Annotated in this window: 49 protein-coding genes (1 of these 49 running past the window's edge); 25 read left to right on the forward strand and 24 right to left on the reverse strand. The window is 60.2% G+C overall.

What is annotated here, in order from left to right:
- Positions 1–171: HU family DNA-binding protein (locus tag ACIOVB_RS13945; protein ID WP_401268614.1), on the forward strand; the 171-nt coding region annotated here is incomplete at its 5' end.
- Between the two features lie 226 nt (positions 172–397).
- Positions 398–2269, forward strand: coding sequence for a SurA N-terminal domain-containing protein (locus tag ACIOVB_RS13950; protein ID WP_401268517.1), 1872 nt, complete (start codon positions 398–400; stop codon positions 2267–2269).
- Positions 2270–2435: 166 nt separating this feature from the next.
- On the opposite strand, the gene ACIOVB_RS13955 is transcribed toward ACIOVB_RS13950, so the two are convergent.
- Complete coding sequence (locus ACIOVB_RS13955; RefSeq protein ID WP_401268520.1) at positions 2436–3641, reverse strand: MFS transporter; 1206 nt, start codon at positions 3639–3641, stop codon at positions 2436–2438.
- A gap of 118 nt (positions 3642–3759) precedes the next feature.
- Between ACIOVB_RS13955 and ACIOVB_RS13960 the strand changes: the two genes are divergently transcribed.
- On the forward strand, positions 3760–4659 hold the full coding sequence (locus ACIOVB_RS13960; RefSeq protein WP_401268522.1) for a LysR family transcriptional regulator: 900 nt from the start codon (positions 3760–3762) through the stop codon (positions 4657–4659).
- Positions 4660–4751: 92 nt separating this feature from the next.
- On the forward strand, positions 4752–5594 hold the full coding sequence (locus ACIOVB_RS13965) for a DUF2242 domain-containing protein (protein ID WP_187680480.1): 843 nt from the start codon (positions 4752–4754) through the stop codon (positions 5592–5594).
- 338 nt (positions 5595–5932) lie between these two features.
- Here the strand turns inward: ACIOVB_RS13965 and ACIOVB_RS13970 are convergent, their stop codons facing one another.
- Both ACIOVB_RS13970 and ACIOVB_RS13975 read right to left on the reverse strand, forming a co-directional pair.
- Entirely contained in the window at positions 5933–6973 is a 1041-nt protein-coding gene (locus ACIOVB_RS13970; protein ID WP_401268525.1) for an AraC family transcriptional regulator, read from the reverse strand.
- A gap of 3 nt (positions 6974–6976) precedes the next feature.
- Complete coding sequence (locus ACIOVB_RS13975) at positions 6977–8104, reverse strand: carbon-nitrogen hydrolase family protein (protein ID WP_401268528.1); 1128 nt, start codon at positions 8102–8104, stop codon at positions 6977–6979.
- A gap of 206 nt (positions 8105–8310) precedes the next feature.
- On the opposite strand from ACIOVB_RS13975, the gene ACIOVB_RS13980 reads away from it, so the two are divergent.
- Both ACIOVB_RS13980 and ACIOVB_RS13985 read left to right on the forward strand, forming a co-directional pair.
- On the forward strand, positions 8311–10350 hold the full coding sequence (locus ACIOVB_RS13980) for an FAD-dependent oxidoreductase (RefSeq protein WP_401268530.1): 2040 nt from the start codon (positions 8311–8313) through the stop codon (positions 10348–10350).
- 131 nt (positions 10351–10481) lie between these two features.
- Positions 10482–11387, forward strand: coding sequence for a 1-aminocyclopropane-1-carboxylate deaminase/D-cysteine desulfhydrase (locus ACIOVB_RS13985; RefSeq protein ID WP_401268533.1), 906 nt, complete (start codon positions 10482–10484; stop codon positions 11385–11387).
- Positions 11388–11521: 134 nt separating this feature from the next.
- Here the strand turns inward: ACIOVB_RS13985 and ACIOVB_RS13990 are convergent, their stop codons facing one another.
- From ACIOVB_RS13990 to ACIOVB_RS14000, 3 genes are all read right to left on the reverse strand, one after another.
- Positions 11522–12076, reverse strand: coding sequence for a cytochrome b (locus ACIOVB_RS13990; RefSeq protein WP_401268535.1), 555 nt, complete (start codon positions 12074–12076; stop codon positions 11522–11524).
- 186 nt (positions 12077–12262) lie between these two features.
- Positions 12263–13090, reverse strand: coding sequence for a phosphonoacetaldehyde hydrolase (gene phnX / locus ACIOVB_RS13995; protein WP_187680475.1), 828 nt, complete (start codon positions 13088–13090; stop codon positions 12263–12265).
- A 53-nt stretch (positions 13091–13143) separates the two neighbouring features.
- Positions 13144–14253, reverse strand: coding sequence for a 2-aminoethylphosphonate--pyruvate transaminase (locus ACIOVB_RS14000; protein WP_401268538.1), 1110 nt, complete (start codon positions 14251–14253; stop codon positions 13144–13146).
- Between the two features lie 112 nt (positions 14254–14365).
- On the opposite strand from ACIOVB_RS14000, the gene ACIOVB_RS14005 reads away from it, so the two are divergent.
- Positions 14366–15226 carry a LysR substrate-binding domain-containing protein gene (locus tag ACIOVB_RS14005; RefSeq protein WP_187680473.1) on the forward strand — a complete coding sequence of 287 codons (861 nt, stop codon included), beginning with the start codon at positions 14366–14368 and terminating at the stop codon, positions 15224–15226.
- Between the two features lie 51 nt (positions 15227–15277).
- On the opposite strand, the gene ACIOVB_RS14010 is transcribed toward ACIOVB_RS14005, so the two are convergent.
- On the reverse strand, positions 15278–16150 hold the full coding sequence (locus tag ACIOVB_RS14010) for a LysR family transcriptional regulator (RefSeq protein ID WP_187680472.1): 873 nt from the start codon (positions 16148–16150) through the stop codon (positions 15278–15280).
- A 269-nt stretch (positions 16151–16419) separates the two neighbouring features.
- Between ACIOVB_RS14010 and ACIOVB_RS14015 the strand changes: the two genes are divergently transcribed.
- Positions 16420–17745: an MFS transporter gene (locus ACIOVB_RS14015; RefSeq protein WP_187680471.1), complete on the forward strand. Its 1326-nt coding sequence runs from the start codon at positions 16420–16422 to the stop codon at positions 17743–17745.
- Between the two features lie 71 nt (positions 17746–17816).
- A complete protein-coding gene (locus ACIOVB_RS14020) occupies positions 17817–19208 on the forward strand; it encodes an FAD-dependent oxidoreductase (protein ID WP_401268541.1) in 1392 nt (463 codons plus the stop codon).
- Between the two features lie 108 nt (positions 19209–19316).
- Here ACIOVB_RS14020 and ACIOVB_RS14025 read toward each other — a convergent pair whose 3' ends face one another.
- A complete protein-coding gene (locus tag ACIOVB_RS14025) occupies positions 19317–20711 on the reverse strand; it encodes a type VI secretion system Vgr family protein (protein WP_401268543.1) in 1395 nt (464 codons plus the stop codon).
- 221 nt (positions 20712–20932) lie between these two features.
- Between ACIOVB_RS14025 and ACIOVB_RS14030 the strand changes: the two genes are divergently transcribed.
- A complete protein-coding gene (locus tag ACIOVB_RS14030; protein ID WP_187680468.1) occupies positions 20933–21637 on the forward strand; it encodes a YebC/PmpR family DNA-binding transcriptional regulator in 705 nt (234 codons plus the stop codon).
- 102 nt (positions 21638–21739) lie between these two features.
- On the opposite strand, the gene ACIOVB_RS14035 is transcribed toward ACIOVB_RS14030, so the two are convergent.
- Positions 21740–23053, reverse strand: coding sequence for a leucine-rich repeat-containing protein kinase family protein (locus ACIOVB_RS14035; protein WP_401268547.1), 1314 nt, complete (start codon positions 23051–23053; stop codon positions 21740–21742).
- A 92-nt stretch (positions 23054–23145) separates the two neighbouring features.
- Positions 23146–24270: a cell division protein ZapE gene (gene zapE / locus ACIOVB_RS14040; RefSeq protein ID WP_401268550.1), complete on the reverse strand. Its 1125-nt coding sequence runs from the start codon at positions 24268–24270 to the stop codon at positions 23146–23148.
- Positions 24271–24555: 285 nt separating this feature from the next.
- Here zapE and ACIOVB_RS14045 point away from each other — a divergent pair, with 285 nt between their 5' ends.
- The 7 genes from ACIOVB_RS14045 (at position 24556) to ACIOVB_RS14075 (ending at position 31000) form a co-directional block, all read left to right on the forward strand.
- Positions 24556–25077, forward strand: a complete 522-nt coding sequence (locus tag ACIOVB_RS14045) for a spore coat U domain-containing protein (RefSeq protein WP_401268552.1) — start codon at positions 24556–24558, stop codon at positions 25075–25077.
- Between the two features lie 105 nt (positions 25078–25182).
- Positions 25183–25716 carry a spore coat U domain-containing protein gene (locus ACIOVB_RS14050; protein ID WP_401268554.1) on the forward strand — a complete coding sequence of 178 codons (534 nt, stop codon included), beginning with the start codon at positions 25183–25185 and terminating at the stop codon, positions 25714–25716.
- Positions 25717–25736: 20 nt separating this feature from the next.
- A complete protein-coding gene (locus ACIOVB_RS14055) occupies positions 25737–26273 on the forward strand; it encodes a spore coat protein U domain-containing protein (protein WP_305438669.1) in 537 nt (178 codons plus the stop codon).
- A gap of 4 nt (positions 26274–26277) precedes the next feature.
- Positions 26278–26778: a spore coat U domain-containing protein gene (locus ACIOVB_RS14060; protein WP_187680462.1), complete on the forward strand. Its 501-nt coding sequence runs from the start codon at positions 26278–26280 to the stop codon at positions 26776–26778.
- A 30-nt stretch (positions 26779–26808) separates the two neighbouring features.
- Positions 26809–27597: a molecular chaperone gene (locus ACIOVB_RS14065; RefSeq protein WP_401268557.1), complete on the forward strand. Its 789-nt coding sequence runs from the start codon at positions 26809–26811 to the stop codon at positions 27595–27597.
- 77 nt (positions 27598–27674) lie between these two features.
- Positions 27675–30032 (forward strand): fimbria/pilus outer membrane usher protein, encoded by a 2358-nt coding sequence (locus ACIOVB_RS14070; protein ID WP_401268559.1) that lies wholly within the window; start codon positions 27675–27677, stop codon positions 30030–30032.
- Positions 30029–31000 carry a spore coat protein U domain-containing protein gene (locus ACIOVB_RS14075; protein ID WP_401268562.1) on the forward strand — a complete coding sequence of 324 codons (972 nt, stop codon included), beginning with the start codon at positions 30029–30031 and terminating at the stop codon, positions 30998–31000. Before ACIOVB_RS14070 ends, ACIOVB_RS14075 begins: the two co-directional genes overlap by 4 nt.
- Before the next feature lie 11 nt (positions 31001–31011).
- Here ACIOVB_RS14075 and ACIOVB_RS14080 read toward each other — a convergent pair whose 3' ends face one another.
- Together ACIOVB_RS14080 and ACIOVB_RS14085 are read right to left on the reverse strand one after the other, a co-directional pair.
- Positions 31012–31767, reverse strand: a complete 756-nt coding sequence (locus tag ACIOVB_RS14080; protein ID WP_401268563.1) for an anti-sigma factor family protein — start codon at positions 31765–31767, stop codon at positions 31012–31014.
- Positions 31764–32270 (reverse strand): RNA polymerase sigma factor, encoded by a 507-nt coding sequence (locus ACIOVB_RS14085; RefSeq protein WP_401268565.1) that lies wholly within the window; start codon positions 32268–32270, stop codon positions 31764–31766. The genes ACIOVB_RS14080 and ACIOVB_RS14085 overlap by 4 nt, the downstream gene beginning before the upstream one ends.
- Before the next feature lie 157 nt (positions 32271–32427).
- Between ACIOVB_RS14085 and ACIOVB_RS14090 the strand changes: the two genes are divergently transcribed.
- Both ACIOVB_RS14090 and ACIOVB_RS14095 read left to right on the forward strand, forming a co-directional pair.
- Positions 32428–33522 carry a catalase family peroxidase gene (locus ACIOVB_RS14090; RefSeq protein WP_401268568.1) on the forward strand — a complete coding sequence of 365 codons (1095 nt, stop codon included), beginning with the start codon at positions 32428–32430 and terminating at the stop codon, positions 33520–33522.
- On the forward strand, positions 33519–34064 hold the full coding sequence (locus tag ACIOVB_RS14095) for a cytochrome b (protein WP_401268571.1): 546 nt from the start codon (positions 33519–33521) through the stop codon (positions 34062–34064). Before ACIOVB_RS14090 ends, ACIOVB_RS14095 begins: the two co-directional genes overlap by 4 nt.
- On the opposite strand, the gene ACIOVB_RS14100 is transcribed toward ACIOVB_RS14095, so the two are convergent.
- The 3 genes from ACIOVB_RS14100 to ACIOVB_RS14110 form a co-directional block, all read right to left on the reverse strand.
- Positions 34061–35260 carry an MFS transporter gene (locus ACIOVB_RS14100; protein ID WP_401268573.1) on the reverse strand — a complete coding sequence of 400 codons (1200 nt, stop codon included), beginning with the start codon at positions 35258–35260 and terminating at the stop codon, positions 34061–34063. The two genes, ACIOVB_RS14095 and ACIOVB_RS14100, sit on opposite strands and share 4 nt — an antisense overlap.
- Positions 35261–35410: 150 nt before the next feature.
- Positions 35411–36562, reverse strand: coding sequence for a M14-type cytosolic carboxypeptidase (locus tag ACIOVB_RS14105; RefSeq protein ID WP_401268576.1), 1152 nt, complete (start codon positions 36560–36562; stop codon positions 35411–35413).
- Positions 36563–37041: 479 nt separating this feature from the next.
- Positions 37042–37380 carry a DUF6124 family protein gene (locus tag ACIOVB_RS14110; RefSeq protein ID WP_187680452.1) on the reverse strand — a complete coding sequence of 113 codons (339 nt, stop codon included), beginning with the start codon at positions 37378–37380 and terminating at the stop codon, positions 37042–37044.
- Between the two features lie 129 nt (positions 37381–37509).
- Here ACIOVB_RS14110 and ACIOVB_RS14115 point away from each other — a divergent pair, with 129 nt between their 5' ends.
- A complete protein-coding gene (locus tag ACIOVB_RS14115) occupies positions 37510–38169 on the forward strand; it encodes a LexA family transcriptional regulator (RefSeq protein ID WP_187680451.1) in 660 nt (219 codons plus the stop codon).
- A gap of 39 nt (positions 38170–38208) precedes the next feature.
- Here the strand turns inward: ACIOVB_RS14115 and ACIOVB_RS14120 are convergent, their stop codons facing one another.
- From ACIOVB_RS14120 to ACIOVB_RS14135, 4 genes are read right to left on the reverse strand one after another with little or no spacing between them, the layout of a single operon-like run.
- Entirely contained in the window at positions 38209–40158 is a 1950-nt protein-coding gene (locus ACIOVB_RS14120) for an acetyl/propionyl/methylcrotonyl-CoA carboxylase subunit alpha (protein WP_401268580.1), read from the reverse strand.
- The gene (locus tag ACIOVB_RS14125) at positions 40158–40973 is read right to left on the reverse strand and encodes a gamma-carboxygeranoyl-CoA hydratase (protein WP_401268583.1); all 816 of its coding nucleotides are present in this window, start codon (positions 40971–40973) and stop codon (positions 40158–40160) included. The genes ACIOVB_RS14120 and ACIOVB_RS14125 overlap by 1 nt, the downstream gene beginning before the upstream one ends.
- Before the next feature lie 13 nt (positions 40974–40986).
- Complete coding sequence (locus tag ACIOVB_RS14130) at positions 40987–42594, reverse strand: carboxyl transferase domain-containing protein (protein WP_187680448.1); 1608 nt, start codon at positions 42592–42594, stop codon at positions 40987–40989.
- Between the two features lie 12 nt (positions 42595–42606).
- The gene (locus tag ACIOVB_RS14135) at positions 42607–43770 is read right to left on the reverse strand and encodes an isovaleryl-CoA dehydrogenase (RefSeq protein ID WP_187680447.1); all 1164 of its coding nucleotides are present in this window, start codon (positions 43768–43770) and stop codon (positions 42607–42609) included.
- Positions 43771–43948: 178 nt separating this feature from the next.
- On the opposite strand from ACIOVB_RS14135, the gene ACIOVB_RS14140 reads away from it, so the two are divergent.
- A complete protein-coding gene (locus ACIOVB_RS14140) occupies positions 43949–45643 on the forward strand; it encodes an AMP-binding protein (protein ID WP_401268586.1) in 1695 nt (564 codons plus the stop codon).
- A gap of 628 nt (positions 45644–46271) precedes the next feature.
- On the opposite strand, the gene ACIOVB_RS14145 is transcribed toward ACIOVB_RS14140, so the two are convergent.
- The 3 genes from ACIOVB_RS14145 to ACIOVB_RS14155 all read right to left on the reverse strand — a co-directional run bounded on the left by ACIOVB_RS14145 (position 46272) and on the right by ACIOVB_RS14155 (position 48619).
- Entirely contained in the window at positions 46272–47171 is a 900-nt protein-coding gene (locus ACIOVB_RS14145) for a hydroxymethylglutaryl-CoA lyase (protein ID WP_401268588.1), read from the reverse strand.
- A 46-nt stretch (positions 47172–47217) separates the two neighbouring features.
- Positions 47218–47619, reverse strand: coding sequence for a MerR family DNA-binding transcriptional regulator (locus ACIOVB_RS14150; RefSeq protein WP_064117756.1), 402 nt, complete (start codon positions 47617–47619; stop codon positions 47218–47220).
- Positions 47620–47689: 70 nt separating this feature from the next.
- Positions 47690–48619 (reverse strand): LysR family transcriptional regulator, encoded by a 930-nt coding sequence (locus tag ACIOVB_RS14155; RefSeq protein ID WP_187680444.1) that lies wholly within the window; start codon positions 48617–48619, stop codon positions 47690–47692.
- 171 nt (positions 48620–48790) lie between these two features.
- Here ACIOVB_RS14155 and ACIOVB_RS14160 point away from each other — a divergent pair, with 171 nt between their 5' ends.
- The gene (locus tag ACIOVB_RS14160; protein ID WP_187680443.1) at positions 48791–50020 is read left to right on the forward strand and encodes an acyl-CoA dehydrogenase; all 1230 of its coding nucleotides are present in this window, start codon (positions 48791–48793) and stop codon (positions 50018–50020) included.
- 56 nt (positions 50021–50076) lie between these two features.
- On the opposite strand, the gene ACIOVB_RS14165 is transcribed toward ACIOVB_RS14160, so the two are convergent.
- Both ACIOVB_RS14165 and xthA read right to left on the reverse strand, forming a co-directional pair.
- On the reverse strand, positions 50077–51411 hold the full coding sequence (locus ACIOVB_RS14165) for a substrate-binding domain-containing protein (protein WP_401268593.1): 1335 nt from the start codon (positions 51409–51411) through the stop codon (positions 50077–50079).
- A gap of 154 nt (positions 51412–51565) precedes the next feature.
- Positions 51566–52378, reverse strand: coding sequence for an exodeoxyribonuclease III (xthA, locus tag ACIOVB_RS14170; RefSeq protein WP_127798769.1), 813 nt, complete (start codon positions 52376–52378; stop codon positions 51566–51568).
- Positions 52379–52680: 302 nt separating this feature from the next.
- On the opposite strand from xthA, the gene ACIOVB_RS14175 reads away from it, so the two are divergent.
- From ACIOVB_RS14175 to ACIOVB_RS14185, 3 genes are all read left to right on the forward strand, one after another.
- A complete protein-coding gene (locus ACIOVB_RS14175; RefSeq protein WP_187681035.1) occupies positions 52681–53331 on the forward strand; it encodes an N-acetyltransferase in 651 nt (216 codons plus the stop codon).
- Positions 53332–53396: 65 nt separating this feature from the next.
- A complete protein-coding gene (locus ACIOVB_RS14180) occupies positions 53397–55124 on the forward strand; it encodes an autotransporter assembly complex family protein (protein ID WP_401268597.1) in 1728 nt (575 codons plus the stop codon).
- Positions 55121–57671, forward strand: the 5' portion of a protein-coding gene (locus ACIOVB_RS14185) for a translocation/assembly module TamB domain-containing protein (RefSeq protein ID WP_401268599.1). It continues 1124 nt past the right edge of the window; the window shows 2551 of its 3675 coding nt (coding positions 1–2551); its start codon is at positions 55121–55123; its stop codon lies off the right edge, out of view. Before ACIOVB_RS14180 ends, ACIOVB_RS14185 begins: the two co-directional genes overlap by 4 nt.

The raw sequence follows: 57671 nt of genomic DNA on the forward strand, positions 1-57671 counted from the left end.
GCTCTCAAGGCTGGCGACTCCGTTGTTCTGGTTGGTTTCGGTACTTTCTCCGTGACTGATCGTCCGGCTCGTACCGGTCGTAACCCTCAGACCGGCAAGACTCTGGAAATCCCGGCTGCCAAAAAGCCAGGTTTCAAAGCCGGTAAAGCACTGAAAGAAGCGGTTAACTAAGTTTCAGTTTTTACCCATCCGGGTCGGGGTAATGCCTGACTTGGCAGCGGAGCGGTAGAGCAGGTGGCTTGAATAGACATCTGTAACGCCGGGATCGAGGGTTCGAGCCCTGTCCGCTCCGCCAGTTACGAGAAGGCGCATCCTCGGATGCGCCTTTCTTCTATCCGGATTCTACCCACGCTCCACGGTTGCCTAATTTTGAAGTTCAACCGTTTCTGGGGGACGCATGCTGCAGAATATCAGGGACAATTCACAAGGCTGGATTGCCAAGACCATTATCGGGATCATCGTTGTATTGATGGCGTTCACGGGTATCGAAGCCATTTTCCAGGCTACGACCAACAGCCAGAATGCGGCCACGGTCAACGGTGAAGACATCAGTCAGAACGAGCTCAGCCAGGCCGTTGATATGCAACGACGTCAGCTGATGCAACAGCTGGGCAAGGATTTCGACGCTTCGTTGCTCGATGAAAAAATGCTCCGCGAATCTGCCCTCAAGGGTCTGATCGATCGCAAGTTGTTGCTGCAAGGTGCCGAACAAGCGAAATTCGCTTTCTCCGAAGGTGCACTGGATCAGGTGATCCTGCAGACGCCTGAATTCCAGGTTGATGGCAAGTTCAGCTCCGAGCGTTTCGACCAGGTGATCCGTCAACTGGGTTACAGCCGTATGCAATTCCGCCAGATGCTGGCTCAGGAAATGCTGATCGGCCAAGTCCGTGCCGGTGTGGCGGGCAGCGGTTTCGTCACCGACGCCGAAGTGCTGGCATTCGCCCGTCTGGAAAAACAGACCCGCGATTTCGCGACCCTTAACGTCAAGGCTGATCCGGCCGCGGTCAAGCTGACCGACGATGAGGTCAAGGCTTACTACGACGAGCACGCCAAGGAATTCATGACCCCGGATCAAGTGGTCATCGATTACATCGAGCTGAAGAAGGCTTCGTTCTTTGATCAGGTCGCCGTCAAGGACGAAGACCTGCAAGCGGCGTATCAGAAAGAGATCGCCAACCTGTCGGAACAGCGTCGCGCGGCGCACATTCTGATCGAAGTGAACGACAAGACCACCGAGGCTCAGGCCAAGGCGAAGATCGAAGAAGTCCAGGCGCGTCTGGCCAAGGGCGAGAAATTCGAAGCGCTGGCCAAAGAGTTCTCGCAGGATCCGGGTTCGGCCAACACTGGCGGTGACCTTGGTTATGCAGGTCCTGGCGTCTACGATCCGGCCTTCGAAAAAGCCCTGTACTCGTTGGCTAAAGATCAGGTTTCCGAGCCGGTTCGCACCGATTTCGGTTACCACTTGATCAAACTGCTGGGTGTTGAAGCACCTGAAGTACCGACCCTGGCCAGCCTGAAAGACAAGCTGACCCGCGAGCTGAAAGCCGCGCAGGTCGAGCAGCGTTTCGTCGAGGCGACCAAGCAACTGGAAGACTCTGCGTTCGAGGCGTCCGACCTGGCACAGCCAGCGGCGGATCTGAAACTGACAGTGCACACTTCCAAGCCGTTTGGCCGTGAAGGTGGCGAAGGTGTTGCGGCCAACCGTGCCGTGGTTACTGCTGCGTTCAGCACTGAAGTGATCGATGAGGGCGCCAACAGCACCGCCATCGAACTGGATCCGGAAACGGTGATCGTCCTGCGCGCCAAGGAACACTTGAAGCCTGCGCAATTGCCTCTGGAAAGTGTGAGTGCGGCTATCCGCACCCAACTGACCAAAGAGCACGCGAGCGCTGCTGCCAAGACCAAGGCCGATAAGCTGATCGCTGATCTGCGCGATGGCAAGGCTCCATTGGACAAGGCGGTTGACGGTCAGAACTGGAAAACCACCGAAGCGGCCACCCGTGGTCAGGAAGGTGTTGATCCTGCGGTACTGCAAGCGTTGTTCCGCATGCCGAAGCCGGCAGCCAAGGACAAGCCAACGTTCAGCAGCGTTACTTTGCCCGATGGCAGTCTGATGATCGTGCGTCTGAACGGCGTCAACGAAGCGGCTGCGCCGACTGATGAAGAGAAGGCGCAGTACCGTCGCTTCCTCGCGTCGCGTGAAGGTCAGCAGGACTTTGCGGCGTATCGCAAGCAGTTGGAAGCTCAGGCAGAGATCAAGCGTTTTTGATGTTTGATTGAGTTGCGAAACAAGAGCCCCGGCCGATCAGCCGGGGCTTTTTTGTGGGAGCTTACTTGCCAGCGATGGCGGCCTGTCTACCGACCAATCTCTATCAGAAGCACTTGATCCACAGCGGGAAGGCGCCAGTCGTTACAGCGTCGCCCATCAATCGGTACTATCCCGCGCGCGGAAATCCATGTGCTCTCGCATTGATGGCCGCATACAAGGTCGAAACCAGCAACGCCGCGACGATCCACGGAAAGTGCTCAACGCCCACGCTGCCCAACATCAGACCTCCTGCCAGTCCACCCCCTGCAATGCCGACATTCCACAAAGTAACCAACATCGACTGCGCGGTATCGGCGGCGTTTTTTGCCGTTTTCGCCGAGGCTGTTTGCAGCAACGATGGCATGGCACCAAATGCCAACCCCCACACGGCGGTGGCGAGGTAGACCACGCTCGGCAATTCGCGCCACAGGCCGAGTGCAATGGCCGAGAGCATGAACAGCAGTGCGCTGATCAGCACCAGTTCGCGCAGCCAGCGATCAATCAGTCTGCCGACGATCCACAGGCTCAGCACCGAGGCCACGCCGAATACCAGCAGTACTTGATCGATACGGCCGCCAAGCCCCGAGGGTTGCAGGAAAGGCGCGATATAGGTGTACAGAAGGTTGTGCGCAACCACGTAGGACAGGGTGACGAACAACACCGATCTTACGCCTGGCAGGGTAAATACCTGACGCAGCGGCAGGCGATTGCTGGTGCGTTCTCCCGGGAAATCCGGCACCTGCAAGCGTACCCAGATCACCAGCAGCACGGTCAAAGCGGTCATGATGGCGAAGCTCAGGCGCCAGCCGATCAGGGTGCCAAGCAAGGTACCAGCCGGAATCCCCAGCGATAGCGCAATCGGTGCGCCAAGCATGGCCACGGTGATGGCACGACCTTGCAGGTGCGGCGCAACCATCCGGCTCGCGTAGCCCGCCAGCAGCGCCCAGAGCAGGCCGGCGAACACGCCGGCAATGAAGCGTGCAATCAGCGTCAGCCAGTACCACTCCGACACGGCGGTAATGCTGTTGGCGATGGCGAAGCCGCCGATGGCGGATAACAACAGCGGTCGTCGACGCCAGCCGCGAGTGGCGATCGTGAGCGGAATGGCTGCCACGATCGAGCCAATGGCATAGAGCGTGACCAGTTGCCCGATCAGTGCCTGGGAGACATTCAGGCCGCTGCTCATCTGCGGCAGCAGACCGGCCGGCAGGGCTTCGGTCATCACCGTGATGAAACCGGCAGTCGCCAGTGCCAGCAGGGCGGCGAGGGGGAAAGGGTCACGGGTGTCGATCGGGTTTTCCTGTGAGTTGCAGGTGAGTTGTGCTTCGTTCATGAGCCAGCGTCCATGTGCAGGGGGTGAAGAGAGCACAGGGTAGGGCGCTGCGCATTGGCGAAAAACAGGTTATGGTTCCGAACATATCGGACATGGATGTCGTCAATGGAGGCGTGGTATGGATAGCCTGGGCAGTATTTCGGTGTTCGTTCAGGTCGCCGAGACCCGCAGTTTCACCGAGGCCGGCCGGCTGCAGGGGGTGTCATCCTCGGCGGTGGGTAAAAGCATTGCGCGGATGGAGGCGAGGCTCGGCGTGCGGTTGTTTCATCGCACCACTCGCAGCGTCACGCTGACCAGCGAAGGCGCGCTGTTTCTTGAACGTTGCCGCAAAATCCTCGCGGAAGTCGAGGCGGCGGAGTTCGAGTTGTGTAACGCGGCTTCGCAGCCGCACGGCAAGCTGCGGATCAGCCTGCCGCAGGTGCATGGGCTGGTGATGCCGGTCATGACCGAGTTCATGGCGCTTTATCCGCAGATCGAAATGGATCTGGATCTGACAGATCGCATGGTTGATGTGGTCGAGGAAGGCTTCGATGCGGTCATTCGTACCGGTAAACCGCGGGATTCCCGACTCATGGCGCGGCCATTGGGCGAGTTTCACATGGTGCTGGTGGCCAGTCCTGCTTACTTGCAGCAACGCGGTGTGCCACAAGAACCCGCTGATCTAGCGGCTCACGCGTGTCTGCGCCACACCTTCCATGCCACCGGCAAAATGGAGCCGTGGCCGCTGCGACGAGAGGTGTCTGCGGCTGAGCCAATATTGCCGGTGCGACTGGTCAGCACATCCATTGAGGCCGTTAACCACGCGGCGTTGGCCGGGATGGGAATCGCTTGCCTGCCGGACTTCATGACCCATGAGGCAGTCGCCGCAGGGCACCTGCAAAGGGTGCTGGATCGGTATCTGGAACACACCGGGCAGTTCTGGATTCTGTGGCCGTCGAGCCGCCACGCGACTGCGAAATTGCGGGTGTTCATTGATCATTTATCGACGCGACTTTTTCCCGCAATCGAGAGTCGCTAGAGTTGTAACCGTTTTAAGACACTAATCCATACGCCGCGGGGCCGCGATCTGTTGCACAATACGCCCCGGACTGTTTTCTCTCAGGATGTTCAATGTTGATTTTCACTCCCCTGCGTGTTGTCGGGTTGGCGCTGTTGTTGACTGCTGTTGCCGGCTGTTCGAAAGACAAGCCGATGTATGAGCATGAGAACTTCGATGACTCCGGTACGTTTTCGCGCAATTATCCAGTGACCGACTCGGTCAGCTGTGAAGCGGCCCGTCGTGCTTTGCTCAGCCAGGGTTACATCATCACCAGCAGCGATCCGAAACTGGTCAGCGGCCACAAGAGCTTCCAGCAAACCGGCGATACCCACATGGAGATCAGCTTCAACGTGGTCTGCGCAGATGACGGCACTGCCGGGCACCATGCCACGATGTTCGCCAACGCCCTGCAGGATCGTTACGCTCTGAAGAAGACCAACAACTCGGCCAGCCTGGGTGTCGGTGTGCTGGGTTCGGTGTCGATGCCGATCGGTTCCTCGGACGATTCGATGGTCAAGGTCGCCAGCGAGACGGTGACGGCGCAAAAGTTCTATGAGCGATTCTTTACGCTGGTCGAGCAGTTCCTGCCGGCAGAAACGAAGAAAGCGGCGCATATCGAAGAGAAGCCGAAGACCGATCTCGGCGTGCCTGAGCCGAAAGCGGCTCCAGCGCCTTTGGTTCCAGCGGCGGAGCCCGCTCCGGCACCCGCACCAGCGGTGACCGCACCTGCACCTGTTGAGACCGCACCGGTCAGTTCAGAGCCGGTTGCGCCGCCAGCGGATTCCACGCCGATCACACCGGCGCCGAGTGCAGAACCTGCGCCGGCCACAGAAACCATCACGCCACCGGCCAATCCGACGGACATCCCGCCGCCGTCCGAGCCGATTCCGGCGATGCCAGCCTCCGGCCAGTAAACCGCTGCTCCCTGTAGGAGCTGCCGAAGGCTGCGATCTTTTGATCTTGATCTTAAAAAAATCAAAAGATCGCAGCCTTCGGCAGCTCCTACAGGTGAAATGTCGTTACATTCCCCTGACAAAATCCCCGCGATAAATTCCTGACCGCCTGCTACGTTTTATTCATGAAGGCCGTGTTTCATTTTTCCTTCACACGGGCACGTTATGCTCGGGACATTATCGAAGAGAGCAGTAGGGGGATTACACAATGGATGACTATCAAGAAGAACTGCTCGAATTCCAGGCTTATGAACTCGACTCGCCTGAGCCGGCAGAAGACGCCACCGAGCTTTAAAACCTCAAGCAGTTTTGCGATGACTACGACGGAACTCGCCGGGTGTCTGACCGTTCCAGCGTTTGAATGCGCGCTGGAATGCCTCGGCTGAGGCAAAGCCCAGCAGGTAGGCGATTTCGCCGAACGCCAGTTCGGTGTCGCGAATGTAGGTCATCGCCAGATCACGCCGAGTGTCATTGAGGATCGCGCGAAACTGCGTGCCTTCCTCGGCCAGTTTGCGCCGCAAGGTCCACGTCGGCAGCTTCAGGCGCGCCGCCACTTCTTCCAGGTCGGGTTCCCGGCCGCCATTAAGCAACGGCCCAAGCAATTGCGTGATGCGTTCGCGCAGGCTGCGGGTGCGGGTCAGTTGTTCCAGTTCCCGCTCACACAACCCGATCAAATGCTTCCACGTGCTTGGGCAATGCTCCGGATTGCGCTGGGCGAGGCTATTCAGGCTCAAACGCAACTGGTTGCGCTCGGCACCGAACTGGATCGGGCCATCTCCCAATGCGTTGTAGGCTTCACGATAATCCGGCTCTTCGAACTCGATTTCGATGCGTTCGGCGCGCAGCGGTTCGCGGTTGACGCTGGATAATTGCTGCAGCCATCCAGCGATGATCGAATCCACCACAAAGCGGTTATAGGCGTTGTACGGGCTGATCGAATAGAAGCGCAGCCAGGCGCCATTGGCGTCTTCGTGAAAGCTCGACTGGCCGCGATAGTTGGAGCCGTACAGCGGCTCGAAGCGAATCAAACAACGTGCCGCCTCACGCACAGTCGGTGCCTGCGATGCGGTGACGCCGGCCAATCCGGCCTGGCTCAAACGACTGAGCTGACCCATGCGCAGGCCCAGTGCCGGATCCTCCGTGAGTTGAATCGCACTGTGCCCCAAACGCATATAACGCGGAATCGACAGCCGCGCCCCGGCCTCGGCCAAGCGCGCGGCATCCAGACCGTACTGCTCCAGTAACGGCTGGGGATCGGCGCCATGGCTGCGCACGGCATCGGCAAGGCTATGGACGAAACCCACCGACAGATCCCCGAGGCGCATCGGCAGCGGCTTCATCACTTACAACCAGATATTCAGCAAGCGTGCGCCACGGGCGTCGCCGTCGGCGAACTGCTGGCCGTTGCTGCTGAGAAAGCTCTGCCCGGAACTGGATTTGTCCCAGAACTGGCCGCGCAGGAACACGCTCATACCGGCAATTGCGCGGCTGCTGGGTGGTTGCGCAGTCAAGGTCAGGCGATGCCAGGCCTGGCCTTCGCTGACTTCACCGGGTTTGAGGCTGACTGAGCTCGGTGTACTCGAACCCTTGTAGCCACGCCACGGCTTATCCCACGCGCCATGTCCGAACACTTGTGCCGGTACCGCGATCAATTGCGCGCCTTGCTCGTCGAGTTTGCGGTAGTTGTCCGGATACCAGCTGTCGCTGCCGATCAGCACGCCGAGGCGCCCGGCCGGGGTGTCGACGACGTTGATTGTCTGTTCACTGGCCTGAATGACGTCACGTTGATCGAAGATCGGGTGCATTTGCCGCTGCGGCTGGCCGAGCGGCGCACCGTCGCGACCGAAGACCACGCTGCTGTTGTAGAGCGCACCGCTGCCGGATTTGAGCTGGCCGTCGCGGATGCTCGGCTCGGGCAACACGATGGAGCCGGCCACCAGCGTCACATGGAATTCCTTGGCCAGACCGCCGAACAGCGCCTGGTAATCCTTGGCCATGGCGCGCGATTTCATGCGCAGATGGGCGTCGTTCAGCCGATCGCTACCTTTGGCGCCAAGCCAGGCGCGAGCGAACAATAATGGATTGCTGGCGGCCATCCAGTTCATCGCCTCGGCGAGGGTCGGGGCCTGGTACAGCTCGTCTTTTTCGCCGCTGATCATCAGCCAGGTGCCGACATGTTCCGGCAACACCACCACGGTCTTGTCATTCAACAAGCCCTGATCCTGGGCTTGCTGCAAATACGCGGCGAGTTTTCGGTGCAAGCGCTCTGAGCTTTGATAGTCGGTGGGAAACAGTTCGGGCTGGATGCCGAGCAGATTGCCACGGTCGCCGGGCGTACCCTCATCGACCGCGAGTTTGATGCGCAGGTCCGACAGATAATGCCCGGCGGGCCGATCCGCCGCCCACATGGCGTAGGTGGTCAGGGCGGCCACGATGGCCATGGAGAAAAACAGGTACAGAAGTTTACGCATGAAAACCAACAACAACCGGGTACAGGGTGTGGCGACTAGGGTAGGGCGCCTGTCCGCGCTTGCCAAGGGGCGCTGCGCATTTTGATCATTAACTTGTCAGTTACGGTCATTGAGTGACAGCGATGCGACTCTTAGTCTGTCGAACATGACTGACGGGGGACACAGAGCTCCCGCAATTTCCGTGATTGCTCGTTGTGGAGTTACCGATGACCGCCGCTCATTACCCGCACCTGCTGGCCCCGCTGGACCTGGGATTCACCACGCTGCGCAACCGTACCCTGATGGGTTCGATGCACACTGGCCTGGAAGAGAAACCGGGCGGTTTCGAGCGCATGGCGGCGTACTTCGCCGAACGTGCCCGAGGCGGCGTCGGCCTGATGGTCACCGGCGGGATCGGCCCGAACGACGAGGGCGGTGTGTATTCCGGCGCGGCCAAGCTGACCACCGAGGAAGAAGCGCTCAAACACCGCATCGTCACCCGCGCGGTGCACGAGGCGGGCGGCAAGATCTGCATGCAGATCCTTCACGCCGGCCGTTATGCCTACAGTCCGAAGCAGGTAGCGCCGAGCGCGATTCAGGCGCCGATCAACCCGTTCAAGCCCAAAGAGCTGGACGAGGATGGCATCGAGAAGCAGATCAGCGATTTCGTCACTTGCTCGGTACTGGCACAAACCGCCGAGTACGACGGCGTCGAGATCATGGGCTCGGAAGGGTATTTCATTAACCAGTTCCTCGCTGCGCACACCAACCACCGTACCGACCGTTGGGGTGGCAGCTACGAAAACCGTATGCGCCTGCCGGTAGAAATCGTGCGCCGCGTCCGGGAAGCGGTCGGGCCGAATTTCATTATCATTTTCCGTCTGTCGATGCTCGATCTGGTCGAGGGTGGCAGTACCTGGGAAGAAATCGTCATCCTGGCCAAAGCCATCGAGCAGGCCGGTGCGACCATCATCAACACCGGCATCGGCTGGCATGAAGCGCGGATCCCGACCATCGCCACCAAGGTGCCGCGTGCGGCATTCAGCAAGGTTACGGCCAAGCTGCGCGGCTCGGTGAGCATTCCGCTGATCACCACCAACCGCATCAACACGCCGGAAATCGCCGAGCAGATTCTCGCTGAAGGCGATGCCGACATGGTCTCGATGGCGCGGCCGTTCCTTGCCGACCCGGACTTCGTCAACAAGGCTGCCGAAGGGCGTGCCGACGAAATCAACACCTGCATCGGTTGCAACCAGGCGTGCCTCGACCACACCTTCGGCGGCAAGCTCACCAGTTGCCTGGTCAACCCGCGTGCCTGCCACGAAACCGAGCTCAATTATCTGCCGGTGCAGCAGATCAAGAAAATCGCCGTGGTCGGCGCCGGGCCTGCCGGGTTGTCCGCTGCCACCGTGGCTGCCGAGCGTGGGCATCAGGTGACGCTGTTCGATTCGGCCAGCGAAATCGGTGGCCAGTTCAATATCGCCAAGCGCGTACCGGGCAAGGAAGAGTTTTTCGAGACCCTGCGCTACTTCAAGCGCAAGTTGCAGACCACCCACGTCGAGGTGTGCCTGAACACCCGCGTCGATGTGGCGAAACTGGTTGAAGGCGGATACGACGAGATCATCCTCGCCACTGGCATTGCGCCGCGTATGCCGGCGATTCCGGGCGTCGAAAATGCCAAGGTGTTGAGCTACCTGGATGTGATCCTCGAGCGCAAACCGGTGGGCAAGCGTGTGGCGGTGATCGGTGCCGGCGGTATCGGTTTCGACGTGTCGGAATTCCTTGTGCATGAAGGCGTGGCCACCAGTCTGGATCGTGCCGCGTTCTGGAAAGAGTGGGGCATTGACACTCATCTTGAGGCCCGTGGTGGTGTGGCCGGGATCAAACCAGCGCCGCATGCGCCGGCCCGTGAAGTGTTCCTGTTGCAGCGAAAGAAAACCAAAGTGGGCGATGGCCTGGGCAAGACCACCGGCTGGATTCACCGCACGGGGCTGAAGAACAAGCAGGTGCAGATGCTCAACAGCGTCGAATACCTGAGCATCGACGATGAAGGCCTGCATATCCGCATCGGCGAAAGCGGCGAGCCACAGCTGCTGGCGGTGGACAACATCGTCATCTGCGCGGGGCAGGATCCGCTGCGTGAGCTGCATGACGGGCTGGTGGCCGCCGGGCAGAACGTGCACCTGATCGGCGGTGCCGACGTGGCGGCGGAGCTGGATGCCAAGCGCGCAATCAATCAGGGTTCGCGTCTGGCCGCCGAACTCTAAAACCACACATCTCCACTGTTGATCATTCCCACGCTCCACGTGGGAATGATCAAGCTCGCAGCCTGTGGCAGCTCCTAAAGGATTTTTTGTTGGCTGGTAGACTGTGGTCTTTTTCAGATCATGCCGTGCTTATGTTTCCCCAAGCCCCTCTCAACCTTCTTCAACTCGACTGGCTCACCACCGCCGGCATCGAAGTCGCGATCCTGCGCCTCGATCAGATCGACCCACTGATCAGCGGCAACAAGTGGTTCAAACTCGTCGAACACCTCAAAGCCGCCGACCACGCAGGCGCCGACGGCATCATCAGCCTCGGCGGGGCGCATTCCAATCATCTGCATGCCTTGGCCGCAGCGGGCAAGCGTCTGGGGTTCAAAACCGTGGGGCTGTTGCGCGGCCATCCGCAGGAAACGCCGACGGTGAAGGATCTGCACGCATTCGGCATGCAGCTGCATTGGCTGGGTTATGGCGGCTATCGGGCGCGGCATGAACCGGGTTTCTGGCTGCCGTGGCAGGCGCAATATCCGACGCTGCATGCGGTGCCGGAGGGCGGTGGGGGATTGCCTGGAGCACTGGGCTGCGCAGCACTGAAGGTTCAGGTCGATGCGCAGTTGAGCGATCTGGGCTGGATCGATTACCACGGTTGGTGGCTGGCTTGCGGCACGGGGACGACGTTGGCTGGGCTGGCGCTGGTCGAGGCCGGCGAGCGTCCGGTGTACGGCGCGTTGGCCGTGCCTGACGATCACGGGGTCGCGCCACACGTCGAGGCGATCGTTCGCGAGGCAGGCTTGGCCACAGCGGATTACCAGTTGCTCGACGCCAGCCGAGGCGGTTTCGCCAAGGTCGATGCGCAATTGCTTGGCTTCATCGAACAGACCGAACAGCTCAGTGGTGTGCCGCTGGAGCCGTTGTACACCGGCAAGGCGTTACTGGCGCTCAAGCAGCAGGTCGAAGCGGGCCGGTTTGCCAGCGGCACGCGACTGATCTTCGTGCATACCGGCGGACTCCAAGGACGCCGAGGCTTCAACCGTAATTCCTGAGTAGAAGCGAGCACCCTGTGGCGAGGGGATTTATCCCCGATGGACTGCTTGGCAGTCCCGCGGCTTGATGGGGTTGCTTCGCAACCCGTCGGGGATAAATCCCCTCACCACGATGGCGTTTCCATTCCGGACAATCAGCGATCCGCCCGTTTTGGCATCATCCGTAGCAACGTGTTATCCCTCACCACGTAATGGTGATAAATCCCCGCCAGCGCATGCAGCCCGATCAGCCAGTAACCTGCCGTGGCGATCAACACATGCCAGCCTTCAACCTGTTTGGCGAACGCCTTGTCCTCGCTTACCAGCAGTGGCAGATCGAAACCATAGAACATCACCTGATGCCCCTCGGCGCTGGTGATCAACCAGCCGAGAATCGGCATGCCGATCATGAACAAGTACAACGCCCAGTGCATCAAACGCGCCAGCAGGGTTTGCCATTGCGGCGAAGCCGGGAAGATTTTTGGCGCCGTGCCGACGCTGCGGGCCAGCAGGCGAAACCACACCAGCACGAACACAGTCAGGCCCAGCATGTAGTGGGCTTCTTTGATCAGCGTGCGTCCGCCACTGCCCTTGGGGAACAGACCACGAAATTCCATGCTGGCGTAGACCAGCACCAACAACACCAGCATCAACCAGTGCAGCAGGACCGATACGGTGCTGTAGCGAGATTCGGAACTTGTCCACGGCATACGGTGTTTCCTCACAGATCAGGGTCGAAACGGGCCGTTCTTGGGCGACGGCATGTTTTAACTGTAATCCGCTTTGACGGATTTGCCTGAGGCTGATCGGTCTTTCAATGCGCTGAATCAAGGTGCAGCCAAAAAAACGCCCCTGTCGCTAAGACAGGGGCGTTTTTTCATACGGCGCGGGGCAGATCAGCTCGACTGCGGCATCTCACCATTGGCCAGACGCTTATTGATGTCGGCAATCACTTCCGGCAGATCAGTGATGGTGTCGATCATGTAGTGCGGGCGCGAGCTTTCGAACAGCGCGTGGATGCGCTTGCGTTCGCTGGCCAGTTCATCGCTGCCTAATGCGCGGAAACCCTCGTAGTCCAGACCCAGCGCGTTGCCCGAGCAGATCAGTGCCACTGTCCACATTCCGGCGCGACGGCCCTCAAGAATGCCCGGTACGGTGTCGTCGATCTTCACGCAAGCGCCGACATCATCAATGCCCAGCGCGATCACGTTGGCCAGTGCCTGGGCCGGCCATGGGCGGCCATTTGGCACTTCGTCGGTGGCGACCACGTGGTCGGCGACGTAGCCATTGGTGGCGGCCAGTTCCACGACTTTATCCATCACCGGTTTCGGGTAGCCGGAGCAGGAGCCGATCTTGATCCCTTGCTGGCGCAGGTTGGCGATGGTTTCCAGGGCGCCGGGAATCAGCGCCGAGTGTTCGGCGATTTTCTCGATCTGCAACGGCATGAAACGGTTGTAGATCGCGGTGACGTCATCGTCGGTCGGGGTGCGGCCGAACACCTTGCGATACCGCTCGGCGACCTGCGGCTGATCGCACAGGGTGCGGATGTGATCCCACTTGCCCATGCCCATCGGCCCACGGGCTTCTTCGATGGAGACCTGGACGTCGAACTCGGCGAACGCTTCGACGAAGATCTGCGTCGGGGCGAAAGAACCGAAGTCGACCACGGTGCCGGCCCAGTCGAGGATGGCAGCTTGCAGTTTGGTTGGGTTGGTGTAGTTCATGGCGAAAATTCCTGAGTTGGCAATGCAATTCAAAATGTGGGATTTGTGGTGAATCAGATTTCGAGGACTTCCATCTCGCGCAGCACTTCACCTACCGCCGCGACCGCTTCGCGCATCTGCGCCGGGCTGACGTGGCCGATGCAGCCGACGCGGAAAGTTTCGACCTGGGTCAGTTTGCCGGGGTAGAGGATGTAACCCTTGGCCTTGACCCGTTCGTAGAAGTCCTTGAACTGATAACGAGGATCGGTCGGCGCGTGGAACGTGGCGATGATCGGCGCCTGGATCGCTGCCGGCAGGAAGCTGCGCAAACCGAGTTTGGCCATCTCTTCCATCAGCGCCTGACAGTTGGCGGCGTAGCGCGCATGCCGCGCTGGCAGGCCACCTTCTTCGTTGTATTGCAGCAAGGCTTCGTGCAGCGCCGCGACCACGTGGGTCGGCGGGGTGAAGCGCCACTGGCCGGTCTTCTGCATGTAAGTGTGCTGGTCGAACAGATCCATCGCCAGCGACTGCGAATTACCGGCGGCAGCGGCCAACGACTCTTTACGAGCGAAGACAAAACCCATCCCCGGCACACCTTCCAGGCATTTGCCAGACGCGGCGATCAGTGCGTCGAAAGGCACTTGCTGCGCATCCACCGGCAAGGCACCGAAGGAACTCATGGCATCGATGATCAGGCGTTTGCCGTGTTGCTCGATAACCTGGGCAATTTCCGGCAACGGATTGAGGATGCCGGTGCTGGTTTCGCAGTGGATCAGCGCGACGTGGGTGATATCACTGTCGGCGCGCAGCAGACGATCAACGTCGGCAGCAGTAGTCGGTTCATCTTCAGCGGTTTCGAAAGTGCTGAACGAACGGCCGAGCACTTCGCAGATTTTCGCCAGACGCTTGCCGTAGGCACCGTTGATCAGCACCAGCACCTTGCCGTCGCGGGGTACGAGAGTGCCGATGACCGCTTCGACCGCAAAGGTTCCACTGCCCTGCAACGGCACGCAATGGTGAGTGGCGGCGCCGTTGAGGATCGCCAGCAATTGCTCGCAGAGGCTGGCGGTCAGTTGGTTGAAGCGGTCATCCCATGACCCCCAGTCGACCATCATCGCCTGGCGGGTGCGGGCCGAAGTGGTCAACGGGCCGGGAGTGAGCAGGATGGGTTCGGCAATACTCATTCGTGTGTCCTCGGAAAGCGCTGTGGGATGAAGCTACGGGGCATACGTTGCAATTCGCCGTTGCATCAATCAAATTGTTTGTTGTTATGCCAGCCATCAGTGAGGGTTATTCATGAACTTGTTCCAACTGCGCGCCTTCGACGCCGTCGCCCGTGAAGGCAGCTTCACCCGCGCCGCCGCGCGGTTGTTCATCAGCCAGCCGGCGGTCACCGGGCACATCAAGGCGCTGGAGGAGCACTACCAGATCACCCTGTTGCGGCGCACCGCGCGACGGGTGGAACTGACCGAGGAGGGCACCAAACTCGCAGCGATCACCCGGGCCATGTTCGGTCTGGCGGAAGAAGCGCAGACGATGCTCGAAGCCAACCGTCAGTTGCTCACTGGGCGCCTGGAAGTGGCGGCTGATGGGCCGCACATGGTCATGCCGATGCTCGCCAGCCTGCGCGCGCGGTATCCGGGGATTACCGTGAATCTGCGTCTGGGCAATGCGCAGGAAACCCTCGCCGCACTGTTATCGGAGCACGCCGATGTCGCGGTGCTGACTGAAGTCGAGCCGCGCAAGGGACTGCATCTGCAAGCACTGAATGAATCTCGGATTTGCGCGCTGGTGCCGGCCGGACACCCTTGGGCAGAGCGCGTCGCAGAGGTGAAGCTCAAGGAACTTGATCAGGTGATCATGGTGCTGCGCGAGCCGAGTTCGATTACCCGGCGCACGTTTGATCAGGCGTGTGCGCAGGCGTCGATCCATCCGCGTGTGCTGCTCGAACTGGACAGCCGTGAAGCGGTGACGGAGGCCGTAGCGGCGCAGTTGGGGGTTGGCGTGGTGTCGTCGGTGGAGGTCAGCCATGACCCACGAGTGGTGGCGATTCCGATTGTCGGCGAGGGGCTCGTGAACCGGCACATGATTGGCTGCATGGAGCGGCGGCGGGAGTTGCGGTTGATTCAGGCGTTCTTTGGCTTGGCGCCAGTCTGATACACCGCGACGCACTCATCGCTGGCTTGCCAGCGATAGGGCCATCACTGGCTACACAAGACTTTCGCGAACCATATCGAGAAACGTCGCGACCACCCGCCGCGAACTCTGCTCACGCAAACAGACCAAGGTTTCGGTCAATCTGCGGGTGCAATCGGTAATCGGCAACGCGCATACCCGCGAATCCGCGCCAAACTCCGCCGCCGAAACAACCCCCACACCAATCCCGACAACCACTGCTTCCCGCGCCGCTTCCCGCCCCTCAACCTGAATCGCCGGGCGAATGCGAAACCCGGCCCGGGCCATTTCCTCTTCCAGTGTCTGCCGCGTCACTGAACCGTGTTCACGCAACACCAGCGGCGTGTCGTCGAGGTCCGCCAGGCAAATCGATTCACGCTCCGCCCACGGATGATTGCGCGAAACGAACGCCACCATCGGATCGTTGCGCAACGGCACGCTGAGCAAACGTTCATCACTGACATCCCGACCCAGCAGCGCCAGATCGGCCTGATAGTTGAACAGCCGAAACAGCGATTCATCGGTGTTGCCCGTCTCGATCTTCACGCTGATCCCCGGATATCGCTCGCAGAACCGCGCAATCTGCGGCAGCACATGCACCGGCGCATCCACCGCCAGAATCAGGCTGCCGGTCTGCAAGGCCTGGGATTCCTGAAGCAGCTCCTGCGCTTCGGCTTCAATCACAAACAGGCGCTGAGTAATCGCCAGCAAGCGTTCGCCGAGGTCAGTCAAACGCACGGAACGTTTATTGCGATGAAACAATAAAACGCCGAAGCGTTCTTCGAGTTTGCGCACCTGGTCGGAAATCGCCGGTTGCGTGAGGAAAAGCCGCTCGGCGGCTTTGGTGAAGCTTCCATGTACGGCCACGGCATGGAAGGCTTTGAGCTGGGCGTGGGACACCGACATGTAGCCTCCAGTAACAAGCTGAGCTTATGTGTGAAATACGATAAATCGATTTTATTTATTAAACAGTAATTGCTTTGATCCGCTCACGCCATCGATGACTGCCCGATCGGACAGCAGCGTTGGCGATGAGCCTGTGCGTGCAACAGCAGGACTCATCTGACCGGTATCGCTTTAGGGATGGGGTGATATCGCAGTGCTCAACAATAAAAAACACAGGCGTTTACTTAACGATTCTGCCGGCACACTCACACCCTGAGGTCAGAACCACAATGAACAAGCACATCGGCACCATTGCGCGTTGGCGCATGCAGATTTTCGCTATTACCTGGCTCGCGTACGCCGCTTTCTACTTCACCCGCAAAGCGTTTTCGGTGGCCAAACTCGGCATCGGTGAAGACCCGAACTTCATGCTCGACAAAATGACCATGGCCAATCTCGATGCCATCTATCTGGCGGCTTACGCGATCGGCCAATTCACCTGGGGCATGCTTGCCGACCGCTTTGGCCCAAGGGTTGTGGTGCTCGGCGGTTTGCTGATTTCCGCTGCGGCGGCGCTGGTGATGGGCAGTTTTGCAACGTTGCCGATCTTCGCCACCTGCATGTTGATCCAGGGGTTGGCGCAGTCCACCGGTTGGTCGGGGTTGTGCAAGAACCTCGGCAGTTTTTTCCCTTCCGCACAACGTGGGCGAGTGCTTGGGTTGTGGAGTTCCTGCTATGCGTTTGGCGGTCTGGTGGCGTCGCCGTTCGCCGGTTGGTGGGCGTACACGCTGGTGGGCACCTGGCACGCGGCGTTTATTTCCAGTGCGGTGGTGGTTGCGGTCGTGGCGGTGTTGTTCTTTATCTTCCAGCGCAACAAACCGGAAGACGTCGGTCTGCCGGCGGTGGAACCGGAGCCTGAACTGAGTGCTGAAGAGATCGAAGCCAACAGCAAACTCAGCGTTTGGGAGCCGCTGAAGGAGATCCTGCGCAACCGCACGGTGTTGGTGCTGGGGCTGGCTTACTTCATGTTGAAACCGGCGCGTTACGCGATTCTGTTGTGGGGGCCGGTGATTGTCTTTGAGCAGATGCCCAGCGTCGGCAAGGTGGGGGCAGCGATCATTCCGACCTCGTTCGAACTGGCCGGGTTGCTCGGGCCGATCATGATCGGCTTGGCCTCGGACAAACTGTTCGGCGCCCGGCGCATGCCGGCCTGTGTGCTGAGTCTGCTGGCGCTGACCGTAACCCTGGCGCTGTTCATGGCCGCCTTGCAAACCGGCAGTGTGTTGCTGGTGGTGGCACTGCTGTTTGTCATGGGCCTTACCCTGTATGGCCCGGACTCGATGATCAGCGGCGCGGCCGCCATCGACTTCGGTAAAGCCAAGGCTGGCGCTACCGCTGCCGGATTCGTCAACGGCTGCGGCTCGGTCGGCGCGGTGCTCGGCGGTTTGCTGCCGGGTTATTTCGATACGGTGACGGTGTTCATCGTCTTCGCCGGTTGCGCGCTGTTCTCGGCGCTGGTGCTGATCCCGCATTGGAACAGCCGTCCGGTCGGCGTGATGGAGCCGCGCGCGTCCATCCCCAATTGCCCGTTGACGATCAAACCTCTGCGTTCCTGAAACCCTTTGCCTCGCGGCCTGCTGCGGCGTTCGCGGCAGGCTGTGTCGTGGCCAACTGACTGGAGAATCCCATGAGACCGTTTTGGCTGGAGCAGGCCTTGCAGGCCGATGCGTCCGCAACTTGCCCGCCGCTGCAAGGCGAAGTGCGCAGTGACGTGTGCATTGTCGGCGGCGGTTACACCGGGTTGTGGACGGCGATCATGCTCAAGCAACAGAACCCCGAACTCGATGTGTTGTTGATCGAAGCTGACATCTGTGGCGCTGGCGCCAGTGGGCGAAACGGCGGTTGCGCGCTGTCGTGGTCGGCCAAGTACTTCACCCTCGAGCGCTTGTTCGGCGTCGAAGAAGCGGTGCGGCTGGTCAAGGAATCGGAGCGCAGCATCCACGCCATCGGCGAGTTCTGCGAGCAATTTGGCGTCGATGCCGATTACCGCCTCGACGGCACGCTTTACACCGCCACCAACCGCGCGCAGGTCGGCTCGACCGACGCCGTGATCGCGGCGCTGGAGCGCAACGGCATCAACTCGTTCAGCCAGCGCCCGGTGGCGGATGTACAACGCATGGCCGGGTCGAGCAAGCATCTGGAAGGCTGGTTTTCCCCGGCTGCCGCCAGTGTGCAACCGGGCAAACTGGTGCGCGGGTTACGGCGGGTGGCGTTGCAACTTGGGGTGAAGATCCACGAAAACACCGCAATGACCGGTTTGGAGGAGGGCCGCCCAGCGCGTATTCATACCGCGAACGGCAGCGTAATCGCCGACCGCGTGGTGCTGGCGATGAACGCGTGGATGGCCCGCGCGTTTCCACAGTTCGAGCGCAGCGTGGCGATCGTTTCCAGCGACATGCTGATCACCGAGCCGCGCCCGGATCTGCTGCAGGAAATCGGTTTGACCAGTGGCGTTACCGTGCTCGATTCGCGGATTTTCGTGCACTACTACCACAACACTCCCGACGGCCGGATCATGCTCGGCAAGGGCGGCAACACCTTCGCTTATGGCGGGCGGATGCTGCCAGTATTCGATCAGCCATCGCCGTATGCCGGATTGCTCAAGCGCAGTCTTGGCGATTTCTTTCCGGCGTTCGCTGATGTCAAAGTCGATGCAACCTGGAACGGGCCGTCCGATCGCTCGGTGACTGGTCTGCCGTTTTTCGGCCAGATGAGCAACAGCGGTAATGTGTTTTACGGTTTTGGGTATTCCGGCAGCGGCGTGGGGCCGTGTCACATGGGCGGGCAGATTCTCGCCTCCTTGGTGCAAGGGCTGGATAACCCGTGGACGCGCTCGCCACTGGTCAATGGGCCGCTGGGTTACTTCCCGCCGGAGCCGATCCGCTATCTCGGATCGTTGATGGTGCGCAACGCCATCCGCCGCAAGGAGCGCGCCGAAGACCACGGGCGCCGGCCCCGGCATCTGGACGTGCGCCTGGCAAAATTTGCTGCGGCGGCGGGCAAGGCGGACAAAGGCTGAGCACACCACTTACCTCCGGAGCTGCCGAAGGCTGCGATCTTTTGATCTTCATGGTTAAAAGCAAAATCAAAAGATCGCAGCCTCGTTTCACTCGACAGCTCCTACAGGTTATGTCGCGCGATTGAGCAACCAGTCGAGCAACAAACCGCTGTCGGACGCGGGTTGTGTTGCCCGGGGTTTGGGATTGCGGGTGTAGCCCAGGCACAGAATCGGTCGGTCGGGATCGCTGTCGAGGAAGCTCACCCATACTTCGCTGCCGGCGCCGGGCAACTCATCAGGCGTTATTCGGCCATTGGCTCGGGTCATGGCGATCGGCAGCCAGATCGCTTCGGTGTCGGTGGCTGGTGATGGTTCCGAGGGCCACAGCCTGACGGCAATCCGGCCGAGTTCGTCGAACCGCGCAGTTTGCCCCAGCGTGCCAATGACCTCCGCCAGATGATAGCCGGCGACACTCGGGCGCCGTTGTTTGAGCGGCGGGCGAAAGTCGGTGGACCAGGGCTGAGCGCTGAAATCGTTGTAATAACGGTGCACGGTCGGGGTAGGGTCAAGGATCGATGGATGTTGTCCATGATGGCGGATTGAGGTGATTCGCCATTGCTCGTTGAAGTGGCTGATCGGATGCTCCGTCACCTGCAACAAATGCCCACTGAGCAAGCCGATACAGTCGCTGCGTCCATTGATCGAGCGATGCTGGCAACGTTGTCGCTCCAGATGCCGACGACTGCGCTGTTCACTGTAGCGCTGCTCCAGCGAGGGCAGCGGTGTGGGTGGATTTGACGGGGTCTGATTGGCGGCATCTTCGCCGAGAGTTTGCTGCCCTCGATTGCGTACGGCGTGGAGCGTCGGAATCGGCGCGGCGTGGTGATGCTGGAACAGCTCACTGATAGTCGGCGAGGGCGCTTGCTCATCAGCCTTGAACGGCAGCAGCGCCGGTTCTTGCGGCAGGCTCAGGCTGTCATCGGCAAACACCACAACGTGCCCGTCGGGCCGGTGTTCGAAGTGATAGTGGATGCCTTCCTCTTCGCAAAGTCTGTGCAGCAGCGCCAGATCGCTTTCCTCGAACTGGATGCAGAACGGCCGCACCGGGTACTGCCCCACGGTCATTTCAATCCGGTAGCTATCGCCGGGCAGCGCATTTTCAGTGAGCAACTGCTGGATAATCTGCGGCACGCTCAGTTGCACGAACACGCGCCGATTACTCCGCCGGGCCAGGCTTTGCAGGTGGGGCACCACTATCAGGCGATAGCCGATCCGGTGCGTTCCGCGATGTTCGCAACTGGCGCTGTGGATGATGCCGTGAACCCCGTGATGATCGTCCAGGCGCAGAAATGCCGGTTGCTGCAACAGCGTGCCTGGCGCCACGGCGGGTGCCAGGCCGATCAGCTCAATGTCGAAACGGTAGGGCTGGTTAAGCGCTTCCTCGCCTTTGAAACGCAGCACCGGCAGGCATAACCCGCTGGCGGTCAGGGTAAGGGTGAACGGACTTTCCTTGTCATTGAGCATTCGAACAGGCTCTGTCAGGCAATACGGGCCTCAGAGGGTACGAAACCGCAGCGCTGAATGGTCATGTCAAAGGCGTTTTTCAGAATTGCCCTACAAGCACTGGTGAAGAAGTCGATTCCGCATTGGATTTTTTTGGTCGATTGCCGACTTTAGGCCGTATAAACTTGCCGCCACGCGTCGGCCAATAGATGTCTCGGCGCCACAGATCAAGAGAGTGAGTAATGGGCGCACAGTGGAAGGTTAAACACAAAGAAGCGGCAGCCAACGCCAAGGGCAAAATCTTCGGCAAACTAGTGAAAGAAATCACCATTGCTGCTCGCAACGGTGCCGATACCACCACCAACGCACACCTGCGTCTGGTGGTCGAACAGGCCAAGAAAGCCTCGATGCCGAAGGAGACCCTGGATCGCGCCATCAAGAAAGGCGCCGGTCTGCTGGGCGAAACCGTGCAATACCATCGCGTGACCTACGAAGGTTTCGCCCCGCACCAGGTGCCGCTGATCGTCGAGTGCGTCACCGACAACATCAACCGCACCGTCGCGGAAATCCGCGTGGCATTCCGCAAGGGCCAACTGGGCGCTTCCGGTTCCGTAGCGTGGGACTTCAACCATGTGGGCATGATCGAAGCCTCGCCGGACACCCCGGACGCCGATCCGGAAATGGCCGCGATCGAAGCCGGTGCTCAGGATTTTGAAGAAGGTGAAGAGGGCGCAACCCTGTTCCTGACCGATCCGACCGACCTGGATTCGGTGCAGAAAGCCCTGCCGGAACAAGGTTTCACCGTGCTGTCGGCCAAGCTTGGCTACCAGCCGAAAAATCCGGTCAGCGGTTTGAGCGATGAGCAGATGGCTGAGGTTGAAGCGTTCCTGGAAGGCCTCGACAACCATGATGACGTGCAGGATATGTTTGTCGGTCTGGCTGGCTGATTTGCTTCGTCAGTGATGCCCTCATCGCGAGCAGGCTGGCTCCCACAGTTGAAATGCATTCCAATGTGGGAGCCAGCCTGCTGGCGATTGACCGCGTAGCGGTCACTGCTTTTCCAGTACCTCAATCACTTCACTGAACCCCGGCCGCCCCAGCACATCCGCCTGACAGCAGCGCCGCTGCAGTTCTTCCAGTACCCCACGGCGATCATCACTCAACCCCGAGTCGATGCGCGCCAGCAATTCTCCAAGCAAAATCCCGAACGCCCGCACTTCAATGCGTTGCAGCGCGCGGGTTTCGAAGTTGTCCGTGGTGGCATGGAAAGACGCCGCACCGAAGTCCCCCAATAAACAGTCGCCCTGATCGTTCAACAGAATGTTGTGCCCGTAGAGATCGCCGTGGGTGATGCCTTGCTGATGCAAATGCTCGGCTGCCGAAGCGATGCCCTTGGCAATGCGCAGCGCCACATCGGCGCTGAACCGGCAATTATCGGCATACACGTCCCGTGAGCAGGAGGCCAGGCTCGGCAACGCCGCCAGATTGAGGAAACTCGGGTCAATCAATTGCATCACCAGCCCCTGCTGTCCAGTGGGGTGGCCAGTGATACGGCCTTCCACCCGGATCAGATTCGAGTGCAATCCGGCGGTGATGCAGGCGTTCATTTCGTGCAGCGGCGAACCGTCGCTGGTCATCGCGCCTTTGTACAGCTTGACCGCGACCGGTTGCGCCGAGCCATCGGCGCGCTGCCAGATCGCCCGGAAAATCACCCCGGAGGCGCCTTCACCGAGTTGTTGCTCCAGACGCAACGCCGACCAGTCGATCTGCGGCGTTGCTTCAAGGGCGGCGGCGTCGGCTTCGGTTTCCAGCGGATTACCGGCGTAGGCCAGCCACGTCAGGCTCGGCAGCGTCAGCAGAAACTGCGGTAACTCGGTCAAGCGGTTGGCGGCGATGCGGATCAGTTCCAGTCGATGGCAGTTGCCCAGGGATTGCGGCAGCGATTGCAACTGATTGCCCGCCAGCATGAGTTTCTGCAAGTAAGGACGCTCGCCCAGTTCATTTGGCAGGGTTTCGATGCAGTTGTCGGTCAGGATCAGCCAGCGCAGCAGCGGGGGCAGGGCGGCACCGGGCACATCGACAATGTGGTTGGCCTTGAAGCCGATCATCGTCAGCGCGGTGCATTGGCCGAGGCAAGCGGGCAGTTCACTGAACTGGTTGTCGGAGCAGAACAGCACGCGCAGGCGGGTCAGCCGATGCAAATCATCCGGCAGGCTGCTCAAGGCGTTGCCGCTGAGGTTGAGCACCTCCAGCGTTTCGGCCAGATCGAAGATCTCCGGCGGGAATTCGGTCAGGCCGCAGGACAGATCCAGCCGCGTGATGCCCGACAGTTCGCCGGCGCGCAATTGAGCAAGGGTGTGCATGAAAGTCTTCGCAATAGAGGGGTCGCTGGGAATGGGCGACATGATAGCGGCAAAGCTGTAGTTGCAGGCTGCTCCAGATCTTTGGAACGTTATCAGGCGTGCACTTCTTGCAACTGTCCCAACCGACTCCGCGTGCGGGCCAGGTCGATAGTGTTGCCCGCCAGGCTTTCGCCCAGCGGCAGCCTACCGAGCAGCGTCAGGTGTTTGTCCTGGTCGTAAAGCACGTCGATCAGGTTGATGAAGCGCTGTTGCGCGGCGATCGAGCATTCGGCGAGTTCGGGCAAGTCATCGATGACCCATTGATCGAATCGCCGACACATTTCCAGAAAATCCATCACCGCCGTTGGCTGTTCGCACAGGTCATTGAAGGTAAAGCCGACACGCCGCTCCTCGCACAGGCGTGCCTGAAAGTGTCGGGTGCCAACCGCTAACGACAGGGGCGGCGCATCTTCGGGCGGCAGGTTGAGGGCCTGGCGCTGGGCTAGCGTGGCTGGCCACACGTAATGGCCTTGGGTGAATACCTGATGCAAATGGTTGCGCGCCAGACTTCGATAGTCGTGAGCCCCACCCACTTCCATAACCTGCATGCGTGAGTTGATCAGCTCGATCACCGGTTTGAAACGGGCGTGATAGAGCGGGTTGGGCAGCAAGCCTTCCGGCGGATAGTTGGATGTCACCAACAACAAAATCCCGCGTTGGAACAACGCCTTGAACAGCCGTGTGATGAGCATCGCATCGCCAATGTCATGCACATGAAACTCGTCGAAACACAGCACCCGACAGTCGTGCAGCAGTTCATCGAGCGTGAGAGTGAGGGCATCGTCATGCTGGCGATGACGGAACATGCCCTGGTGCAGTTGCGCGAAGAACTCATGGAAATGCAGGCGGCGTTTCTGCGTGATCGGCAGCGCCTGGAAGAAACCATCGAGCAACCAACTCTTGCCGCGCCCGACGGCGCCGTACAGGTACAGACTCGGCGGCGTCTGCCGTGATGCACCGAACAGCAGACTGGCTTGCTGCGCCATGCAGTCGATCACGCGCTGCTGGCTCTGGCTGAGGGTGTAACCCTGGCCGTGAGCCTTGTGGCGGAAGTAATCGCGGATCGACCGGGCACTGGCGTCATGGCCTGCGCTGGCAGGCAGACCTTTGCCGAACAAACGGCGCAACGCCAGCCAGCGCTGGGTCAGTGGCGATCGTTTCGGCGGCTGGGCGGGCACTCTGCGGTCACTCCGTGTTCGTAAACCGGCTCCCGGGAGCGCGGCGGCGTAGTGTAACCAGACGCGCAGTCAGCCTTCCACCGCAGCCGGTCGAGAGTGGGCGGTCATTGAACAATATTGTGCGGTTCGTACAGCTATTTTCAGCGACAGGATCCGACGTGCTGCCAACCTTTCGAAACATATCCCCGACTATCCGTGGATCCAATCGACTGGCGCAATCGTCGTCCGTTGCTAATCTGAAACACAGTAACGACCTTCGGGTGATCCCTGACAAGGAATGGGACAGTGAATGCACGTGTGGTCATGGGCCTGCTGGGTGTGCTTGCTGCACCCGCATACGCGACGGATCTTCAGGTCGAAGTACGGGTCGATGTGCAGCGCGGCTGCCAGTTGATCGGCCAGCAGCGCGAGGCCGGTATCGAGCAACTGGGTGTGCTCGACTTCGGCAGCACAGCGCGTCTCGACGATCCGGCAGGGCCACTGGCGGCGGCGCTGACCAATCAGCGGCTGCCGCGTCTGGAGTGCAATCCGGACACGCCGTTTCAGATGCGCGTCGATGGCGGTTTGCACGGCGGAGTCGGCGAAGTGCGATACATGGTTGGCGATGCGGGTAGCAAGCCGATTCCTTACCGGTTGTATCAGGACGCCGCGCGGCGCGTGCCGTTGGTGGTGGATGTGCCGGTCAGCGGTCGAGTGCCGGACAGCGGCACAGTGGAATTGCCCTTGTACGCGCGGATCGAGCGTTTGGCGCAAGTCCCCCGGGTCAGCCGTTACTCGGATCTGGTCAAAGTCACGGTCACCTGGTGATCGCAGGGTTTTAGTCGGCAATCCAGCGGATTCGGATTGCGCAGGGAACGCGTTCAATGATGAGCGCGGTGGTTGAGTCATCCTCAGGGAGCAGGGAAGGGCGAAATGGCAGGCAAGCACTGGGTGGTCGTGGCGGCAGGTACGCTCGCATTACTCGCTGACGACGCGCAAGCGGCGGTGAGCGGGCAGATTCATGCGCGGCTGATCCTGATTGCCGGCTGTGAAGTGACCAACACCAGCAATCCCTCCAGCCCGGTCAGCGATTTTGGCAAGCTTGATTTCGGCCTTCAGGGCCCGACCTGGAACGCGCCGATCAACGCTAGCCTCGACAGCGACAGCAGCGGCAAACTCAACGTCGCGTGCAACCCTTCGGTCACCGGTTTCACCGTCACCATCGACGGTGGCGCCCATGGTGACGGCAATACCCGGCGCCTGAGCAACGGCCGCCAGACCATCCCTTATCAGCTGTTTCTCGATGCCTCCGGCAACCAAAGCTACAGCATCGGCCAACAACACAATTTCGCTGTCACCAGCGGTGCACAGATACCCATTCCGGTATTTGGCTCGGTGGTGGCGAATACCCGCGCGGCTCCGGCAGGGGTCTATACCGACACCCTGACGGTGACGCTCGACTGGTAACCCCGTAGAGGACGGACACCATGCGTACGTTTGCATCAAGGATAGGTTTGTCGCTGCTCGGCCTGACGCTGGTTTCCAGTGCCCATGCCGCCACCACTGTCACCGGCCAGATCACCTCCAGCCTGATCCTGATCAGCAGCTGTCAGGTCAACGGCGCTGGCGGCTCCACCGGTCTGAACTTCGGTGCCTTGAACTTCGGCACTGCCAACAGCCTGTTCACCACTGCCACCGGGCAAGTGCTGGGTGGTGGCGGCGGGGCGCTGTCGATTCTCTGTTCCAGCGGCACCACGCCGACGGTGAAGGTTCGTGCCGGCTCCCATGACGGCATGTCCCCGGGCGGCACGCGCGCGCTGTACGACGGTGTCGCTAACTACGTGCCGTACGACTTGTACACCGATGCCGGGCATTCGCAGCTGTTGGCGATTGACGGCACGATCAATCTGGCCGCCAGCACTGGCGTAGCACAAACGGTGAACATCTATGGTCAGGCAGTGGGCAAGGCCGGTTTACCGGCAGGGACCTACACCGACACTGTCGCTGTTGAACTGACGTTCTGATGCCATGCGCCGGCATGGCTGCATCGCGCTGCTCCTGCTTTGTGCGGGCAGTGCGCCGCTGCCGCTGACGGCGGCGACGAGTCAGAGCTTCCAGGTCAGCGCCACGGTCACGGCGGGGTGTCTGGTGGTGGGTGGGGTGTCGAACTATGGAGGGCTGAATTTCGGCTCGCGTTCAGCCCTGGCCACCGGCACGGTGCAGGTCGCGTTGACCGGTGGCGTGCAATTGCAATGCACGCCGGGGGTGACATTGAACATGAGCGTCGATGGCGGCCAGTACAACAGCAGTGGCCGGCACATGCAGGTCAACAGTGGAAGTGCGCGGGTGGCGTATTCGCTGTTTCGCGATGCCGCGTACAGCCAGAGCCTGGGCATCGGCCAGAGCGTAGCGGTGGCCTACAGCGATGCGAACAACATCAGCCTGCCGATTTACGGTCAGGTGCAATTGCCGGGCAATCAGCCTGGGGGGACGTACAGCGACGTGCTGCAGGTGCAGCTGTCGTGGTGAGGCGAAGGTTGTTCGACAGGGAGCGGTTTTATGGGGTCAGTTACATCTCGGCATTTGTTCATTCAGAGCGCAATGTTGGCGCTGGCCATGTTCGCAGCAGGCCATACGCAGGCGGCCAGTTCGGTATTGATCTGGCCGATTGATCCGGTGCTTGAGGCCGACCAACAGGCCAGCGCGTTGTGGCTGGAAAACCGTGGCAATGAAACCGCGAATCTGCAGATTCGCGTCTTCGCCTGGAGCCAGAACGGTTTTGCAGAGCAGTACCAGAATCAGCGTGACGTGATTGGCAGTCCGCCGGTGGCGAAGATCGAACCGGGGCAAAAGCAATTGGTGCGCCTGACCCGAACCAAAGACGTACCCCCGGGGCAGGAACTGGCCTACCGCATCATCATCGACGAAATCCCTTCTGCACAACCGGCCTCCGCTGACGGTGGCAAAACGGCGGCGGCCATTCGTTTCCAGATGCGTTACTCGGTCCCGCTGTTTGCCTACGGTGCGGGGCTGTGGAGCAAAGAGGACAGCACGCGCCCACGTGATCCCAAAGGCATCGGCCTGCCGCAATTGAGCTGGCGCACAGTGGCGGTCGACGGCCGGCCTTATGTGGAAGTGCGCAATCAGGGTGCGGTCCATGCGCGGCTGACCGACGTGGCTATCAAACAGGGTGGGCAGAGCAAACCTGTGGCTGAAGGCCTGCTGGGTTATGTGCTGCCGGGGGCGGTGATGCGCTGGCCGGCACCGGGTTCGCTGGCCGGTGATTCGGCGTTGCAGGTGCGGGTCAATGGCGCGCCCCAAGTGCAGAGCATCACCCCGGCACGCTGAGGATTCGAGTCCCAATAGCTGGCGTCGGTTAAAGCAGTATCAGGAGGATTGAGTCCATTGACGGACGTAAAGCGCGTATGAGCCCAGGATGGGCTCGCCGTATTCAGCGTCCGTTGTGGCTCATGACCGGCGCTTGTTGCCTGGTGTTCGTTCAACCAACCGGGGCCGGCGAGCTGCCGCCACCGCCCAGCGGCATGGAGGCCGTCAGTGATGCACAGTTGTTTCTGGAACTGGTGGTCAACCAGATGAATACCGGCCGCGTGGTGGCGGTGGAGCAGCGCGGTGGGCGACTGTATCTGCCGGCCACGGCGTTGCGCGAAACCGGCATGAAACTGCCCGATAACCTCGGCGTAGAAGTCGACCTCGACGGTCTGCCGGGGCTGCACAGCGATTACGACAGCGTCGGTCAGCGCTTGCTTCTCGACGTACCGCCGGACTGGCTGCCGGAGCAATTGATCGGCAATCGCCAGGCCTATCCACGAACCCCGGCATTGAGCAGTTTCGGCGCGCTATTCAACTATGACCTGTACCTCAACGACACCGACGATGCCGGCACGTATCTGGCGGCCTGGAATGAAGTGCGGCTGTTCGACAGTTGGGGCACCTTGTCCAATACCGGGCAGTATCGGCGCACCTTGTCCGGTGATTCGCTCAGTACACTGAACAACGGCTATCTGCGTTACGACACCACGTGGCGTTACTCCGATGATGAGCGAATGCTCACCTACGAAGCCGGCGACGTGATCAGCGGCGCGTTGCCATGGAGCAGTTCGGTTCGGCTGGGCGGCGTGCAGTTCTCCCGGGACTTCGCGGTGCGCCCGGATCTGGTCACCTATCCACTGCCGCAGTTTGCCGGCGAAGCGGCGGTGCCGTCCTCGGTGGATCTGTTTATCAATGGCTACAAATCCAGCAGCGCCGACCTGCAACCTGGGCCGTATACGCTGACCAACATTCCGTTCATCAATGGCGCTGGCGAAGCGGTGGTTGTGACTACGGATGCGCTGGGTCGGCAGGTTTCGACCACAGTGCCGTTCTATGTCACCAGCAGTTTGCTGCAAAAGGGTTTGAGTGATTTTTCCGTGGCCGCCGGTACGTTGCGTCGCGATTACGCCCTGAAGGATTTCAGTTACGGGCCGGGCGTGACCTCCGGCAGCCTGCGTTATGGCGTCAGCGACACTTTCACCCTCGAGAGCCACGCCGAAGCCGCTGATAGCCTGACCCTCGCAGGGCTCGGGGGGAACCTGCGGCTCGGCAATTTCGGCGTGCTCAACAGTGCGATCAGCCAGAGCCGTTTCGAGGGCGACGGTGGCGAGCAATTGAGCCTGGGTTATCAGTACAGCAACCAGCGCTTCAGTTTTTCTTATCAACGCCTGCAACGGCACGATCAATACGCCGACCTGACCGTGGTCGACAGCCCCTACATCAGCCTCAGCCGCCGCAGCGAACAGGCCACCCTGAGCCTCAATCTCGAGCGCTGGGGCAGCCTCGGTGCCGGGTATTTCGATGTGCGCGCGGCTGACGATTCGCGCACGCGCCTGCTCAATCTGAGCTGGAGCAAACCGCTGTGGCGCAACAGCAGTTTCTACCTGTCTGCCAACCGCGAGATCGGCGACAGCAACTGGGCGGTGCAGGCGCAACTGGTGATTCCGTTTGACTTGCGTGGCAGCCTGGCGATCAGCAGTGAACGCAGCAAGACCGGGCAGACCCAGCAGCGGATCAACTACAGCCGCGCGGTGCCATCCGAGGGCGGGTTGGGCTTCAATCTGGGTTACGCCAAGGGGGACGGCGCCGATTACCGTCAGGCTGACGTGACCTGGCGTCTGCAATCGGTGCAGTTGCAGGCCGGGGTTTATGGTACCTCGGACGCCGAAACCCGTTGGGCCGATGCCAGTGGCTCGCTGGTGTGGATGGATCAGCAGGTGTTCGCCGCCAACCGCATCGACGATGCGTTTGTCGTGGTCAGTACCGATGGTTTTGCCGACATTCCGGTGCGCTATGAAAACCAGCAAGTGGGTCAGACCGACAAGAACGGACATCTGTTAGTACCGTGGAGCAGTGCTTATTACCGTGGCAAATACGAAATCGATCCGCTGAATCTGCCGGCCAACGTGCGTAGTCCGAATGTCGAGCAGCGTATCGCGGTGCGGCGTGGCAGCGGGTACTTGCTGGAATTCCCGCTGGCCCGGGTGATCGCGGCGAGCATTGTGTTAGTCGATGCACAACAGCGTGAGTTGCCGCTGGGCGCAGGCGTGTTGCATGAACAGAGCGGCACAAACACGGTGGTCGGGTGGGACGGGCTGGTCTATCTGGAAAACCTTCAGGCGCAGAACTCTTTAAAGGTCACGCTGGCCGATGGCAAAACCTGCAAGGCGCAGTTCAGCGTGGACATGAATCAGAGCCAGGTGCCGCTGATTGGTCCGTTGGTGTGCCAATGATCGGCGTCCGTTTGTGTCTGGGGCTGGCGCTGATGCTGCCGGGGGCGGCGCAGGCCTTGTGTTCAGTGGTCAGCACCACGCCGGCGGCCTTCGGTACGCTCAGTTCGATTGCCGTACGCACCACGTCGCAGCCCAGTTCCACCCTCAATGGTGGTTTAAGCTGTACGGGTTCTCTGTTGACGTTGTTGAGCAGCAGCGACCACTTCTGGGCCACCGTCTCCTCGACCCAAAGTGGCCTGGTCGGGCCGACAGGTGATGTCATCGGTTACACGATCTACGCCAACAACAGCACCAGTTACCCGCTGACGCGGGGCACGGCCTATGACTTCGCCCGCAATGGCATCATTGATGCCTTGGGGCTGCTTAACGGGACGACGCCGAAAACCGTGCCGCTCTATCTGAGAACGACCATCGGCAGCAACGTTGCTGCCGGGGTGTACACCGAGACCCTGAGTATTTTCTGGAACTGGAATTACTGCTCGGGGATTGGCATCGGTGCCATCTGCCTCGGGCGCGATATCAACAATGGAACCACCACGTTGACCGTCAACCTGACCGTGTCCAACGATTGCACGATTACCGCGCCGAACATCGCGTTTGGCAGTGCGCCGGTGGTCAGTGCCTTTACGCCGGTGACCGGGCAGACCATCAATCTGGCTTGCACCAAGGGCAGCGCCTACACCGTGGGCTTGAGCGACGGTCAGAACCCGGTAAGCGTGGGTGGGCGACGGCGGATGATCTCCGGCGGCAACTACCTGGCCTATGACATTTTCAAAAGCGCCGGCACGACGCGTTGGGGCAGTGTCGGCACTGCGCGTCGGGCGAGTACCGATGCCGAGGTCAATCCGGGTAACGGCTTGGGTACCGGCAGCCAGATTTTCAATTACAACGCAAAGATCTACACCGACCAGACCACACCGCCGGCGGGGACGTATCTGGACAATGTGGTGCTGGATGTCGGTTTCTGAGCACGCGTGTTTCAGAATTGCAGCGATTGCTTGAGCTGTTGCGCCGCTGGCGTATCAACCGGGCTGACCATCGCATAGTTGTACCCGCCACCCGACCAATACTCGGCCTGCAAATCGCCGTCACTGCGGCTGCCACGGGGCAAAAAGGTGTTTTTCGGCCCCGGCGGTCGCACATAAAAACTCACCTTGTGCCCACTGCGATCCTCATACATCACCATCGCTGCCGGACCTTCATCGGTGCTGAGCAGGCGACCACTGACCGGTTCAAATCCGGCCGACTTCAGGTCTGGCAAGCGCCCCGCCTGATTGAAATAGCGGTCGAGCCAGCGCTGCATATCGCCGTTGCCATCGACCTTGTAATCGGCCGGCAATATGCCTTGCTGGGCAATCAGTCGATAGGCCTGCAACGCATCGGTCATCGGCAATATGGAGGCGCGCACGAGGGTCATTTCCCGCGCCTGCCAGCCACTGAAACCGCCGACGCTGACCGCGATCAGCAACACTGCAGCGCTGGCCAGATGCCGGCGCGACTGAAGTTTGCGGCGCTGGCGAATCATCGATGGATCAAGCGCCGGATTGGCCGGTTGTTGTAGCGCGCCACTTAGCGCCGCGCGCAGTTGCTGGGCGTCCAGTTGCCAGCCGCGCACTTGCGCGGCTTCATCCGGGTGGCTGGCCAGCCAGGTTTCCAGCACACGCCGGTCGGCGTCGCTGAGCTGGTGGTCGACGTAAGCGTGCAGGTCACGCTCGCTGGGAGGCAGGCTGATCATTTGAGTATCCGCAAAGAAGGGCTGCTGATTTCGCCGTCGCTGAGTTGGCGCAAGGTCTGGCGGGCGCGGGACAGGCGCGACATCACGGTGCCGATCGGGGCGCCAAGGATCTCGGCGACCTCTTTATAGGAAAGGCCTTCAACCGAGACCATCATTAGCAGGGCGCGTTGCTCGGTGGGCAATCGGTCGAAGGCTTGCAGGGTCGATTGGGCGATCACCGTGCGCTCCACCGAAGGCTCGACGTCGTCGCGACCGGTAAAAAACTCAAGCATCCGTGCATAGCGGCGAGAGCGGCGATGAGCATCGAGAAACTGTCGATACAGGATCGCAAACAGCCAGGCACGCAGGTCGCCCTCGGCGCGTTTATCGCCCCAACTCGACAGTGCCCGCTCCAGGCTCGCCTGTACCAGATCGTCGGCGCTGCTGCTGTTGCGCGTCAACGACACGGCAAAGCGGCGCAATCTGGGAATGATTTCTCTCAACTGTTCGTCGAATTCGCTCATGAGTTTCTGCTAGTCACTACGCTGTGGACTAGGGAGACGTCCGTCGTTGGAGGTTATTCCACGTTCGGAAAAATAAATACCGGGCCGTGGAATAAACCCTGACGGGGTGCGTCTTGCTGATTCTTCCTATTTGTGGCCGATGGCCCTGGAGTTATTCATGGTTGATCGCACTTCACCCACAGGCGGGCCGCAGCGCCCGCCACTGAGTGCCGCGAGCCTGATTTTGCGTCTTGGCGGCATAGCCGTGGTGGTTGCAGCAGTGGCCGGGGCGTTTGCCTACGTGCATGGCAACTTTGACCCACAACGTCTGACGCCCAAGGCGCTGGTCGATGTATTGGAAAAGAACAACGGTGTGCATCCCGGGTTCCGCCGCAATCACGGCAAGGGCGTTTGCGTCATCGGCCATTTCGAGAGCAGCGGCGAGGCGCGAGCGTTCTCGACCGCGCAGGTATTCAACGAGCCACGCACCCCGGTGGTGGGGCGTTTTGCGTTGCCAGCGGGCAATCCTTATGCGCCGGACAGCAGCGTACCGATTCGCAGTCTGGCGCTGCGTTTCACCCAGGCCAACGGCCAGCAGTGGCGCACCGGGATGAACAGCATGCCGGTGTTTCCGGTGGGTACGCCCGAGGCGTTCTATCAACTGCAACAGGCGCAGTCGCCGGATCCGGCCACCGGCAAACCGGACCCGGCCAAGGTGCCGGCATTCTTCGCATCGCACCCGGAAGCCGTGCCGTTTCTCACTTGGGTGAAGACCGCCAAACCATCGGCGAGCTACGCCACTGAAACCTATAACAGCATCAATGCCTTCTATCTGGTGGATGCCAGCGGGAAAAAACAGGCCGTGCGCTGGAGCATGAAGCCTTTGGCTCAGGACGCTGCAGGCGCCACCGCCCCCGAGGGCGGCGACTTTCTGGAGAAAGACCTGGTGCAACGCATGGCTGCTGCACCACTGCGTTTTCAGTTGAATATCACCCTGGCTAACGCCGATGATCCGGTGAACGACGCCAGCAAAACCTGGCCCGAGGGTCGCAAGGTGTTGAATGCCGGCACGTTGGTGCTGGAGAAAACACAGCCGCAACTGAGCGGCGAGTGCCGTGACATCAACTACGACCCACTGGTTTTACCGGCCGGGATTCAAGGTTCCGACGATCCATTGCTGGCCGCTCGCTCCGCCGGTTACGCCGATTCCTACCTGCGCCGCACCAGCGAAGTCAGCCAATTGCCCGCCGCCAAACAGGAGGCTCGCCCATGAGCTCGCAACCGACTCATTTCGCGCTGTTGGCGCGGCTGCTGCACTGGCTGATGGCGGTGATGATCATCGCGATGCTGTTTATTGGTGCCGGAATGGTCACCTCTGTCTCAGAAAGGCATGAATGGCTGATCAATCTGCACAAGCCGTTGGGTATCGCGATTCTGGCGCTGGTGATCGTGCGTTTGTTGGTGCGTTTCTCGACGCGCCAGCCACCATTGCCGGCGGATCTGCCGGACTGGCAGGTGTTGGCCGCCAAGGCTTCGCACGTCTTGTTGTATGCGTTGATGCTGGTGTTGCCGCTGCTCGGTTGGGCGATGATCAGCGCCTCGGGGGAGCCGGTGATGCTCAGCAGTTCGTTGCAGTTGCCGTCGATTGTGCCGGCCGATGCGCAGGTGTTTGCGTTTCTGCGCAAAGCCCATGGGTATCTGGCGTATCTGTTGTTTCTGACCGTGCTGCTACACCTGGCGGCGGCGTTGTTCCATGGCTGGGTGCGCCGCGACGAGGTACTCGACAGTATGTTGCGTGGGCGGGACCGCAGTTAGCCCGTTTGGGTGGCGCATCGTTCAGGTGCGCCGCTTTTCAGGGTCAGCCACCAGTAGCCCAGCGCGACCGCGTTGATGCCTGCACCCAGCAGGCACACGCCAGTCCAACCGGCCCACGCATACATGGCGGTTGATCCGATTGAGCCCAACGCGCTGCCGATCGAATAAAACAGCATGTAACCGGCGGTAAGGCGGCTTTGCGCTTCGGGGCGCACGCTGTAGATCATGCTCTGGCTGGTGACGTGCACGGCTTGCAGGCCCAGATCCAAAGTAATCACTCCAAGCAGCAACGCCCACAGCGAGGATTGGGTGAGGGCGATCGGCAGCCACGAGCCGAGCATCAACAGCAGCGAAAGCCCGCTGACCCATTGGCCCAAGCCTCGGTCGGCCAGGTGTCCGGCGCGCGCGGCGGCCAGTGCGCCTGCTGCACCGGCGAGTCCGAATAATCCGATTTCGCTGTGGGAAAGCGACAGCGGTGGGGCGGCCAGTGGCAGCACCATCGGCGTCCACAACACCATGGCGCTGGCGAAGGTCAGCAGAGCGAGCAGTGCGCGTTGGCGCAGAACCGGCTCTTCCTTGAACAGGCTGAATACCGAGGCGATCAGTGCGCTGTAACGTGTCGCGGGTTGCGGCGCTTCTGCTTTGGGCAGCACGCGAAACAGCAGCAAAGCCATCACCAATGTCAGTCCCGCCGACAACCAATAGATGGCTCGCCATCCGGCCAGATCGGCCATGGCTCCGGCGACCGTGCGCGCCAGCAGGATGCCGACAACGATGCCACTGGTAACGACGCCGACTACGCGACCGCGTTGTGCCGGATCTGTCAGTGTCGCCGCGTAAGCCACCAAGACTTGAGTGACCACCGCGAGCAAACCGGTCAGCGTCATGCCAAGCAATAACCAAAGACTGGTGGGGGCCAGCGCGATAATCAATAACGCCGCCGCTGACAACAGCGTTTGCGTGACGATCAACCGTCGTCGATTCAGCAAATCACCGAGCGGCACGAGCAATACCAGCCCAACGCCGTAACCGATTTGAGTCAGCGTAATGACGATGCCGATGGAGGCCGGCGACATGGCAAACGCCTCGGCCATGGCATCCAGCAGCGGCTGTGCGTAATACACGTTGCCCACGGCCAGGCCGCAGGCGACGGCGAAAAGCAGCACGACACTGCTGTTAAGTGATTGAGATTTCATACCCGGATTCCCTTTTGGGTTTCAAATTAAAACCAGAATCAAGGTATGCACTCTGGTTTTGATTTGCAACCACCTATGTCGAATCCATGGACAGCACAAAGCAAAAGATCGCAGACAAGCTGCGATCTTTTGGTAACGCGGGGAAGGGTATCAGCGCAGGGTATCGACCATGTCGGCGATGGTGGTCAGCACGTCTTTGCCCAACTGTTTCGAGCGTTTGCCCGACCAGCCGGTTTCCGTATTCGGTGCGTCGTCGTGATCCTTGAACGGCATTTCGAGGGTCAGTGACAGACAATCGTACTTCTGGCCGACGCTGTTGCACGCCAGGGTCATGTTGGCCTGGCCCGGTTCGTCACGGGTGTAGCCGTACTTGGTCTGGAACTCTTTGGTGGTGTGTTTCAGGTGGCTGCGGAAATGCTCTTCGAGCTTCTCGATCCGCGGTGTGTATCCCGGATTGCCTTCACAACCGGCGGTGAACACGTGGGGAATGGTTTCGTCACCATGGGCGTCCAGAAACAGATCGACACCGTACTTTTCCATTTGCTGCTGTACGAACAGGACTTCAGGACTGATCTCCTGACTGGCATTCTGCCAGGCACGGTTCAAGTCCTGGCCCATCGCGTTGGTGCGCAGGTGGCCATGGAAGGCGCCGTCCGGGTTCATGTTCGGCACCAGGTAAAGATCGGCGCTGGCGAGTAATTTGTTCAGCACCGGGTCATCGTGTCTTTCCAGACGCTCGATGATGCCTTCCATGAACCATTCGGCCATGTGTTCGCCAGGATGCTGTTGGGCGATGATCCAGACTTTGCGCTGGCCTTCGACACCGCTGCCTTTGCGCAACAGTTGAATGTCGCGACCTTCGACGCTCTTGCCGGTCGCCAGCAACTCGGTGCCGGCCTTGGTCAGGGCTTGTTCGATCAGCCAGTCGTGACGGCCACGGCTGTAGGGTTCGAAATAGGCGAACCAGGCGTGGGTCTGGGTGGCTTCAAGGGAGAAACGCAGGCAGTCGCCTTCGAAAATCGTTGGTACGCGGAACCAGTTGACGTGGTCATAGGACGCTACGGCTTGATAGCCGGGCCAGCCCTTGGCGTAGGTGGACTGGCTGGCGTTGTTCAGGCGAAACCAGTGTTCCTGGCCGACGTGCAGGCCGCTGGCCTTGAAATGGAACCACTGGAAATGCGCGCTGCGGGTGTCTGGGCGGATGGCCAGAACCGGGTTGAGCGGATTGCTGATGTCGATGACTTGGATATTGCCGCTATCGAAGTTGGCGCTGATGTCGAACGAAGATTTGGCCACGGTCATAGTCGATTCCTGAATATGATTTTTATGGCCGTTACTTTACACGCAAGACAGCGGTGAAACCGAGGGGAATTACGGATGTTGGCGGGGGGCGTCCTCCATGACGCGGACGCAGCTTAGAAGCTATGCGATTGATTCTCAAGTGCTAATTGTCATTAGTTTGCCCCAATGTGGCCGGGCTTCGCTTGCCAACCGATATTCTTTTGATATTATCCGCGCCATCGAATTTGCAGTACCTAAAGACTTCATTAGCCTGAAGCCATAAGCCCGAAAACGGGCAAAAAAAGACCCGGCAAAAAGCCGGGTCAAAAACCGTGATTAGCCTGATGAGGAGATAGTCCAGAAGACCGACCTAAGGTCTCTGGCCCATCGACTGATCTCGCGACCAGCTGCTTGCAATAATAATCATTATCATTTGCAAGTCAAATGTTTTTATCTGCGCGATTGGAAAACTCTTTCCTGTCCGTCCGAATTTCTGTCCCTCAGACGTCATCGCCATCGATCGAATGGTCGACCATCGCCCGCGCCATATCCACCATGTGCACCACCGAAAAGGCCAGATCGCGACTCGCGCCTTGCAGGTTCTCTGCTGCCTTGAAGGCAGTGGCGGCCGCGCAGCGCAACAGATCGGAAGCGTGCACCAGAGCTTCTTCGCCGCTGAGGTGGCGTCTGACATTGAAAAAGCGTTCATCCACCTCAGGTTCTGACACAGCTGGTTTCAAGTAATAATCCAGTGCTCGCTGCGCCGCCGCGTTGCCTTGTGGCGAGGTGAAGGTGGTGTCCATTTGCAGATCGGGCAAGTCTTTGCTGCTGATATTCATGATGAAGAGCCACTCCTTGTTCGATTGGAATCCGTGCTTTCAGAATAGTACGATGTGTAGTTGTGACTAGAATTTAAATACTACAATATGTGTTTTGCCGGCCGAAGGCGTCCGCGTAAGGTGCCGCACATGGATAAATGGATTGAGTTGGTCAAGGCCAAGATGAGTGAACTCAAAATCACTCAAACAGAGCTCGGAGAGCGCGTCGGTATGTCCCAGGGCGGGATTGGCCATTGGCTGAACAAACGCCGGGAACCGGGCATCACTGAAATGAACCGCGTGCTGCAGGCGCTGGGTATGGACTTCCTTGAAGTGGTGCTGGTGATCCGCGAGCCACAGGAAGCGCCTGACGATGACATGCCGCTGGCGCAGAAGTACAACCCTTACTTCCGATACCCAGTCAGCGATTGGCGCGCACCGTGCGAGGTGCGTGAGAGCGGTTCGGCAGTCTATGTGCCGACAACGGATAAACAGCGCTTCGAACTGACGGATTACCACGCCCGAGGTGCTGCGTTCTGGCTGGCGGTGGCGGGGGATTCGATGACCGCACCCAGTGGCCCGAGTATTGCCGAAGGCACGCTGATCCTGGTGGATCCGGAGGTGGAAGCTGTGCCCGGCAAGCTGGTGATTGCCCAGTGGCAGGGCAGCGAAGAAGCGATATTTCGCAAGCTCGACGAAGAGGGCGGCCAGCGTTACCTGGTGCCGCTCAATCCGACCTGGCCGAAGGCCCTATTCACCGATGAGTGCCGAATCATCGGTGTCGTGGTTCAGGCAACGGCGCGATTCTAGTCAGATCGATCCTCGCCCGGCGTAGGATCGATCCTCCATTTACACCTCTTCCAGTTCGACCAAAGCGCTGCCTTCGCCGACCATTTCACCTTCCTGGCAATACAGCGCCTTGATCACTCCTGCATGTGGCGCACGGATGCTGTGCTCCATCTTCATCGCCTCCAGCACCACCAGTTGCGCACCTGCTTCGACCGATTGCCCTGCTTCCACCAGAACTCGCACGATGCTGCCGTTCATTGGCGCAGTCAGCCCCCCTTGATGACTATGGCTGGCCTCGACGGCGCTGATCGGGTCGTACGTTTGGATACGGCGCAACTCGCCTTCCCATTGCAGATACAGCGAATCGCCCTGGCGGATCGCGCGCAAGTTACGACGTACACCGTCGTGCTCGATGACCACTGCTTCACCACTCAGTTTGGCGTTGCCACCTGTATCCAGTGTCAGCGCCCGATCCTGGCCTTCGCAACTTAAATGCAGGGTGATCTGCTGCGGCAGACCTGCACGCAAACCGCTGTTTGCAGTCCACGGCGAACTCGGATCATCCGCCCGGGCAATCCTCGGCAGGCTCTGCGCAAACGCCTGCGCCGCGACGTTCCAGAACGCATCACTCAACTCACCCGGAGCCGGCAACAGTTGCTCCTGATAACGCGGAATAAACCCGGTATCCAGTTCCGCCGCGGCAAACGCCGGATGAGCGATGATCCGCCGCAGGAAATTGATATTGGTCTTCAATCCGCCAATCGCAAACTCATCGAGCATGCTCAGCAAACGCAATCGCGCTTGTTCTCGATCCTCGCCCCAGGCAATCAGCTTGCCGAGCATCGGGTCGTAAAACGGCGAAATCTCATCACCTTCTTCCACTCCACTGTCGACTCGGCGTCCCGGCCCTTCAGCCGATTCACGGTACAACGCCAGGCGCCCGGTCGCGGGCAGGAAGTCATTCGCAGGATCCTCGGCATACAACCGCACTTCAATCGCGTGGCCGTTGAGCGGGACTTGCTGCTGAGTGATCGGCAATACTTCGCCACGGGCAACGCGAATCTGCCAGGCCACCAGATCCAGGCCAGTAATGGCTTCGGTCACCGGGTGCTCAACCTGCAGTCGCGTGTTCATCTCCATAAAGAAGAATTCGCCACGCGCATCGAGCAAAAACTCCACGGTGCCAGCGCCGACGTAGCCGATTGCTTGCGCCGAACGCACGGCCGCCTCGCCCATCGCACGGCGCAGTTCCACCGTCAGGCCCGGTGCCGGTGCTTCTTCGACGACTTTCTGGTGACGGCGCTGGATCGAGCAATCGCGCTCGTTGAGGTAGAGGCAATTGCCATGCTGATCGGCGAACACCTGGATTTCCACGTGGCGTGGCTTGAGCAGGTATTTCTCCACCAGCATCCGCGAATCACCGAACGACGACTGTGCTTCACGTTGAGCGGAGGCCAGTGCCTCAGCGAGTTGGCTGACGTCCTCAACCACTTTCATGCCTTTGCCGCCACCGCCAGCTGTGGCTTTCAGCAGGACTGGATAGCCGATGCGTTCGCAGGCAGCGCGGAAGGTCTCGAGATCCTGCGCTTCACCGTGGTAACCCGGCACCAACGGCACGCCTGCGGTTTCCATCAGCGCTTTGGCTGCGGATTTGCTGCCCATCGCGTCGATGGCCGAGGCGGGTGGGCCGAGGAAAATCAGGCCGGCCGCTTCGATGGCGCGGGCGAAACCGGCGTTCTCCGAAAGAAAGCCGTAACCGGGGTGAATCGCCTGTGCGCCGCTGGCCTTGGCCGCCGCGATCAGCTTGTCGATTTGCAGATAACTGTCGGCGGCTTTGCTGCCTCCGAGATCAACACGAATATCCGCTTCACGGCTGTGCCGCGCTTCGCGGTCGGTGGCGCTGTGTACGGCGACAGTGGTCAGGCCAAGCGCTTTGGCGGTACGCATGACCCGGCAGGCAATTTCGCCACGGTTGGCCACCAGCACGGTGGTGAGAACAGGTGCGCTCATCAACGCGGCTCCTTGGTAGTAGTTGCGGCTAGCCAGTTCGGCGGGCGTTTTTGCAGAAACGCGCGCAAACCTTCCTGGCCTTCGGGGCTGACGCGGATACGGGCGATGGCGTTTTCGGTGTAGCGGCGCAGCGCCGGGGTCAGCGCTCCGTTCCCTACTTCACGCAGCAAGTCTTTGCTCGCGCGCATGGCGGCGGGGCTGTTGAGTAGCAGATTGTCGATCCACTGCTCGACGCGTTGATCAATTTCAACCGCCGGATAGCTCTCGGACAACAAGCCGATTTCCCGTGCCCTTTGACCGCCAAAACGTTCGGCCGTCAGTGCGTAACGACGTGCCGCGCGCTCGCCAATGGCCTGCACCACGAACGGGCTGATCACTGCGGGTGCCAGACCGATACGCACTTCCGACAGGCAGAACTGCGCGTCATCGACGCCAATCGCCATGTCGCAGCAACTGATCAAACCCAGCGCGCCGCCGAACGCCGCGCCTTGCACCACGGCCAAGGTCGGTATTTTCAGCTTGGCGAGGTTGTACATCAGCTCCGCCAGCTCGCGAGCGTCGTCGAGGTTGGTGTGGTAGTCGAGTTCAGCCGATTGCTGCATCCAGGCGAGGTCGGCGCCGGCGCTGAAGTGTTTGCCACGCCCGCGCACCAGCAGGAAACGCAGGCTGGCATCGCTGGCAACCTTGTCGAGGGCGAGGATCAGTTCGCGGATCATTTCGGCGTTGAAGGCGTTGTTCTTTTCTGCGCGGTTGAGCCACAGGGTGGCGAAACCTCGTGGGTCGCTTTGCAATTCGAGGGTGTTGAAATCGCTCATGAGATTCTCCCGATCACATCCGGAACACGCCGAAGCGGCTCGGTTCGATAGGCGCGTTCAGCGACGCGGACAAGGCCAGGGCCAGCACATCGCGGGTCTGCGCCGGGTCGATGACGCCGTCGTCCCACAGCCGTGCGCTGGAATAGTAGGGGTGACCCTGCTCTTCGTACTGGTCGAGGATCGGTTGCTTGATCTCGGCTTCCTGCTCGGCGCTGAACGCCTGGCCGCTACGCTCAGCCTGCTCGCGCTTGACCTGCACCAGCACGCCGGCGGCCTGTTCAGCGCCCATCACGCCAATCCGCGCGTTCGGCCACATCCACAGAAAACGCGGATCGTAGGCGCGACCGCACATGCCATAGTTACCGGCGCCGAAGCTGCCGCCGATGATCACGGTGAATTTCGGTACCTTGGCGCAAGCCACGGCGGTCACCAGTTTCGCGCCGTGCTTGGCGATGCCGCCGGCCTCGTATTTCTGACCGACCATGAAGCCGGTGATGTTCTGCAAGAACAGCAGCGGGATGCCGCGCTGGCAGGCCAGTTCGATGAAGTGCGCGCCTTTTTGCGCAGCTTCGGCGAAGAGGATGCCGTTGTTTGCCAGAATCGCGATCGGGTAGCCGTGCAGGTGAGCGAACCCGCAGACCAGCGTGGTGCCGAACAGTGCCTTGAATTCATCGAACACCGAGCCGTCGACCAGTCGCGCGATCACTTCGCGCACATCGAACGGTTGCTTGGCGTCGGCCGACACCACGCCGTACAACTCATCGCTGCTGTAGAGCGGAGCAATCGGTGCGCGCTGTTGCACTTCACCGAGTTTGCGCCAGTTGAGGTTGGCGACACTGCGGCGGGCGAGGGCGAGGGCGTGTTCGTCGCTCTCGGCGTAATGGTCAGCGACTCCGGAAATCTTGCAGTGCACGTCGGCGCCGCCCAGATCCTCGGCGCTGACGACTTCACCGGTCGCGGCTTTTACCAGCGGTGGGCCGGCGAGGAAAATCGTTGCCTGATTGCGCACCATGATCGCTTCGTCGGCCATCGCCGGCACATAAGCGCCGCCGGCGGTGCACGAGCCCATGACCACGGCAATCTGCGGAATGCCCATCGCGCTCATGTTGGCCTGATTGAAGAAGATCCGCCCGAAGTGCTCGCGATCCGGGAACACCTCGTCCTGGCGTGGCAGGTTGGCGCCGCCCGAGTCGACCAGATAAATGCATGGCAAACGGTTTTGTTGGGCGATGGTCTGCGCGCGCAGGTGCTTTTTCACGGTCAGCGGATAGTACGAGCCACCTTTCACGGTCGCGTCGTTGGCGACGATCATGCATTCGACGCCTTCGACCCGGCCAATCCCCGCAATCACCCCGGCAGCCGGCACGTCTTCGCCATAAACGGCGTGGGCGGCCAATTGGCTGATTTCCAGAAATGGCGAGCCCGGATCGAGCAAGCGGTTGATGCGCTCACGCGGCAGCAGTTTGCCCCGCGAGGTGTGCCGTTCCTGAGCTTTCGCGCCACCGCCCTGGGCCACTTGGGCGAGCAGGGTGTGCAAGGCGTCGACCTGTTTGAGCATTGCCGCGCTGTTGGCGGCGAACTCCGCTGAACGCGGGTTGAGCTGAGTGTGCAAGGTTGCCATGGCCAGCTCCGTTTAGCGGGTTTCGTTGAACAGTTCGCGACCGATCAGCATGCGACGGATCTCACTGGTGCCGGCGCCGATTTCGTACAGCTTGGCGTCGCGCAGCAAGCGGCCCGCAGGGAATTCGTTGATGTAACCGTTACCGCCCAGAATCTGGATTGCGTCGAGGGCCATTTGCGTGGCGCGTTCGGCGGTATAGAGGATCACGCCGGCGGCGTCTTTGCGGGTGGTTTCGCCACGTTCGCAAGCCTGGGCCACTGCGTAGAGGTAAGCGCGGCTGGCGTTGAGCTGGGTGTACATGTCGGCGACTTTGCCCTGGATCAGCTGGAATTCGCCGATGCTCTGGCCGAACTGCTTGCGGTCGTGGATGTACGGCACGATCAGGTCCATGCACGACTGCATGATCCCGGTCGGGCCGCCGGACAACACGACGCGTTCGTAGTCGAGGCCGCTCATCAGCACCTTCACGCCGCCATTTAGCACGCCGAGGATGTTCTCTTCCGGCACTTCGACGTCATCGAAGAACAGCTCGCAGGTGTTGGAACCGCGCATGCCGAGTTTGTCGAACTTGTTGCTGCGGCTGAAGCCTTTCCAATCGCGCTCGACGATGAACGCGGTGATGCCGTGGGGGCCTTTTTCCAGATCGGTCTTGGCGTAGATCACGTAGGTATTGGCGTCAGGGCCGTTGGTGATCCAGGTTTTGCTGCCGTTGAGGACGTAGCGGTCGCCGCGTTTGTCGGCGCGCAGTTTCATCGAGACCACGTCGGAACCAGCGTTCGGCTCGCTCATGGCCAGCGCGCCGACGTGCTCGCCGCTGATCAGCTTCGGCAGGTATTTGATTTTCTGTTCGTGGTTGCCGTTGCGGTTGATCTGGTTGACGCAGAGGTTGGAATGCGCGCCGTAGGACAACGCCACCGAGGCCGAGCCACGGCTGATTTCTTCCATCGCCACGACGTGCGCCAGATAACCCAAACCAGCGCCGCCGTACTCTTCCGGCACGGTGATGCCGAGCAGGCCCATGTCACCGAACTTGCGCCACATGTCGGCCGGGAACAGGTTGTCGCTGTCGATCTGCGCCGCACGTGGGGCGATCTCTTTAGCGACAAAGGACTGAACCTGATCGCGCAGCATATCGATGGTTTCACCGAGGGCGAAGTTCAGGGATGGGTAGCTCATGGGTCACCTTTTGGCTTTTTTGTAGGGTGGGGAGGGCGGTCGTGCAGCTCTCACCTTTACGTTAACGTAAGCCTGTGAGGAATGACTGTCAATCACCCTTTACGTTAACGTCAACTTGAGCGAGAGTAGGGGCAGTTCAAGATTGCTAAACCCACTAATAAAGACAATAGGGGTCGTCATGGATCAACCCAGTGCAAACCCGCAGCGCAGCTATACCCGTGGCTCCCAGGACAAAACCTTGCTGGCGATGACCATCGGGCAGAAGTTCGACCAGACCGTCGCGCAATACCCCGATGGCGAGGCGCTAGTGGTGCGGCATCAGCAGTTGCGCTATTCCTGGCGACAGCTGGCCGACGCGGTGGATCTGCATGCCAGAGCCCTGCTCGCATTGGGTTTACAGGCCGGTGACCGGCTCGGTATCTGGGCACCGAATTGCGCGCAGTGGTGTATCACGCAAGTGGCCACCGCGAAGATCGGCGTGATTCTGGTCAACATCAACCCGGCCTACCGCAGCTCCGAACTGGAGTACGTGCTCAAGCAATCCGGTTGCCAATGGCTGGTCTGCGCCGGCGCGTTCAAATCCTCCAGCTATCACGGCATGTTGCAGGGATTGCTGCCGGAGCTGACGGAGCGGTCTGTCGGTCAGTTACGCAGCGAACGCCTGCCGGATCTGCGCGGGGTGATCAGTCTCGACACCCAGCCGCCGCCAGGGTTTCTGCCGTGGTCGCAACTGGCCGATCTGGCCGTCAGCATCTCCCCGCAACAATTGCGCGAACGCAGCGACAGCCTGCACTTCGATCAACCAGTGAACATTCAATACACCTCCGGCACCACCGGTTTCCCCAAGGGCGCGACCCTCAGTCATTACAACATTCTCAACAATGGTTACATGGTCGGCGAAAGCATCGGCCTGACGCCGCATGATCGACTGGTGATCCCGGTGCCGCTGTATCACTGCTTCGGCATGGTCATGGGCAACCTCGGGTGCATCACCCACGGCAGCACGATGATTTATCCCAACGATGCCTTCGATCCGTTGCTGACCCTGCAAACCGTCGCCGAGGAAAAAGCCACCGGACTGTACGGCGTGCCGACCATGTTCATTGCCATGCTCGATCAGCCGCAGCGTGCCGAATTCGACTTGTCGAGCCTGCGCACCGGGATCATGGCCGGCGCTACCTGTCCGATCGAAGTGATGCGCCGGGTCATCAGCGAGATGCACATGAGCGAAGTGCAGATCGCCTATGGCATGACCGAAACCAGTCCGGTTTCGCTCCAGACCGGGCCGAACGACGAACTGGAGTTGCGCGTGACCACGGTCGGCCGCACTCAGCCGCAACTCGAAAGCAAGATCATCGACGAGGCTGGCAACCTGGTTCCACGCGGCACTATCGGCGAACTCTGCACCCGCGGTTACAGCGTGATGCTCGGCTACTGGAGCAACCCGCAGGCCACCGCCGAGTCCATCGACGAGGCCGGATGGATGCACACCGGCGACTTGGCGAGCATGAATGACGAGGGTTACGTGAACATCGCCGGGCGTAACAAGGACATGATCATCCGTGGTGGCGAGAACATTTATCCGCGTGAGCTGGAAGAGTTTTTCTTCACCCATCCGGCAGTGGCGGACGTGCAGGTGATCGGCATTCCGTGTTCGCGTTACGGTGAGGAGATTGTTGCCTGGATCAAATTTCACCCCGGCCACAGCGCTTCCGAGCTGGAGCTGCAAACCTGGTGCAAGGAGCGCATCGCACACTTCAAGACGCCGCGACACTTCAAGTTCGTCGAAGAGTTTCCGATGACGGTGACGGGCAAGATCCAGAAATTCAGGATGCGTGAGATCAGTATCGAGGAGTTGAAGGCGCTGCATTGAAGATCAAAAGATCGCAGCCTGCGGCAGCTCCTACAGGGGATCGGTGTAGGAGCTGCCGCAGGCTGCGATCTTTTAAAAACACAAAACACAGAAAGCACAAAGGGGAGCCGAGGCTCCCCTTTAATTTTGTCGTCGCGTGCTCTTTTTTATTATTGAGGGTCGGTCTGTTGTTGTTTTTGGTAACCGTGGCCCTTTACCGCTGTTTTTGGCGACCCCCATCCGGGGTCAAGAGCAAACGTATTTTTTTGAGCGCTGATCTGCTTTCTCGTTAAACGATCCAACCGATTCGGGAGCTACCTGAAGGTAGTTTTATTGTTCTCTGCCCGGTTGCGGGTCACTCCTGAGAGCACCCTGAAAAGCACACCTTCTCCAAAAAAATCTGTTAGCTGCGTCTCTGTCGTGTTGTTTTTGTTATGTCAGAGTCGGTACGTCTTATTTTTATTGGTTTGCTGCTTTTTATTCTTGTTATGCCATAGAGATAGCAGAACGCGTGCCAACTTTTAAAAATCCTTATAAATCAATGGTTTGATATTTTTGGTGGGTTTTTCGCTCAGCCGAAACCAGACAATTTGTTTCCGTGTTACTCGCTTGCGACCACACTCCGGACGCAGCGGTAACACCATCTCCCTCACTGCGCGCTACGGGCCTTGGCCACGCGCGAACCGCTTGGGCGACCGAGCACGGCGCTGATCTGCTGACCCGCAGCAATCAAGGCGTCCAGATCGATACCGGTCTCGATGCCGAGGCCATTGAGCAGGTACACCACGTCTTCGGTGGCGACGTTACCGCTCGCGCCTTTGGCGTATGGGCAGCCGCCGAGGCCGGCGATAGAGCTGTCGAACACCGCAATCCCTTCGAGCAGGCTGGCGTAGATGTTGGCCATGGCCTGGCCGTAAGTGTCGTGGAAATGCCCGGCGAGTTTGTCGCGCGGCACTTGTGCCGACACCACCTCGAACAGACGGCGAGTCGCGCCCGCAGTGCCGGTGCCGATGGTGTCGCCAAGCGAAACTTCGTAGCAGCCCATCGCGTACAACTCGCGGGCGACCATGGCGACTTGCTCCGGCGCGACCGTGCCTTCATACGGGCAGCCGAGCACGCAGGAAACGTAACCGCGCACGGTAACGCCATGCTGTTTCGCCGCTTCCATGATCGGCGCAAACCGCGCCAGGCTCTCGCTGATCGAGCAATTGATGTTGCGCTGTGAGAACGCCTCGGAGGCAGCGGCGAACACCGCGACTTCCTTGACCCCGGCGGCAATGGCGTCTTCAAACCCGCGCAGATTCGGTGCCAATGCGCCGTAGGTCACGCCGGGTTTGCGCTGGATCTGCGCGAACACGTCTGCGGAACCGGCCATCTGCGGCACCCACTTCGGCGAGACGAAACTGCCGACTTCTATATAGCCAAGACCGGCGGCGCTCAATGCGTCGACCAATTGCACCTTGTCGGCGACGCTGATGGGTTGCGCTTCGTTCTGCAGGCCATCGCGCGGGCCGACTTCGATCAGGCGTACTTGGGAGGGGAGGGACATGGGCTGAGCCTGCTGATTATCTGAATGCAAGGGGATTTTTGTGGGTTTACTGAACCGCTTGCTGGCTCTTGAGCGTCTGCTCCAGCGCCTGCACGCAGCGCTCTTCGGCGGTGTCGAGTTCCAGCTTCATCTGTTCGATGTCGAGCAACTGCTGCTCCAACTGCTCGCGGCGCTCGCTGATTTTCGCCAGCATGCTGTTGAGCTGTTTGGTGTTACCGCTGGACGGGTCGTAGAGTTCGATCAGTTCGCGGCACTCGGCCAGTGAAAAACCGATGCGCTTGCCACGCAGGATCAGCTTCAGGCTGACTTTGTCACGGGGCGAATAGATGCGTTCCTGGCCTCGGCGCTCGGGGCTGAGCAGGCCTTGCTCTTCATAAAAGCGGATCGCCCGGGTGGTGATGTCCAGCTCGCGGGCGAGGTCGGAAATGCTGTAAGTCTGGCTGCTCATGAAAGCGCTCGAAAAAAGGTCTTGGCGCTAAGCTAATGGCAGGTTGACGTTTACGTCAAGCGTGGACTGCTTACGCCTTATCCAGCTTCTTCTCATGCGCCGTTACCTGTTGGCACAACTCGATCATCTGCTCGCGCATCCAGCGATTCGCCGGGTCCTGGTCGGTACTCTCATGCCAGTACAGGTGAGTCTCCACCGGCGGCACATCATTGACCGGCAGATTGAACGCATGCAGTTCATGCCGCCGGGCGAAACGCTCCGGCACAGTCATGACCATGTCGGTCTGCTGCATCACCTGGGACGCCATCAGGTAATGCTGCGAGCGCAGGGCGATCTTGCGTTGAATGCCCATTTTTCCCAACGCCAGATCGACATAACCCAGACCGCTGCGGCGGCTGGAAATATGGATGTGGGTCAGCGACAGATAGTCATCGAGGGAAAGCTTTTCCTTGCCCGCCATCGGATGGCCCTTGCGCATCGCACACACGTAACGGTCTTCCATCAACTTGACGTGGCGCACCTGCGGGTCGGTGTTGAGCGGCGCGTCCACGGCAAAATCCAGACGCCCGGCCGCCAGTTCCTTGGTGGTTTCCCGGCGTTTGGAAAGGAAACTTTCGATGATCACTGTTGGCGCCAGACGGCGCAGGCGTTGGAACAGCGGCGGCAAAATCACTGCTTCGGTCAGGTCGGTCATGCTGATGCGGTAGGTCTTGACCGCTTGCGCCGGGTTGAAAATACGACTTTCCTGCACCGACACGCGCAACAACGACAGTGCGTTGCGTACCGGGCCAATGATGTTCTGCGCCATCGGCGTCGGCACCATGCCCTGGGCGGTACGCACAAAAAGCGGATCGTTGAAGGTTTCGCGCAACCGCGCCAATGCGTTGGACACCGCTGGCTGAGTGATGCCGACAATCTGCCCGGCGCGGGTCAGGTTGGCTTCGGTGTAGATCGCGTCAAAGACGATGAAAAGGTTGAGGTCGACCTTGCTCAGATTCATAACGCGGCTTCTCTTGTTTTTAAGGGCTGACGATCACTGGATCATATATCGGTGATGAATGTTTATACACGCCGAGAATAGGCTAGGTAAATTATCAGCGCTGTTCTAGCATCGATTGCATGACTTAAACAACCTCTGCTCAAGAACTGCCTTAACCATCGGGAGCTGCTCATGGATTTCGCTTATTCGCCCAAGGTGCAAGAACTGCGTGAGCGCGTGACCGCGTTCATGGACACTTACGTTTACCCGGCCGAAGCCGTGTTCGAGCGCCAGGTTGCCGAAGGCGATCGCTGGCAGCCGACGGCGATCATGGAAGAGCTCAAAGCCAAGGCCAAAGCCGAAGGCCTGTGGAACCTGTTTCTGCCTGAGTCGGAACTCGGCGCCGGCCTGACCAACCTTGAATACGCACCGCTGGCGGAAATCATGGGCCGTTCCTTGCTGGGCCCAGAGCCGTTCAACTGCTCGGCGCCGGACACCGGCAACATGGAAGTCTTGGTGCGTTACGCCAACGAAGAACAGAAACAACGCTGGCTCGAACCGCTGCTGCGCGGCGAGATCCGCTCGGCGTTTGCCATGACCGAACCGGACGTTGCCTCCTCCGACGCCACCAATATGGCCGCCCGCGCTGTGCGCGATGGTGACGAGTGGGTGATCAACGGCAAAAAGTGGTGGACCTCCGGCGCTTGCGACCCGCGTTGCAAGATCCTGATCTTCATGGGCCTGAGCGACCCTGATGCACCGCGTCACGCCCAGCACTCGATGATCCTCGTACCGGTCGACACCCCGGGCGTGAAAATCGTTCGGCCGCTACCGGTGTTCGGCTATGACGATGCGCCGCACGGTCACGCCGAAGTGCTGTTCGACAATGTGCGCGTGCCGTACGAAAACGTTCTGCTCGGTGAAGGACGCGGCTTCGAAATCGCTCAGGGTCGCCTTGGCCCTGGCCGGATTCACCACTGCATGCGTTCGATCGGCATGGCCGAGCGTGCGCTGGAATTGATGTGCAAACGTTCAGTGAGCCGCACCGCGTTCGGCAAACCGCTGGCACGTTTGGGTGGGAACATCGACAAGATTGCCGACTCGCGGATGGAAATCGACATGGCGCGCCTGCTCACGCTGAAAGCGGCGTACATGATGGACACCGTCGGCAACAAAGTGGCCAAGAGTGAGATTGCGCAGATCAAGGTCGTCGCACCCAACGTGGCACTGCGGGTGATCGACCGGGCGATCCAGATCCATGGCGGGGCAGGGGTTTCCAACGATTTCCCGTTGGCCTACATGTACGCCATGCAACGCACCCTGCGCCTGGCCGACGGCCCGGACGAAGTACACCGCGCGGCAATCGGCAAGTTCGAGATCGGCAAATATGTGCCGAAGGAGATGCTGCGTAGCGAGCGCTGATCCAGCACAGCGGTGATCGTTCCCACGCGGAGCGTGGGAACGATCAATCATCAAATTCAATACACCCAAACCTCAACCCGTCGATTCTTGATCCGCCCCTCATCCGCACTATTCGCCGCCACCGGCATCTGCGCTCCAAACCCGCGAACCTCCCGCAACACCACGCCGTTCTTCACCAGCTCCCGCCGCACCGCCATCGCCCGCAGCTTCGATAGCAAGTCCGCGCGCGCCGGGTCGTCCTTTACATCACCAAACCCAATCAGCGTCACCGTGCGATCAGTCTTGTTTTGACGCTTTATATAGTCGAGCACCCGGGCCAGATCCTGCCGCGCCTTGTTATCCAGGCTCGCGCTGCCTTCCTCGAAACGGAAGTTCACTGTCAGACGCTGGGCGTGACGGCTGAGTGATTGGTAACCCTCGGGCATCAGCGCATTCGGTGCGACCGTCATGGCCTGAACGGTCTGGCTGATAAACCCGTTGGCCGCCACAATCGCCTGGCCCTGACGACTTTGCGCGAACGCCGCCAATGCTTTCGCCCAAGGATTCTTGCTATTCGGCGGCATATAGAAGAACAACCGGCGGGACAAGGGATAGTCCTCGGTGGCGATCAGGCTGCTCAGCGGCAGCATCGACTGCGACGCACCATCGGCAATCGCCACCGCTTTGGCCTGGCGCACGTAAGGTAAACCGATAAAACCGATGCCTTGCGGATCGGCGCTGACGGCGTCGGACAATTGCTCGCTGGATTCAAACCTTTTCGCAACGCTACTCAGATTTTTCCCACGACGACTGAGGACCAATTCCTTAAACGTGTCGTAGGTGCCGGACTGATCATCGCGTGCATATAAATGAATCGCCCCGCCATGGCCGCCGAGGTCTTCCCAGGTTTTCACCTCGCCGGCAAAGATCCGCGCCAGTTGTTCGGTGTCCAGTTGCTGCAACGGGTTGTCGGGGTGAAGGATGATTGCCAGGCCATCGATGGCAATGACTTGCTCGGCTGCGGGGCTTTTCAAGTCGCCGAGCGATTGCAGGCTGAGCAGTTCGCTGTCCTTGATCGGGCGGGAGGAGGCGGCGAGGTCGGCAGCGACGGCTTTGAGCGCAGTGAAGCCGGTGCTGGAACCGTGGGCTGCGATTTCCACCACGACGCTTTTACCTTGGGCAGACTGGCCGACGATCCGCAGTTCGTTGGCGCTGTCCGGGGTTTCGCGGTGGATCTTCAGCAGCCCTTGTTCCCGTAACAGGCCTTCGACCAACGCCGGGCCGAGTTCGGCGCCGATGGTGTTCGAGCCTTGGATGCGCAATGCCGGGCCGTTTTCAGGGATGGGCAGTGCAGCGGCGGAGACCGTCAGCCATCCACTCAAGAGAAAAACGCACAGAACACGCAGGGTCATGCCGGCACCGAATCAAGCCAAGGGGATTGCCGGGGAGATTAAGTCAGGCGCATGACCAAAAGATTACAGGTCAAAAGATCGCAGCCTGCGGCAACTCCTACAGCAAACCCATCATTCCCCTGTAGGCGTTGCCGCAGGCTGCGATCTTTTGTTTTTAGCTCAGTTCAAGCCAGATCGGCGCATGGTCCGAAGGCTTTTCCATCCCGCGCAGTTCATAGTCGACACCCGCCGCTTTCACCCGAGGCAACAAACCGTGGGAAGCGAGGATCACGTCGATGCGCAGGCCACGCTTCGGCTCGTCTTCAAACCCACGGCTGCGGTAATCGAACCAACTGAACATGTCGGTCACGTCCGGGTTCAGGTGGCGGTAGCTGTCGGTCAGGCCCCAGTTTTTCAGGCGGGCCATCCACTCGCGCTCTTCCGGCAGGAAGCTGCATTTACCGGTTTTCAGCCAGCGCTTCATGTTGTCCGGACCGATGCCGATGTCGCAGTCTTCCGGGGAAATGTTCACATCGCCCATCACCACCAGCGGCTGCTCATTGTGGAACTGGCTTTCCAGCAAGGCTTGCAGATCGCTGTAAAAGCGCTGCTTGGCGGGGAATTTGGTTGGATGGTCGCGGCTTTCGCCCTGTGGGAAATAGCCGTTCATGATCGTCACCGGCACGCCGTTGGCGTCGGCGAAAGTGCCCCAGATGAAGCGGCGCTGGGCGTCTTCTTCGTCGGTGGCAAAACCTTTGTGAATCGCGATCGGCTCCTGACGCGAGAGCAGGGCGACGCCGTAGTGACCTTTCTGGCCGTGGAAATACACGTGATAGCCCAGCGCACGTACTTCTTCCAGCGGGAACTGGTCGTCGTGGACTTTGGTTTCCTGCAGGCCGATGACGTCCGGCTGGTGTTTTTCGATCAGCGCTGCCAGCTGATGCGGACGCGCGCGCAGTCCGTTGATGTTGAAGGAAACAATCTTCATGTCGGCAGTCCTGGCAAAAGGGCGATGCTAGCTGACATGTGGGATGGGGGCCAGTGTGGGGTAGGGGAAATCGCTTTTGCCTGCCAGATAAATGTTGTCTGAACCGGCGTCATCGCGAGCAGGCTCACTCCTACAATTGAAATGCGTACCCCTGTAGGAGTGAGCCTGCTCGCGATTGGCGGCCGCCCGTTCGATGAAGATCCAAGGTTGGTCTATACCTGTGGGGAACTGTGCCAACGGCAATAGGTTCGTACCAACAAGAGCGCAGTCATTTTAGCCGCGCCCCGGGGAGAATCACCGTCATGCCTGAAACCCAGACCGCCATCGCCGACATTCATATGCTCGACCGCGGCTATTCCCGCGAAGCACGATCCCTGCTGTATCAGGCCTACCGCCACGAGCCGACTTTTGGCTACCTGTTCGAAGCCGAGCGTCCCGGCTACGAGCAGCGGGTGCGGGCGACGGTGCGCGAATTGGTAAAACAACACTTCCTGCAGGATCTGCCGGCCATTGGCCTGCTGGTCAACGACCGCCTGATCGGCATCGCCCTGATCGCACCGCCGCAACGCCGTTTGGGCATCACCGAGAGCTGGGCGTGGCGCCTGCGCATGGTGCTCAGCACCGGTTTCCGCTGTACTCGCCGCTATCTGGAATATCACGATGCCGTGGCCGCCTGCGTGCCGAGCGATTCGGTGCACATGTTACCGCTGCTGGGTGTTCACCCGCAGTTCCAGGGCAAACACTTCGGTGAGCAACTGCTGACTGCCGTGCACAACTGGTGCGCGGTGGACGAAACCTCGCAAGGCGTGGTGCTCGATACCGGCAACCCGCGTTACCTGGAATTCTATAAACGTCAGGGTTATCAGGAGATTGGCGAAGTTGCCGTCGGCCCGGTGCGCGAGCACGTGTTTTTCCACGCCAACCCTCAGGTGTTACAAACTGCAACAGCATAGCAATCGAACTTCTTGGGAAATTTCCTCTTCTATTACGCTCCCAAGCCCGTGATAGCATTCGCGCCATGAAGTTTCCAGGAAGATTTACCAGTGGCGTGCTGATGCTGTTATCCAGCTGCGCGGCGCTGGCGCAAAGTGAATTGGATGTGCGGATCAAACCGTCCAACGATGAACTCAAGGCCAATATAGAAGGCTATATCGGCAGCCTCGGTGACCGTGACGAAGAAGCCTTGCTGCGCTTCAGTCGCGGTGCCGAAGAGCAGGCGCGCAAGGCGGCCCAGGCGTTGGGCTACTATCAGCCGCAGATCGACAGCGACGTGAAGGGCGGCGACAAGCCGCGTCTGGTGCTGAACATCGATCCCGGCGAACCGATTCGTCTGCGCAACGTCACAATCCGTGTCGACGGCCCGGCTGCCTCCTTTAAATCCTTTCGCGTGCCGAAAGCCGACGTGCTCAAGCCCGGCGCGGTGCTCAACCATGGTCGCTACGAAGACGCCAAACGGCTGATCCAGAATCAGGCCTCGCGCTTCGGTTATTTCAGCGGCCATTTCACCAGCCAGAAACTCATGGTCGACCCGCGTGCCGGTGTCGCCGATGTTGAATTGATCTACGAAAGCGGCCCGCGTTATGCGCTGGGCAAAGTCAGTTTCGAGGGTGATACGCCGTTCGACGAAGACCTGCTGCAACGCATGGTGCCGTTCAAGGAAGGCGAGCCGTATGACTCCGAGCTGATCGCCGAACTCAACCGCGACCTGCAATCGAGCGGCTATTTCGAAGGGGTGCGCGTCGATGCCGCACCGACCACCGCGAAAAACGAGGTGATCCCGGTCGACGTCAAACTCGACACGCGCAAGCCACGCACCATGGGCCTGGGCCTCGGTTATTCGACCGACGTCGGGCCACGGATCAAGGCCAACTGGACGCGCCATTGGGTCAATCCGCAGGGCGACAGTTATGGCTGGGAAGCCGAGCTCTCGGCGCCACGGCAGAACGTCGGCCTCTTTTACGACATTCCGCTCGACCCGCCGCTGACCGACAAATTGCGTTGGGCCGGTGGTTATCAATTCGAAGACATCGAGGGTTCTGACACCCTGAGCAAGCTGCTGACCTTCGGCCCGGAATGGCACAGCAAGTTGCCCAGTGGCTGGCAACGGGTGATCTCGCTGAAATGGCAGCGCGAGGAATACGAGCTCGGTGATGACTCGGGTTTGAGTACCTTGCTGATGCCCGGCATCAGTTATTCGTACTTGAAAAGCGACAACCGCATCGACCCGCACAATGGCTATCGCCTGACCTTTGAAAGCAAAGTCGCGAAGGAAGGCCTCGGCTCGGACAACAACCTTCTATATGGCACCGCGCTGGTCAAAGGCCTGACCACGGTGTTCGACAAACACCGTTTGCTCGGCCGCGTGCAGGTCGGCGGCAGCGCCACCAACGGTTACGCGTCGGTGCCGCCGTCGCTGCGTTTCTTCGCCGGTGGCGATCAGAGCGTGCGTGGTTACGACTACCAGAGCCTGTCTCCGGAGAACTCCGACGGCAAACGTATCGGTGGCCGTTACATGGTTGCCGGCAGCGTCGAGTATCAATACTCGGTCGCCGAGAAGTGGCGGGTCGCGACCTTCGTCGACCAGGGCAACTCTTTCAACAAACTCGAACTGCCGAACCTCAAGACCGGGGTCGGTATTGGTGTGCGCTGGGTCTCGCCGGTGGGGCCGATCCGCCTCGACCTGGCCCACGCGCTGGACGACGATGGCGGCATCCGGCTGCACTTTTCCATGGGGCCTGAGCTGTGAAACGTGGTTTGAAAATAACGGCACTGACGCTTCTGGCGCTGGTGTTGTTGATTGTCTTGAGCATCGCTGCGGTGCTGGGTACGCAGGCTGGCAGCCGTTGGGCGCTGGGTCTGGTGCCGGGTTTGAGCGTAGAAAATTTCCAGGGCCGCCTCGGCGGACAATGGAGCGCCGATCACCTGTTGTGGCAGCAAGACAGCAGCCGCGTCGAGTTGCAGAAGCCGATCTTCGCCTGGTCGCCGCTGTGCCTGACGCGCATGACCTTGTGCATCGACCAGCTCAAGGCTGATCAGGTCATTCTGCAATTCCCGCCGAGCGAAGAAACTACGCAAAGCGGCCCGATCAAACTGCCGGATCTGCAATTACCGGTGGCCCTCGAGCTGGGCGACGTGCAGGTCGGCAGCCTGTTGTTTAACGGAAGCGAACAACTCAGAGGCCTGAAACTGGCGGCGCACTGGACCGCCAAGGGCATGCAGATCGACAGCGTGCAATTGCAGCGCGACGAGCTCAGCCTGAATCTGTCCGGTCTGTTGCAACCCTCCGGTAACTGGCCACTGAACATCGCCGGTGATCTGACCCTGCCGTCGCCGGGCACCGGCCCATGGACGTTGGCGTTAAAGATCGACGGCGACCTGTTGAAAACCCTCAACCTGCACGCCGACAGCCGTGGCTACCTCGATGGCCAGTTGAGCGGCGAACTGCAACCGCTGGCGGAAAACCTGCCGGCCAAGGTGCGCATCACTTCCGAGGCGTTCAAGCCGAGCGCCGACCTGCCGGACACCCTGCAACTCAATCAACTGGTGCTGACCGGCGAAGGCGACCTGAAAAACGGTTACCAGTTGCTCGGCAACGCCACGCTACCGGCGGAAAAAGGCCCGGTGGCGCTGCTGCTCAAAGGCAAGGTCGACGCCAGCGGCGCGCAAATCGCCGGGCTCGACCTGACCGCCAACGACAAGCAAAGCCTCAAGCTCACCGGCAGCGTCGACTGGAGCAAAGGCATCACGGCTCAAGCCAACATCAATTGGCAGGACTTCCCGTGGCATCGGCTCTACAACGAAATCGACGAGCCGCAAGTCGCCTTGCGCACCTTCAATGGCGAAGTCTCCTACACCGACGGTCAGTACATCGGTAACTTCGCCGCCGCGCTGGATGGTCCGGCGGGGGCGTTCAGCCTGAGCAGTCCGTTCAGTGGCAGCCTTAAACAGATCGCACTGCCGCAACTGAAAATGGAAGCCGGGCAGGGCAAGGCCGAAGGGCATGTGAACGTGCAGTTCGCCGACGGCATCGCCTGGGACACGGCGCTGGATCTGTCAGCGCTCAACCCGGCGTACTGGGTCGCGGAGCTGCCGGGCACCTTGGCCGGGCCACTGAAAAGCAAAGGCGAAATGAAGAACGAGCGCTTGAGCCTGACAGCTGATCTCGATCTGAAAGGCAAACTGCGCGGCCAACCGGCGATCCTGCAAGCCAAGGCTGACGGTGCGGGCGAGCAGTGGAATCTCAACGCCCTGCAAATCCGCCTCGGCGACAACAGCATCATCGGCAAGGGCAGCCTGCAACAGAAACTCACCGGGCAGATCGACATCAAACTGTCGCGTCTGGCCCAGCTCTGGCCGCAATTGCGCGGGCAGATCAACGGTCAGGTCAACGTAGCCGGTACGCTGAGAGCGCCGCAAGGCAAGCTAGGCCTGCAAGGTTCGCAACTGGCCTTCCAGGACAATCGCCTGCAAAGCCTCAACCTCGACGCCACCCTCGACAGTGCGCAACGGGCGAAGATCGATCTGAAGGGTTCTGGCATTCAGGCCGGCGACACGTCGCTGGGTACACTGACCGCCAGTGCCCAAGGCGACATCAAGAGCCAGAAACTCAACCTCGATCTGCTCGGGCCGAAACTGAAACTGGCGTTGGGCCTGGACGGCAATCTCGACAAGGGCAACTGGCGTGGACGCTTGGCCAGCGGTGACATTCAGGCCGGTGGCCAGGACTGGAAGCTGCAAAACCCAGCGAAACTCGAACGTCTGGCCGACGGCAAGATCAACTTTGGCGCCCACTGCTGGATGTCCGGCAGCGCCAGCCTGTGCGGTGAAGATCAACGGCTGATGCCCGATCCGAAACTGCGCTACCACCTCAAGCAATTCCCGATTGAGAGTCTGGCGCAGTGGCTGCCCAAGGATTTTGCCTGGAAGGGCAAGCTCAACGCCGATCTGCAACTGGACGTGCCGGCCAGCGGCCCGAACGGTGTGATCAGCGTTGATGCCAGTGGTGGCACGCTGCGCATGCGTGAGAAAGATCAGTGGCTGGATTTCCCGTACCAGACGCTCAAGCTCACCAGCAAACTCACGCCGAAGCGTATCGACACCGACCTCAACTTCGTCGGCGGCAAACTCGGCGAATTGATGGTGCAGGCGCAGCTCAATCCGCTGCCGAAGAACAAACCGCTGAGCGGCTCGTTCCGCTTGAGTGGGCTGGATCTGTCGGTGGCGCGGCCGTTTGTGCCGATGGTCGAGAAACTCACCGGGCGCTTGAACGGTAGCGGCACGATTTCCGGCGGGC

The organism is Pseudomonas sp. NPDC087639 (assembly GCF_044743385.1).
Classification (GTDB): domain Bacteria; phylum Pseudomonadota; class Gammaproteobacteria; order Pseudomonadales; family Pseudomonadaceae; genus Aquipseudomonas.

Coding starts and splice junctions, on each gene's coding strand:
- ACIOVB_RS13950 (WP_401268517.1), top strand. CDS start 398: ATGCTGCAGAATATCAGGGACAATTCACAAGGCTGGATTGCCAAGACC.
- ACIOVB_RS13955 (WP_401268520.1), bottom strand. CDS start 3,641: ATGAACGAAGCACAACTCACCTGCAACTCACAGGAAAACCCGATCGAC.
- ACIOVB_RS13960 (WP_401268522.1), top strand. CDS start 3,760: ATGGATAGCCTGGGCAGTATTTCGGTGTTCGTTCAGGTCGCCGAGACC.
- ACIOVB_RS13965 (WP_187680480.1), top strand. CDS start 4,752: ATGTTGATTTTCACTCCCCTGCGTGTTGTCGGGTTGGCGCTGTTGTTG.
- ACIOVB_RS13970 (WP_401268525.1), bottom strand. CDS start 6,973: ATGAAGCCGCTGCCGATGCGCCTCGGGGATCTGTCGGTGGGTTTCGTC.
- ACIOVB_RS13975 (WP_401268528.1), bottom strand. CDS start 8,104: ATGCGTAAACTTCTGTACCTGTTTTTCTCCATGGCCATCGTGGCCGCC.
- ACIOVB_RS13980 (WP_401268530.1), top strand. CDS start 8,311: ATGACCGCCGCTCATTACCCGCACCTGCTGGCCCCGCTGGACCTGGGA.
- ACIOVB_RS13985 (WP_401268533.1), top strand. CDS start 10,482: ATGTTTCCCCAAGCCCCTCTCAACCTTCTTCAACTCGACTGGCTCACC.
- ACIOVB_RS13990 (WP_401268535.1), bottom strand. CDS start 12,076: ATGCCGTGGACAAGTTCCGAATCTCGCTACAGCACCGTATCGGTCCTG.
- phnX (WP_187680475.1), bottom strand. CDS start 13,090: ATGAACTACACCAACCCAACCAAACTGCAAGCTGCCATCCTCGACTGG.
- ACIOVB_RS14000 (WP_401268538.1), bottom strand. CDS start 14,253: ATGAGTATTGCCGAACCCATCCTGCTCACTCCCGGCCCGTTGACCACT.
- ACIOVB_RS14005 (WP_187680473.1), top strand. CDS start 14,366: ATGAACTTGTTCCAACTGCGCGCCTTCGACGCCGTCGCCCGTGAAGGC.
- ACIOVB_RS14010 (WP_187680472.1), bottom strand. CDS start 16,150: ATGTCGGTGTCCCACGCCCAGCTCAAAGCCTTCCATGCCGTGGCCGTA.
- ACIOVB_RS14015 (WP_187680471.1), top strand. CDS start 16,420: ATGAACAAGCACATCGGCACCATTGCGCGTTGGCGCATGCAGATTTTC.
- ACIOVB_RS14020 (WP_401268541.1), top strand. CDS start 17,817: ATGAGACCGTTTTGGCTGGAGCAGGCCTTGCAGGCCGATGCGTCCGCA.
- ACIOVB_RS14025 (WP_401268543.1), bottom strand. CDS start 20,711: ATGCTCAATGACAAGGAAAGTCCGTTCACCCTTACCCTGACCGCCAGC.
- ACIOVB_RS14030 (WP_187680468.1), top strand. CDS start 20,933: ATGGGCGCACAGTGGAAGGTTAAACACAAAGAAGCGGCAGCCAACGCC.
- ACIOVB_RS14035 (WP_401268547.1), bottom strand. CDS start 23,053: ATGCACACCCTTGCTCAATTGCGCGCCGGCGAACTGTCGGGCATCACG.
- ACIOVB_RS14050 (WP_401268554.1), top strand. CDS start 25,183: ATGGCAGGCAAGCACTGGGTGGTCGTGGCGGCAGGTACGCTCGCATTA.
- ACIOVB_RS14055 (WP_305438669.1), top strand. CDS start 25,737: ATGCGTACGTTTGCATCAAGGATAGGTTTGTCGCTGCTCGGCCTGACG.
- ACIOVB_RS14060 (WP_187680462.1), top strand. CDS start 26,278: ATGCGCCGGCATGGCTGCATCGCGCTGCTCCTGCTTTGTGCGGGCAGT.
- ACIOVB_RS14065 (WP_401268557.1), top strand. CDS start 26,809: ATGGGGTCAGTTACATCTCGGCATTTGTTCATTCAGAGCGCAATGTTG.
- ACIOVB_RS14070 (WP_401268559.1), top strand. CDS start 27,675: ATGAGCCCAGGATGGGCTCGCCGTATTCAGCGTCCGTTGTGGCTCATG.
- ACIOVB_RS14075 (WP_401268562.1), top strand. CDS start 30,029: ATGATCGGCGTCCGTTTGTGTCTGGGGCTGGCGCTGATGCTGCCGGGG.
- ACIOVB_RS14080 (WP_401268563.1), bottom strand. CDS start 31,767: ATGATCAGCCTGCCTCCCAGCGAGCGTGACCTGCACGCTTACGTCGAC.
- ACIOVB_RS14085 (WP_401268565.1), bottom strand. CDS start 32,270: ATGAGCGAATTCGACGAACAGTTGAGAGAAATCATTCCCAGATTGCGC.
- ACIOVB_RS14090 (WP_401268568.1), top strand. CDS start 32,428: ATGGTTGATCGCACTTCACCCACAGGCGGGCCGCAGCGCCCGCCACTG.
- ACIOVB_RS14095 (WP_401268571.1), top strand. CDS start 33,519: ATGAGCTCGCAACCGACTCATTTCGCGCTGTTGGCGCGGCTGCTGCAC.
- ACIOVB_RS14100 (WP_401268573.1), bottom strand. CDS start 35,260: ATGAAATCTCAATCACTTAACAGCAGTGTCGTGCTGCTTTTCGCCGTC.
- ACIOVB_RS14105 (WP_401268576.1), bottom strand. CDS start 36,562: ATGACCGTGGCCAAATCTTCGTTCGACATCAGCGCCAACTTCGATAGC.
- ACIOVB_RS14110 (WP_187680452.1), bottom strand. CDS start 37,380: ATGAATATCAGCAGCAAAGACTTGCCCGATCTGCAAATGGACACCACC.
- ACIOVB_RS14115 (WP_187680451.1), top strand. CDS start 37,510: ATGGATAAATGGATTGAGTTGGTCAAGGCCAAGATGAGTGAACTCAAA.
- ACIOVB_RS14120 (WP_401268580.1), bottom strand. CDS start 40,158: ATGAGCGCACCTGTTCTCACCACCGTGCTGGTGGCCAACCGTGGCGAA.
- ACIOVB_RS14125 (WP_401268583.1), bottom strand. CDS start 40,973: ATGAGCGATTTCAACACCCTCGAATTGCAAAGCGACCCACGAGGTTTC.
- ACIOVB_RS14130 (WP_187680448.1), bottom strand. CDS start 42,594: ATGGCAACCTTGCACACTCAGCTCAACCCGCGTTCAGCGGAGTTCGCC.
- ACIOVB_RS14135 (WP_187680447.1), bottom strand. CDS start 43,770: ATGAGCTACCCATCCCTGAACTTCGCCCTCGGTGAAACCATCGATATG.
- ACIOVB_RS14140 (WP_401268586.1), top strand. CDS start 43,949: ATGGATCAACCCAGTGCAAACCCGCAGCGCAGCTATACCCGTGGCTCC.
- ACIOVB_RS14145 (WP_401268588.1), bottom strand. CDS start 47,171: ATGTCCCTCCCCTCCCAAGTACGCCTGATCGAAGTCGGCCCGCGCGAT.
- ACIOVB_RS14150 (WP_064117756.1), bottom strand. CDS start 47,619: ATGAGCAGCCAGACTTACAGCATTTCCGACCTCGCCCGCGAGCTGGAC.
- ACIOVB_RS14155 (WP_187680444.1), bottom strand. CDS start 48,619: ATGAATCTGAGCAAGGTCGACCTCAACCTTTTCATCGTCTTTGACGCG.
- ACIOVB_RS14160 (WP_187680443.1), top strand. CDS start 48,791: ATGGATTTCGCTTATTCGCCCAAGGTGCAAGAACTGCGTGAGCGCGTG.
- ACIOVB_RS14165 (WP_401268593.1), bottom strand. CDS start 51,411: ATGACCCTGCGTGTTCTGTGCGTTTTTCTCTTGAGTGGATGGCTGACG.
- xthA (WP_127798769.1), bottom strand. CDS start 52,378: ATGAAGATTGTTTCCTTCAACATCAACGGACTGCGCGCGCGTCCGCAT.
- ACIOVB_RS14175 (WP_187681035.1), top strand. CDS start 52,681: ATGCCTGAAACCCAGACCGCCATCGCCGACATTCATATGCTCGACCGC.
- ACIOVB_RS14180 (WP_401268597.1), top strand. CDS start 53,397: ATGAAGTTTCCAGGAAGATTTACCAGTGGCGTGCTGATGCTGTTATCC.